This window comes from Achromobacter sp. Bel (genome assembly GCF_012928505.1).
Classification (GTDB): domain Bacteria; phylum Pseudomonadota; class Gammaproteobacteria; order Burkholderiales; family Burkholderiaceae_B; genus Achromobacter.
Map to the genome: position 1 here is coordinate 1 of NZ_JABBJN010000039.1, position 54,018 is coordinate 54,018.

The following is a 54,018-nucleotide window of genomic DNA, read 5'->3' on the forward strand; positions in this document are numbered from 1 at the left end:
GAACCCCCGCACGGACCGCGCGCCCGCATGCGCAAAACGCTGCTGGACGCGGCGCAGCAGTTGATGGCGCAGGGCATCACGCCGTCCGTCGCCGAACTCGCCGAACACGCGCGGGTTTCGCGCGCGACCGCCTACCGCTACTTCCCCAGCCAAAGCGCGCTGATCGCCGCCGTGGTGGATGAAAGCCTGGGGCCCATCCTGGCCTGGAATTCCGCGTCACCCGATGCCGCCACGCGCGTCGACGAACTGCTGCGCTTTGCCTTTCCCCGGCTGGAGGCGCACGAAGCCCCGTTGCGCGCGGCCATCATGGTGTCGCTGCAGCAGCATGCCGAAGCCAGCGCCGGCAAGACCGGCCTTGAGCCGCGCCTGGTGCGCGGACACCGGGTCGACATCCTGAAGCGCGCCATCGCCCCGCTGGCCGCGGACCTGACGCCGGCGCAGCAGGACCGCGTCGCGCAGGCGTTGTCGCTGGTGTATGGATCCGAGGTGTTCCTGGTGTTGAAAGACATCTGGCAACTGGCACTGCCGGAGATCACGGACGTGGTGCGCTGGACGGCCCAGGCCATCATCCGGCAGGCCCGCGCCGATGCGAATATGGACACGGATCCGGACGGCAAACCCTAGCGTCCGCCCATCCCGGCGGAGATGGCTTGCGCGGCGCAGCGCAGCGGGTCCAGGCATTGCCCCACCATCTGGTCCACCGAACGCACACCCTGGATCCACACCACGTTCACGCAGCCGTAGACACGCCCTGGCGCGTGGTCGGGCCCGCGGCTTACAGCGCGGCCAGCGTTTCGTCCAGCGCCGCCACCAGCCGGTCCGCATCAGCCGTCGAGAACGGCAGCGGCGGACGGATCTTCAGCGTGTTGGCGTGTTCGCCCGCGCTGCCCGTCAACACCTGACGGTCCCGCAGCCCGTTGACGACGCGCGCCGTGTGGGCGGTGGCGGGTTCGCGCGACTGCCGGTCGCGCACCAGTTCCACCCCGATGAACAAGCCCGCGCCGCGCACGTCGCCGATGATGTCGTGCTTGGCGGCCAGCGCGCGCAGGCGCGCCTGCAGATACGCGCCGACGCGCTCGGCGTTCTCCATCAGCTTTTCTTCTTGCACGGCGCGCAGCACCGCCAGGCCCGCGGCGGCCGACACGGGATTGCCGCCGAACGTATTGAAATACCGTCCATTGCGGCCGAAGGCCTCCAACACTTCCGGCCGCGCCGCCACGCCCGCCACGGGGTGGCCGTTGCCCAGCGGCTTGCCCATGGTGACCAGGTCGGGCGCTACGCCGTGCCGCATGAAGCCCCACATCGCCTGCCCGGTGCGGCCCATGCCCGCCTGTACTTCGTCCGCGATGAACAGGCCGCCTGCCGCGCGCACCGCATCCACGGCGCCGCCAAGAAACCCCGCCGGCGCGGCCTGGACGCCATCGCTTGAGAAAATCGTGTCGACCAGCAACGCCGCCGGCCGCAGGCCTTGCCGGCCCAGGTCTGCGATGGCGTCGCGCACCGCCTGCGCCAGCGCGGGGCCGACGCCGTCCAGCCCCTGCCGGTAGGTGTCCGGCGCGGCCACCGTGCGCACGGCCGGGCCCAGCGTCACGTAGCGTCCCAGCGACGGCGAAGCCTCTGCGATCGACAACGTGACGCCGTGGTACGCGAAACGGGTGACGATCAGGCCGGTGGCGCCGGTGTGCGCTTGCGCGATCCGCAGCGCCAGATCGTTCGCTTCGCTGCCGGTGCAGGTGAACATCACTTGCCCCGGTCCCGCCGGAAAGGTGGCGAGCAGGGCTTCGGCGTAGTCCAGCACGGTCTCGTGCACATACCGCGTGTGCGTGTTCAGGATGGACGCCTGCCGCGCAATCGCGTCGACCACGCCCGGATGGCAATGCCCAAGCGGCACGACGTTGTTGTAGGCATCCAGATAGGGCTTGCCTTGCGCGTCATACAGCCAGACGCCCTCGCCGCGCACCAGATGCACGGGCGACTCGTAGAACAGGCGGTAGGCCGGGCCCAGCAGGCGCTGGCGCCGCGCGATCAGGGCGGCGGTCGGGTCGATGGCCGGCTCGGCGGCAGTACTCGGCAAAGTCATGGAGGCGTCCTTTCATTGAAATCCGCAAGCCGCGCGCAACCGTTCCTGCGCATGCTCGCGGGCCATGCCGTCGCACGCTTGCAGGCGCGACCAGGACACGGCGTTGTTGCGCAGGATGTAGTCGCGGTTTTCCGGGTAGCGCGCGGCCCGCCAGCCGCCGATGGCGACCACCATCACCAGGCGCGCCATCATCAGGTCGAACAGGATGTCGACCTCGGCCTGCAGAAGCGGACTGACCTTGTGGTACGCCTCCACAAACCTGGCCGCCGGTTCAAGCAGCTCCGCGCCCGGCTCCAGCTGATAGGAGGCGGCCACCGCCACGTCATTGATCAGCGGCGCCCGCACCATGTCGCCGAAATCCAGGATGCCCGCGATCGTGTCGGGATCATGCGGATCGACCAACACGTTGTACAGGTTCAAGTCGTTGTGGATCGCCTGGGCGCGCAGGCCGCGCAACACCGGCTTCGCGTGGTTCGTGAAACGCGCCAGGGCGCGTTCAGCCAGCGCGCGGCGCGCCGGGTCGCCGATGTGCGCCAGCAAAGGCGCGACCTCATCGGTACGCTGGATGTCCCAGGGCAGATCCAATGCGCCAGCCGGATGCTCGAAGCCCCGCAGCGCCAGCCCCAGCCGGGCCAGGACGCGCGCCAGGTTGCCCCGCTGCGCGTCCGAGCGCGGCGCGTCCGGCAAGGGCCGCCCGGGCAGATAGGTGAACAGCCGCAGCACGCGCGGCGGCGCGTCAGGCGCCTGATACCAGACCGACGGCGCGCCGTCCGCCGCCGGCATCACGCGCTGCACGGGCAGGGAGGCATCCACGCGTTCGACATGCTGCAACGCCCTGGCCTGGAAATCGGCCACGCGCGGGTCTTCAGCGGGGTGCGAGAACTTCAGCACATACTCGCGGCCGCCGGCGGCGCGCAAATGAAAATTGCGGTCGCGCTCGCCGGTCAGCCGGCGCACCGCGGCATCCACGCCGAAGTGCTGCCGGGCCAATTGCGCGGCCCGCGCGTCATCGATGTCCGGCGACGCGGTGGCCAGCACGTCCTCGGCGCAGTCCTGATCCGTCATGGCGGCCTCCTCAAGCGGCGGATGCGAAGCCGCGCAGCGCGCTGGCAAGATTGGGGCCCAGGTCGTCGGACAGGTAGCCGCCTTCCTGCACCAGCACCGTGGGCAGGCCCAGGCCCGCCACTTCGGCCAGGATCGCGCCGAAACCCTCGGTCGTGACGGCCAGCCCCTTGTACGGGTCCCGTTCGTGCGCATCCAGGCCCAAGGCCACCACCAGGGCGCCCGGCGCAAAGGCCTTGATGTCCAGGAAGACGCGGCGCAGCGCGGCCAGATAGCCGGCGTCGCCCGTGCCGACCGGCAAGGGGCGGTTGATGTTATAGCCCAGCCCGTCGCCTTCGCCCGTTTCGTGTGCATGGCCCACGAAGAACGGCGTGGTGTTGTGCGCGTCCGCATGCATCGACACCGTCAGCACGTCGGGGCGGCGGTAGAAGATGCCCTGCGTGCCGTTGCCGTGGTGCACGTCCAGGTCCAGGATGGCCACGCGACGGTGCACGGCGCGCAGGTGCTGGGCGGCGATGGCCGCATTGTTCAGATAGCAAAAGCCGTTGGCGCGGTCCACATACGCATGGTGCCCGGGCGGACGGCACAGCGCATACGCGGCGCGTTCACCGTCCAGCACCAGTTGCGCCGCATGGGTCGCGCAATGCGCCGACCACGCGGCCGCCTCCCAGGTGCCGGCCCCGATGGGACACGCGGTGTCGCCCATGTGATAGCCGGCCAGCCCCACAATGTGATCCGGATACGTGCAGGGCTGCCCCGGAAACGGATGCACGTTGGCGACCACCTCTTCGGACGCGTCGGGCAATTCCTGCCACCTGGCATGGGCGGTTTCCAGGAAACGCAGGTACTGCGGCGTGTGGACGGCCGCGCGCGGCGCGGCGCCGTGGTCGGCCGGGGTGATGATCTCGTGCCCGTCGCGCTGCACGGCCGCCAACAGCCGGGCGCCGCGCTCGGGCTGCTCGTTGCTGCGCTTGACCTTGCCGCGCACGATGAAGAATTGCGGATCGTGAAGCTGATGCTTATCGCTATAGACGACTTTCATGGCTTGCCGCTGCCCCTTGGTTTTTCGCCCGCCGCGCCGTGCTGCGAGACGAACAGGTTGCGGACGTGCTCCCAGGCATCGTCCAGGTGAACCTTCATGCAGGCCTGCGCGGCCTGCACATCGCGCCGCGCCAACGCGTCCAGGATGGGCTGGTGCGTGGCCGCGACCATTTCCGGATCCTGGTAGACGTTGTCGATCAGCGAAATGATCATGCGCATTTCAGTCTGCGTACTGGAGAACAGGCGCAGCAGATACGCGTTGCCCGACAGTTCGCAGATCAGGGTGTGAAAGCTCAGGTCGAGTTCGATGCGACGGTGCTGCGGTGCGTCGGCAGCTTCGGCGATCATCAGGTCAAGCAACTGCGACAGGCGCGCCATGCCGGCCGCGTCCGCCTGCTCGCAGGCCGCCGCCACGGCGGTCATCTCCAGGCTCAGGCGGACCTGGAACAGGTCGTCGATCTCGCGCACGGACATCTCGCGCACGAAGAACCCGCGGCGCGGCTTGGATACGAGGATGCCCTGGCGTTCCAGACGGCGCGAGGCCTCGCGCACCGGCGCCCGGCTGATCGCCATCTGCCGGGCGATCTCAGCTTCGACCACGCGGCTGCCCGGCGGCAGCCTGCCTTGCACGATTGCCTGGGTGAGCCTGTCCTCCACCACGCCGACCAGGTCGGGGACATTGACGGATTCGAACGTACTGGAAGCGGCCGGGTTCTCGGTCATGGAATTCTCTATCAGGGTGATGAAAGACGGACTGCGCGTGAGCGGTATAACACCCCGTTTTTTTCCAGCATATCAGTGTTACTGCTAACTGTCGACAGTTGACGATAGGCACATAATGCCTCGCATCCGGCCGCTTCTGAAAGCCGATCTCAACGAGGACGCATCAATGGTCAATTCCCAGGAAACCGCGCCGCAAACGATGAGCGCGGCCGAGCAGACAGTTCGCCACGACCTGGCGGCGTGCTACAGGCTGATCGCCCATTTCGGCATGGACGACAGCATCTACACGCACATTTCGGCCCACGTGCCCGGCGAGCCGGGGGTATTCCTGATCAATCCCTACGGCCACCTGTTTCGTGACATCACCCCGGAATCGCTGGTCAAGGTCGGCATGGACGGCCGGCCGGTGGCCCCCACGCCCTACGACGTCAATCCCGCCGGGTTCACCATCCACAGCGCGGTACACGGCGGGCGCCCCGAAGTCGGTTGCGTGCTGCACACCCATACGGTCGCGGGTGTGGCGGTGTCGTCGCTGGCCTGCGGACTGCAGCCGGTGAATCAATGGGCGCTGCAGTTCTACAACCGCGTCGCTTACCACGACTACGAGGGCATCGCCCTGGACCTAGAAGAACGCGAACGGCTGGTGGCGGACCTGGGGCCGCATAAGGTCATGATCCTGCGCAACCACGGCCTGCTGACCACGGGCGCCACGGTCGCCGAAGCCTTCATCCTGATGCTCAACCTGGACCGCGCGTGCCGGGTGCAGTTGGCCATCCAATCGACCGGCCAGGCGACCTACCCGGTCAGCCCGCAAGTCAGCGAACGCACCGCGCGCCAGTACGCCAGCGGCGACACCAACCGCTTGCCCGGCGCGCCCGACCCCAGCGAACGCGAATGGCGCGCGCTGCTCAAGCTGGTCGAACGCCCGTCCGCCGCCTGACCGGCCCCACCGCCGTCCCCGCCTTTCCCGCCCCCATTTTTTTTCCGCCTCGGCGGCCCGTCACCAGGAGAACCCCATGAATCGACGCGACTTTCTGATCGCCAGCGCCGCCACGGCCGGATGGTGGAGCGGCAGCGCCGCCCTGCCCGCCTGGGCCGCGGCCGCCCGCAACGGCGTGCTGAACATCGCCGTGCAGCCGGAGCCGCCCGGGCTCATGCTGGGCATCATCCAGAACGGCCCCACCCAGATGATCGGGGGCAACATCTACGAAAGCCTGCTGCGCTACGACGAAAAACTGGCGCCCATGCCCGGCTTGGCCACGTCCTGGACCGTCAACGACACGGCCACCGTCTACACCTTCAAGCTGAAGGAAGGCGTGCTATGGCACGACGGCAAGCCCTTCAACGCGCATGACGTGGTGTTCAGCGTGGACCAGTTCCTGCGCAAGACCCATGCGCGGCTGCGCGCCGGCCTGGCCTTCGTGGACAGCATCAAGGCGCTGGACGACCACACTGTGGAATTCCGCCTGCCACGCCCCTTCGGCCCGTTCCTGGGCCTGTTCGAAGTCGGCACGATGCCCATGGTGCCGCGTCACATCTACGAAGGCACCGACTACCTGAGCAATCCGGCGAACAACACGCCCATCGGCACCGGCCCCTACAAGTTCAAGGAATGGCGCCGCGGCTCGTTCATCCAGCTGGTCCGCAACGATCAGTACCACGAGGCCGGCCTGCCCAGCGTGGAAACGGTCTACTTCCACGTCATTCCCGACGCCGCGTCGCGCGCTGCCGCCTTCGAATCCGGCAAGCTGGACATCCTGCCCGGCGGCACGGTCGAGTACTTCGACATCGAGCGCTTGAAGAGCCTGCCCAACGTCGAGATCACCACCAAGGGCTGGGAGTTCTTCGGCCCCCACTCGTTCATGTGGCTGAATAACCGCCACCCCGTGCTGGCCGATGTGCGCGTGCGCCGAGCCATCATGTATGCGCTGGACCGCGAAGCCATGCGCAATGTGGCCTGGTACGGCTTCGGCAAGGTCGCGACCGGCCCCTTCAACAGCACCGTCCGCTACCACACCGACGAGGTCACCCGCTATCCGCGCGACGTGGCGCGCGCCAAGCAATTGCTGAAAGAAGCCGGCTACAAGGGCCAGACCCTGCGCCTCCTGCCGCTGCCCTATGGCGAGACCTGGCAGCGCTTCGCCGAAATCGCGCGGCAGAACCTGGCCGAGGCCGGCATCAAGCTGGAAATGACCGCCACCGACGTGGCCGGCTGGAGCGAAAAGACCGCCAACTGGGACTACGACATCGCCTTCTGCTACCTGTACCAGTACGGCGACGCGGCGCTGGGCGTCAGCCGCAACTACCTCAGTTCCACGATCGCCAAGGGCTCGCCCTGGAACAACGTCGAGGGCTACAGCAACCCGAAGATCGACGACCTGTTCGAACGCGGGTCGCGCGAGGCCGACCCGCAAGCCCGCCGCAAACTGTATGAAGAAGCCCAGCGCATCCTGGTCGACGACGTACCGGTGGCCTGGCTGCTTGAACTGCAATTTCCCACGCTGTACCGCAACAACATCAAGAACCTGATCAATTCGGGCATCGGCATGAACGATAGCCTGGCGCGCGCCACGCTGGCCTGAGCCGCGACGACCCAGACAGGGGGAATGCCTCATGAAGAAACTTGCTTATCTGATGCGCCGCATCGTCCAGGGCCTACTGGTGCTGGCCCTGATCGCAGTCATCAATTTCCTGCTGATACGCGCCGCGCCCGGCGACCCGGCCGCCGTCATGGCCGGGGAAGCCGGCGCGACCGACGAAGTCTTCATGGCGCAGTTGCGGGAACGCTTCGGGCTGGACAAGCCCTTGCCCCAGCAGTTGGCGAATTATCTGTCGCACGCCGCACGGCTGGACCTGGGGGACTCCTACCGCCAGCAGCGCCCGGTGATGAGCCTGATCGCCGAACGGCTGCCGGCCACGCTACTGCTGACAATGACGGCCTTCGTGGTCTCGTTGACGATGGGGGTGGCGCTGGGCGCCTGGACCAGTGCCCGCGCGGGAACATGGGTGGACAGTCTGGTCAGCACGCTGTCCATGCTGTTCTACGCCACCCCGCTCTTCTGGCTGGCGCTGATGGGGGTGCTGCTGTTCTCCGTCAAGCTGGAATGGCTGCCGGGCTTCGGCTTCGAGACGGTGGGCGCCGGGCATGCGGGGCTGGCGCGCGCCGCCGACATCGCCAGCCACCTGGTGTTGCCCGCCGCCACGCTGGCGCTCTTCTACATGGCGGTCTATGCCCGGATGACGCGTACCGCCATGCTTGAGGTCGCGCAGATGGACTTCGTGAAGACCGCCCGCGCCAAGGGTTTGTCTGCGCGACGCATCCAGCGGCGCCACATCCTGCGCAATGCGCTGCTGCCGGTCATCACGCTGGCCGGCATCCAGGCCGGTTCCATGGTGGGCGGCACCGTGCTCATCGAGACCGTGTTCGCGTGGCCCGGCATCGGCCGCCTGATGTTCGATGCCCTGGTGCAGCGCGACTACAACCTGCTGCTGGGCACGTTCCTGATTACGGCCGCCCTTGCCGTGGCGTTCAACATCATCACCGACCTGCTCTACACGTTGGCCGACCCGAGGATCGAACTGCAATGAACAACGGATTCTGGCGGCGCTTCCGCCGCAACAAAGGGGCCGTGGCCGGCCTGGCCGTGATGGCGGCGGTGCTGCTACTTGCCCTGACCGCCCCGCTGATCGCCGCGCACGACCCCTGGGCCATGGTGCAGCGCCCGTTCCTGCCCCCGCTGGATATCGCGGGCCTGCCGTTCGGCACCGACACCCTCGGCCGGGACATCGGTTCGGGGCTGGCCTACGGCGCCCGCATCTCGCTGCTGATCGGGCTGATCTCCACCTTGGCCGGCCTGCTGATCGGCGTCTCGATCGGCGCATTGGCGGGCTATTACGGCGGCTGGATCGACAACAGCCTGATGCGCTTCACCGAGCTGTTCCAGGCGATCCCCAGCTTTGCGCTGGCCATCGTGCTCGTGGCGATCTTCCAGCCGTCGGTGGGGTCCATCGTGACCGCCATCGCGCTGGTGTCGTGGCCGCCCGTGGCCCGCCTGGTGCGCAGCGAATTCCTGACGCTGCGCCACCGCGACTTCGTCCATGCCGCGCACCTGGCGGGCGAATCAAACCTGCGCATCATCATCACGCAGATCCTGCCCAACGCCGCCGCCCCCATCGTCGTCATGGGCTCGCTGATGGTGGCCACCGCGATCCTGCTGGAATCCAGCCTGAGCTTCATGGGTCTGGGCGACCCCAACGTCATGAGCTGGGGCTACATGATCGGCGCCGCGCGCACTGCGCTTCGGCAGGCCTGGTGGATCAGCCTGTTCCCCGGCATCGCCATCCTGCTGACCGTGCTGGCGCTGAACCTGATCGGCGAAGGCCTGAGCGACGGCCTGAACACCCGCCTGGACGCAAGGAGCCGCGCATGACCGACTCCACTTCCCTTCTGGACATCCGGGGCTTGAGCATCCAGCTGCCGGCCGGCGCCGACCGCGCCCTGGCCGTCAAGGAAGCCAGCCTGTCCATCGCCAGCGGCGAAACGCTGTGCATCGTGGGCGAAAGCGGCTCGGGAAAATCCATGATTGCCAACGCAGTCATGGGCCTGTTGCCCCAGCCTTTGGTGCGCCCCGTCGCGGGCAGCATCGTCTTCCAGGGCCATGACCTGCTGACCCTGCCCGAACCGCAGTGGCGCGCGCTGCGCGGCAACCGCATCGGCATGATCTTCCAGGACCCGATGTCGGCCCTGAACCCCGTCATGCGCATCGGCGACCAGCTGGAAGAAGCGCTGGACGCGCACCTGAAACTGTCTTCCGCCGACAAGCGCGCACGCATCATCGCGGCCTTGACCGACGTGCGCTTGCCGGACCCGGCAGCCATCGCCGCCAGCTATCCGGGCCGGCTGTCCGGCGGACAGCGCCAACGCGTCATGATCGCCTGCGCGCTGATGCTGGAGCCCGCGCTGCTGATCGCCGACGAACCCACCACCGCCCTGGACGTGACCACCCAGGCGCAGATCCTGGACCTGATCCGCGATCTGCAGGCCAAGCGCGGCACCGCCGTGCTGTTCATCACGCACGACTTCGGCGTGGTGTCGCAGATTGCCGACCGCGTGGCCGTCATGCAGCTGGGCCAGATCGTCGAGGCCGGCACCGCCGACCAGGTGCTGGGCCATCCGCGCCATGACTACACGCGCAAGCTCATCGCCGCCATTCCCCATGGAATGCCCGCTGTTGGCGCCGCCGCCGCGCAACACGCGGTGCTGCTGGACGTGCGCGACGTAAGCAAGACCTATGTTTCCGGCGGCGGCCTGTTCCGGCGCGGCCGGGAAACCCCGGCCATGCGCGGCATCAGCTTCAGCCTGCGGCGCGGTGAAGTATTGGGGCTGGTCGGAGAATCCGGGTCCGGGAAATCCACATTGGGTCGGTGCATTGCGGGATTGCTGGCCCAGGACAGCGGCCAGATCCTGTTCAACGGCAAGGTCCGCGGCGCCCAGGGCGGCGCGCGGCCCGAACCCGGCCGCATCCAGATGGTGTTCCAGGACCCGCAGGCATCGTTGAATCCGCGGCATACCGTGGGCCGTTCGATCATGGCCGGCCCCCTCGCCCAAGGCATGGCGCCCGCCCACGCTCAGGCGCGCGCGGCCGAACTGCTGCAGCTGGTCGGGCTTAGCCCGGACGCCGTCAAACGCTACCCGCATGAATTCTCCGGCGGCCAGCGCCAGCGCATCGGCATCGCCCGCGCGCTGGCGTCAGACCCCGAGTTGATCGTGGCCGACGAACCCGTTTCGGCGCTGGACGTGTCGGTTCAGGCGCAGGTCCTGGCCCTGTTCGCCAGCGTGCGGGAACAGTTCAAGCTCAGCATGCTGTTCGTCACCCACGACCTGCGCGTCGCGGCGCAGATGTGCGACCGCATCGCCGTCATGCAGCAAGGCCGCATCATCGAATGCGGCCCCGCCGCGCAGATCATCCAGGAGCCCGAACAGGCCTACACGCGCGAACTGGTACAGGCGGTGCCTGATTTCACCCGCATCGTCTCCGGACGCCACGGGCGCGAGGCGGCCGTCGCATGAACGCCCCGCACCCCTCCTCCGTGCGGCCGCCCTGCATCGCCCTGCTCAGCCGCGTGCTTGACATGCGTTACCTGGTGCCGGCCTTCCAGGCGCTGCGCCCCGATATCGCCTGGCGCACCGCCGACAACCTGGGCGTGCCCGAAGACATCGACGCCGCCGTCTGTTGGCTGCCGCCCGCCGGCCTGCTGCGCACGCTGCCCAACCTGCGCCTGATCCAATCGATCGGCGCGGGCGTGGACCACATCTACGCCGACTCCGCCCTCCCGACCGATGTGCCGGTCTGCCGCATCGCCGAAACCGGCATGGCCGACGGCATGACCACCTACGTGACCTGGGCGGTCATCAACCACCACCGCCACTTCCCCGACTACGTCCGCAACCATGCGCAGGGCCTGTGGCGCGAAAGCCCCATCGTGCCGCCGTCCGCGCACCGCGTCGCCATCGCCGGGCTGGGCCGGCTGGGCATGAAGGCGGCAAGCACGCTGGCCGCACTGGGCTATCCCGTTTCCGGCTGGAGCCGCACCCCCAAACCCGATCTGCCTGCGGGCGTCACGGGCTATCACGGGGCGGACGGGCTGCCCGCGCTGCTGGCCAACGCCGACACGCTGGTGTGCCTGCTGCCGCTGACAGGCGAAACGCGCGGGTTCCTGAACGCCGCGACCTTCGCCCAACTGCCCAAGGGCGCCCATGTCATCAACGCGGGGCGCGGCGAACATCTGGACGCGCAAGCCCTGCTCGATGCGTTGGACGCCGGCCAGCTTTCCTACGCAACGCTGGACGCCACCCCCGAAGAACCGCTGCCCGCCGACCACGCGCTGTGGCGCCACCCGCGCGTCCTGGTCACGCCGCATATCGCCACCCGCACGCCGGCAGCGGCTATCGCCGCGCAAACCTTGGAGAACCTGAGCCTTGTGCAATGCGGAAAGCGCCCCGACACTTGCGCGGACGCCACGCTGGGGTATTGATGCCCGTGAGCCGAAAAGCGCCGCGGCCGAACTGCGTGTCCCTCACAGCCGGCCGCGATCAGACGTTACGGGGTCATCCATGGGCGGTTTCGGATGCCGTCGCCAGCGGCGGTTGGAAGCGGCGCAGGCGCAGCGCGTTGCCCAGCACGAAGACGCTCGACATCGCCATGGCGCCTGCGGCGAAGACCGGCGACAGCAGCACGCCCCAGGTGGGATACAGCGCACCGGCGGCCACGGGGATCAGCGCCGTGTTGTAGGCAAAAGCCCAGAACAGGTTCTGGCGGATGTTGCCGATGGTGGCTTTCGACAGCGCGATGGCGTTGGGCACGCCCAGCAGGTTGCCGGACATCAGCACGACATCGGCGGACTCGACTGCCACGTCGGTGCCGGTGCCGATGGCCAGGCCCACGTCGGCCTCTGCCAGCGCCGGCGCATCGTTGATGCCGTCGCCGACGAACGCAATCTGGCCATGCGCCGCCCTCAGCCGGCACACTGCCTCCACCTTGCCTTCCGGCAACACCTCGGCCACCACTTCATCGATACCCAATTGCTTGGCGATGGCCTGGGCCGTACGGGCGTTGTCGCCCGTGATCATGGCCACCTTCAGGCCAAGCTGGTGCAACGCCGCGATAGCCCCGGGCGTGCTGGGCTTGATCGGGTCGGCAACGGCGATGATGGCGGCCAGCCGGCCATCGATCGCGGCATACAGCGGCGACTTGCCCTCGTCGCCCAGCCGCTCGGCGGTTTGCGCAAAGCCACCCACGTCCAGGCCCAGTTCACGCATGTAGCGGTCAGCGCCCACTTCCACGCGGGCGCCGCCCACCGTGGCGCGCACGCCCATGCCCGTGACCGACTCGAAATCCGTCATGGCCGGCAACGCGGCGCCGTCTTCCACGGCGGCGTCGACAATGGCGCGGGCGATCGGATGCTCTGACCGCGATTCCACCGCGGCCACCTTCGCCAGCACCTCGTTGCGATCAAAGCCGGCAGCGATTTCCAGATCGGTCAGGACCGGGCGGCCTTCCGTCAACGTGCCGGTCTTGTCCACGGCCACCACCTGGGCATCCTTGAGCAATTGCAGCGCCTCGCCCTTGCGGAACAGCACGCCCATCTCGGCGCCTCGGCCGGTGCCGACCATGATGGAGGTCGGCGTCGCCAGACCCATGGCGCAAGGGCAAGCGATGATCAGCACCGCCACGGCATTGACCAGCGCAAAAGTCAGCGCAGGCGACGGTCCGAACATGAGCCACACCAGGAAGGTCAGCACGGCGGCGACCATCACCGCCGGCACGAACCACAGCGTCACCTTGTCGACCACCGCCTGGATCGGCAGCTTGGAGCCTTGGGCCTGTTCGACCAGGCGGACGATCTGCGCCAGCATGGTCTGCCCGCCCACGGCGGTGGCGCGCAGCGTCAGCGCGCCCTTCTGGTTGACGGTTCCGCCGACGACGGCGCTGCCTGCCTGCTTCTCGACGGGGATGGGCTCGCCGGTGATCATCGATTCGTCCACGAAGCTGCTGCCCTCGATCACTTCGCCATCGACCGGCACCCGCTCGCCGGGCCGGACTTCCACCCTATCGTCCAGGACCACGTCGTTGATCGGAATGTCCACGATATGGCCATCGCGCAAGACGTGCGCGACCTTGGCCTGCAGGCCGACCAGACGCTTGATCGCCTCGGACGTGCGTCCCTTGGCGCGGGCCTCCAGATAACGGCCCAGCAGGATCAGCGCCACGATGACGGCAGCCGCCTCGTAGTAGACGTTCACGGTCCCGGCCGGCAGTAGCCCCGGGGCAAACGTGGCCACCAGCGAATAGCCGAACGCGGCCGCGGTGCCAACCGCGACCAGCGAATTCATGTCCGGGGCCAGGCGGGCCAGCGCCGGAAAGCCCTTCAGATAGAAGCGCCGGCCCGGCACGGCCAGCACCAGCAGCGTCAGCGCGAACTGCAAATACCAGCTCTCCTGGATGCCGATGGTGTGCATGACCCATTCGTGCATGCCGGGGATGAGGTGCGAGCCCATTTCCAGCACGAACACGGGAAAGGCCAACACGCTGGCCAGGACCAGGTCGCGCTTGAGTTCCGCTCGTTCGGCATCCTTCTTTTCCGCGGCAGCCGCTTCGGCCTGCGCGCCGGTATCGACGGGACGCGCCTCGTAACCGGCCTTCTCGATGGCCGCGATCAGGTCTGGCACCGCGGCCACGCCGTGCACCGTGGCGCGTTCGGTCGCCAGGTTCACCGTGGCCTGCGTGACGCCGGGCACCGCCTTCAGCGCCTTCTCGACGCGGCCCACGCACGACGCGCAGGTCATGCCTCCAACCGCCAGCTCAACAGCGCCGGCAGGCACGTCGTAGCCCACCTTTTCGACCGCCTGGATCAACGCCATGCGATCGACCGGCCCCACCGCGACGATATCCGCGCGCTCGGTGGCCAGGTTCACGGAAACCTTGCCGACGCCCTCGACCTTGGTCAGAGCGGCCTCGACCCGGCCCACGCAACTTGCGCAGGTCATGCCCTCGATAGGCAGGCTTATCGTGGCTGCAAAGGCGCGAGCGTCACGGGTACTTGGCATGCTCATGGCTTGCTCCCATCGTTCAAAGTAGGCATAAGGGATACGTTAAAGCTTCCAACCTTGGGAAGGTCAAGCGCATGTTTTTTATCTCACCGGGCCGGACGCAGCTTGCTCTTGTGGCGTGAACAACCCGTCGATCAGCACCATCGCTGCATCGGCGTGCAGGCCATGGTACTTTCCGCCTGCGAAGTGGCGGTCTTCTGGCCGCACCCAGGCACGGTAAGCCTTCACGCCGCCGGACACTGACTTCATGCCGTTTCGGGAGATTGGGAATATGGTGCGCAAGTGCAAGGCGTTGGCGAATGTGAAAGCGAAGGCCGGCCGGGCCGCCGCATTGGCCGTTGCAGGCTTATTGAGCGGATGTTCCGTGTCTTCCGGGCTATGCGACGCGTTCGGGCCCAGCAAGCATGCGTCCATGGCGATTCCCCAAGACGCCTCGGTAGAAGAGGTTTTCGCATGCATCGATCAGGAGATCACCGCAGGCGCCGATCGCAGCTCCCTTGTTGAAAGGGGCTACGCGGTCCGGGATCCTGAGGCGGGCATGCTCGAGACCGAGCACTACAGCACGCCCAACGTCTCCGGCTTCCGCCTGAGGGCCGAGGTGTCGAAGAAGGCATCCCGGCTGGATCTCTCGTTGCGGGGCGCGGGCGCCTACTGCACGGATCTTGGCGTCGACCACGAAATGTCGAAGCTGAAGTCAGGCGTGTCCCGTTGCCTTCAGCGTTGAGGATGACGCCAGACCTTCAGCGGCAGGGTTCCGCTGGCAACGCGTAGCCGATCGTGATGGCGTTGACCGGAACCTCCTTGAACGCGACCGCGGCGGCGCTATCAAATCGGGTCTCGCAGTTGAACTTCCTGTTGACCACGTAATCCTGGCCCGCGGCTTTCTTCCTGTGCGCCTCCCATTGGTCCGCGGCATCTGCCGCCTTGCCACCCGCCAGCACCATTTCCATCAGCACCTCCATGCCGCCCGCCGAACGCGCCGGGCATGATGGGTTGCCCGGCCTTGGGCGCGTACTCGCCGATGAAGCTGTGCAGATCGGCCTCGCAGCCGTTGGCCAGTTCCATCCGCAGCGCCGATACCTTGCCATTGCCGATCGTGGCCGTGATCTGGCATTCCTGAACGCGGAATACATGCGTTAGTGTGCTCATGCGGCCTGCGCACCGCGCCGATCGGCGGCAATTTCCAGGCGTCAAAATTCTACCGCGAGCCACCATTGTTGCCATTGCGGCAACACCATGGTCCCTTGGCCGGGTCTTCTGTCGATCTTCATGCGGACCTACGATTTGGGCGTGGTTCACGCATACGCAGCCCCCCGGTCCGCACCGCCGAAACCCGTCCACCCACATCAAGGAATCCATCATGAGTCAACGCCTGAACGCCTTTGCCCAATCGCCCGAGCTTTTCAAGAAATTCGTCGAATTCGGCATGCTCTTGAGATCCGGCGCGATCGAGCAGCCGATCCTGGATCTGATCGAGATCCGCGCCTCGCAAATCAACGGCTGCGGGTTTTGCCTGGACATGCACGTAAAAGAGGCCAAGATCCACGGCGAACGCGAACTGCGCCTGCATCACGTTGCGATCTGGCGCGAATCCACCGAGTTCTCGCCGCGCGAGCGCGCCTGCCTGGCCTGGACCGAAGCCCTGACGACGTTGGGTGCGCACGGTGTGCCCGACGAAACCTATGAGCGCGTGCGGGCTGAACTGTCGGAAAAAGAAATCTCGGACCTCAGCTTCGCCGTCATGGCGATCAACGGCTGGAACCGCCTGAACGTCGGCTTCAAGACCGTTCCCGGTTCGGCCGATAAGGCCTATGGCCTGGACAAAGCCAAGTTCAACTAAGGACTCGTCATGAAAACCCTCGTCATCGGCGGTACGGGCCTGATCGGCTCCAAACTCGTCAAGCTCCTTATCGAACGCGGCCATGACGCCATTGCCGCATCGCCCGCCACGGGTGTGAATACGATCACGGGCGAAGGCCTGGATGTCGCGCTGGCCGGCGTCGACACCGTCGTCGACGTGGCCAACTCCCCTTCATTCGAAGATAGGGCCGTGCTGGAATTCTTCCAGGTTTCGGGCCGCAACCTGCTGGCGGCGGAAGCCCGCGCCGGCGTGCGCCACCACGTGGCGCTATCGGTGGTGGGCACCCATCGTCTGGCCGAAAGCGGATACTTCCGAGGCAAGATCGCCCAGGAGCAACTGATTGTGGCCGCCGGCATCCCGTACACCATCGTTCACAGCACGCAATTCTTCGAATTCCTGGGCGGCATCGTGCAATCGGGCACCCAGGGCGACGAAATTCGGCTGTCCCCGGCCTTTGTGCAGCCCATCGCATCCGACGATGTGGCGCAGGCCATGGCCGATGCCACCTTGGCGGCGCCCGTGAACGGCACGGTGGAAATCGCTGGCCCCGAACGGGTACGCCTGGCCGAGCTGGTCCAACGTTACCTGCGGAAAACCGGAGACGCGCGCAGGGTGCAAACGGACCCGGGCGCACGCTACTTCGGCGCATTGCTCGACGACGACACCCTGGTGCCGGGATCGGGGCCGCGCCTGGGCAAGATCGACTTCGAGACCTGGTTCAGCCAATCGGGCGCAAAAAAATAGCAGCAGGAGGAGGTCCTTCATGCGCAAACTGCGGCCCCCTCCCCTGACGCTCCTGGACAAGTACCGGGGGCCGGATTTCCTTCCCCTGTACACGACCAGCGTGACGGTGCGCGGCGGCGAGGCCGCGCACGGCCGCGCATCCGGCATCGCCATTTCGGACGACGGCGAACTGCTGGTGGAACTGCGGCTGCCGGTGGAACTGGGGGGGCCGGGCGGCGGCACCAATCCCGAACAGCTGTTCGCTGCCGGCTATGCGGCGTGCTTCCACGGCGCGCTAAGCATGTTGGCGGCGCGCGCCGGCCTGTCCATTCCTGATGCCTCCGTGACCGCCACGGTATCGTTCGGCCGCGACCCCATCGATGGCTTGTTCACGGTCACTGCGGACATCAACATCCACCTGCCCGGCGTCATCAAGGCCATGGCCGAAGAGCTGGTGCGCAACACCGAACGCCTGTGCCCGTATTCCAAGATGGCGCAAAACGGAATCGAAAGCGTGGTCGTGCTGACGCAATAGCGGTTTACGCAGATTTCAACAGCAAACTATCCAGGATCTGGAAGTCCCCCGCGCGGATGCCTTCGGTCATGTAGTCGATGAAGACGCGCATGCGCGCCGGCAGGTGCTCCCGGCTCAGGAAACACAGGTAATGCCCGCGGTCGTCCGGCGCGTATTGCGGCAGGCACGCGACCAGGTTGCCCGCGCGCAAGTGATCACAGACCTGGTAGCCCGCCATCTGCGCAATGCCGTGGCCCTCCAGCACCGATTGCAGCACCAGATCCGCGTCGTTGAACGTCAGCATGGCGGGCGGCGCAACCTTGCGCAACTGGCCGTTCACCTTGAATTCCCACTCGTAAATGCGCCCCGACGCGAACAGGAAGTTCACACAATGGTGGCCGGCGATTTCCTCGACGCTGCCAGGCAGCCCATGCTTGGCAGCATAGGCGGGCGACGCGCATAGCATCATCTGCATGGGAATCACTTTCTTGGCAATCACGCGGCTGTCTTCCATCCGGCCATTGCGGAACGACACGTCGACGCGGTCGGTTGTGAAGTCGGTAGGCCCGTCATCCAGCAACAGTTCGACCGAGATATTCGGGTTGGCCGCGCGGAACCCATCCAGCAGCGGTGCGACGACTTTGCGGCCGAAACCCACCGTGGCGCACACGCGCAATAACCCCGAGGGCGGACCTTCGCGCAGGTCCCGCATGTCGTCCAGCGCCCGAATGATCTGCGCCACGCCGGGATGGCACTGATCATAGAAGCGTTTGCCCTCAACGGTCAGCGAGGTGTTGCGCGTAGTGCGAACGAACAGGCGGATGCCAAGCTGGTCTTCCAGTTTTTGCACACTGCGGCTGACGGCGGACCGGCCGATGCCCAGCCGGTCGCCCGCCTTGGCAAAGTTGCCTTCGACGGCGACGGCGATGAACGCCATGACACCGGCATAGCTGGTGGCGAAGCTGTCGGCCAGGGAATCTGGTCCGTTGGCCGGAAGGGAAGCGGAGACGGGTGTCGGCATGATGGCGGCGTCGCAAAGTAGGTTGATCCTACCGTTAAGACGGCGCACCCTGCCGCTTTGTGACATCGGACACAAAAAAGCTGGCCTTTCCGGGAGGAACGGCCAGCTTTCGACGCCATGGCGCCCGGCGTCCCGGGCCGGCGTCGAACGTCATTCGTCCCTATTTCACCAGCGTGAGGACGGGCGCCCCCTGCTTCTTGACCAGGACGACCAGAAACCTGGCCGGCTGGGTCTGGCTGGCATTGCGGCCCACGGTGTGGACGTCGTGCGGGCCTTCGTAGAACGTCTGGCCGGGGGTCAGCGTTACCTCCTTGCCGCCTTTGACCTGCATGACGATGCTGCCTTCCAGCACATAGACGAAGCTGTGGGCGTCGTGACGGTGGACCGGATCGACCGCGCCGGGCGGATAGTCGACGACGATCATCAGCGCGTCCTTGCCGGGAATGTCCGGCAGATCCTTGCTCATCAGCTCCGTGACTATCGCGTCGGGCGGCGTCGCGCCGGAAGCGGCGTGGGCAAGCGGGCTCAGCAGCGCTACCGTGGCGATAAGGGGCAACCCGAACTTCAAGATCTTCAACATGGCCTGTCCTTGGCGGCGTGATGGAAATCCCATCGTAGGAGCGCCGGCCACGCCGCGGTAGATCCGCGGAAGGGATCACCATGTTGCCCAGCACGCACCAACGCCCGCGCAGGACGCCGGGGTCAGCGTTGTGCCAGCGCCGCCGCGATGCGCGCGAGCTTGTCCGGATTGCGCTGCACCAGGACCCGCGTCAGGCGTTCACCGTCCGTTTCGTAGGACTGGACCGATTCAAGCTGGCCATCGATGAAACGCAACAGGGTCCATTGGCCGTTCACCTGGACCACGTCGGTGCGCAGCCCGTCGCGGAACCGGCGCTTGCCGGCGTAGAACAGCTGCGCCAGGCGTTTGCCACCCACCAGGCTGGCAAAGCTGGAGACCTTGCCGCCGCCGTCGCCGATAAGTTCAGCGTCGTCGCTCAACAGCGCATGCAGGCCGTGGAAGTCGCTGCGCTGCATCGCGTCGGCAAAGGCGTGCAACAGGCGCTGCAACGTCGCCCGAGGCACGGCCTCGCGCGGCGCGCCCTGGCGCAACTGCAGCTTGGCCCGCCGCACAAGCTGGCGGACCGCGGCCTGGGTCTTGTCCAGTGTCAGCGCAATGTCTTCATAGTCGGCGTCGAACACCTCGCGCATCAGGAATGCCGCACGGGCGTCCGGCGAAAGACGTTCCAGCATGTACAGGAAGGCCACCGACACATCGTCGGCGTGTTCGTGGATCTGTTCCGGCGTGGCGGGCGCGGCCATCAGCATCGGTTCAGGCAGCCAGACGCCCACGTAATTCTCCCGTTCGGCCTTGGCGGCGCGCAAACGGTCGATGGACAGCCGGGTGGTGGCAGTGACCAGCCAGGCTTCGGCATTGTGCACGGCGGCACGGTCGGTGCCGTGCCAACGCAACCAGGCTTCCTGCACCACGTCTTCCGCCTCGGCGACGGCACCCAGCATGCGGTAGGCGATCGCGTACAGGCGGGGACGATGACGCTCAAAACAGTGCGCGGGGTCGGTCATGGAGTGGGTCAACGCCAAGGGAGGCGAACCGGAAGAAGCGTATTCTGCCGCAGCCGCATAGCGGCGACAAGCGCACGCGTGCGAGGCTTGCCCGGGTTCTCCTGTACCCGGCCGCATGGACTACCGCGCAATGACCGTCGGAACGAGTTCCGGTGCGCAGCGATGCGTCAGGGCATTGGTGCGCGGCGCACAACAGCGTGCTTCCCGCCGCGGATCTACCGGGCTCAAGGCCCCATCTCTACGATGGCTCCACTCTCCACGCAGAGGCCTCCCCCCGACTCTCACCACACCAGGAGCATCCCCATATGACCGCCAACACCTTCACCATCACTGACGGCACGCCTGTCGATCTGGTGCCCTCCCGCTACGCCTTGCGGATCGGCGACATCGACGCGCTGGTGGTCAGCGACGGCGTGCTGCCGCTGCCCACCGCCACGATGGCCACCAATGCAGACCCTGCCGACCTGGCGGACTGGCTCAGCCACATGTTCATGCCGCCCGACGCGTTCGACTGGCCCTTGAACGTGATGGTGGCCCGCAGCGGCGACCAGACCATCCTGATCGACGCCGGGCTGGGCGGGCAATTCCCCGGCTTCCCGCGCGCGGGGCAATTCCCCCAGCGCCTGGCGTCCGCCGGCATTCCACTGGAATCCGTGACGGACGTGATCATCACTCATATGCACATGGACCACGTGGGCGGGTTGCTCGTGGCCGGCGTGAAGGAGCGCCTGCGTCCTGATGTGCGCATCCACGTGTCGGCAACCGAAGTCGCGTTCTGGACCTCACCCGATTTCACCCGAACCGTCATGCCCAAACCCGTGCCCGACGTGCTCCGCTCAACCGCCACCGCTTTCTACAACGAGTACCGTGACCGCTTGTGCATCTTCGAGGACAGGCATGAAGTTGCGCCGGGTGTAATCGTGCGCCTCACAGGCGGCCACACGCCGGGACACAGCGTGGTTGACCTGGTGTCGGGCGGCGAGCGGCTGACCTTCGCCGGCGACGCCATGTTCCCGGTGGGGTTTGACCATCCCGACTGGCACAACGGCTTCGAGCATGATCCCGATGAATCGGCCCGCGTTCGCATCGGCCTTTTCCAGGAGCTGGCCGAGAACGGCGGGCTGCTGGTGGCTGCCCATTTGCCGTTCCCGTCCGTCGGTCGGGTCGCCGTCAATGGCGACGCCTTCCGCTGGGTCCCGGTCATCTGGGATTACTGACCGGGTCCACCGCTTAACGGCAGCGCTCTGCCGGCAATCCGTCGCCAATCGTGATGGCGTCGGCCTCGGCAACGGGACCGAACCGGGGTCGGCGGCATCCGCCGGCGATTTAATTGACCTTCTTACCCGCCGTTGGTACATATAGATGCGCAACTGCACTTGATTCCTGATTATTCTCACCGGAGGATTTTTATGAGCAAGCGAATTGTTGTCGTAGGCGGTGGGGTTGGCGGCACCATGCTGGCCAACCAATTGGTCTCCAAGCTATACCCCGAGGTGTCGCGAGGCGAGGTCAGCATCACGTTGTTGTCGGATTCCCCTGACCATTACTACAAGCCCGCCTTCATGTATGTGGCCTTCAATCTTTTCTTCCAGGAAGAGTTGAAACGCCCGGAGCGTTCCCTGTTGCGCCCCGAGATCCATTTCCACGTCGATAAAGTCACGCGGTTTGAATTCAACAGCCAGGAATTGCTGACACAACAGGGCAAGCGCTACGGCTATGACTACCTGGTCATCGCCACGGGTTGCATCCCTGCGCCCGAGCGCATAGAAGGCCTGAAAGAAGCCGGCGATCATTTCTACCAGTACGCGCCTGCTCGCCAGTTGGCCAACCGGCTGTCCAAGATCGAGAAAGGCCGGATCTTCATCAGCGTCACCTTCCCGAAGACGCCGAACGTGCCGCACCAATGCGGTATCGCGCCCATTGAAACCACCCTGATGCTGGACGACTACTTGCGCCGTCGCGGCGTGCGCGACAAAGTCGACATCATCTACACCTACCCCACCACGTCGCAACTCCTGCGCAACTGCCTGTTCCTGCAACAACCCACTTGCGAGGTGCTGCCCGCCATCTTCGAGCAGCGCGGCATCACGTTCCAGCGCGGTTTCACGCTGGCGCGCGTGGACCCCGAGGCCCGCGTCGCCTATTCCGCGGAAGGCGGCGAGCAGCCGTTCGACATCCTGATGGCGACGCCGCCCATACGCGCCGTCGATGCCGTGCTGGAGTCAGGCATATCCCAAGCGGAGGACAACGAAGGCTGGCTGCCGACAGACCACGAGACCATGCAGGTGTATGGGTTGCGCAATGTCTACGTCATCGGCGATACGGTGGACCTGCCGGTCAGCAAAGCGGGCGGCTCGTGCCATAACCAGGCGCCCGTCATCGCCAACAACATCGCGGGCGAAATCCGCCTGGGCCACCCGTGCAGCGCCTACGAAGGCCGTGTGCAGGCGGTTGCTCAGATGGGTCTGAACGCGGGCATGCCCCTCTGGTACGACTACACCCATGACGTGCAGCCCACCCCGCCCACGAAACTGGGCGGACTGCTTCGGCATGGATTCAACCGAGGGCTTTACTGGGCGGTCGCAAGGGGAATGCTATGAACATGAATACCCACGATGAAACGCTGCAGGCGCTGGCCGGCAAACTGCGGCCGCTTGTCGACAGCCAACGGCTGGACAACATCGTCGACCTGATCTCGCTGACTTCCGACCTGGTGGATCTGCTGGATCAGCCCATGGTCGAAAAGCTTGGATTGCTGTCCGAACAAGCGGCGGGCGCCGCATGGACGGCCGCCAACAGCGTGCGCGCCGCCCATGCGCAAACGCTGGCAGAAGCGCATCCCCCCAGCCTGCTTGGCCTGCTGGCGCTACTGCGTGACGAAGACACGCGACGCGGAGTGGCGCTGGTGCTGCGCTCGCTGCAGAGCGTGGGGCGGCAGATGGGTGCGCAGCGGGCCGATTACATCGCCCCCTGAACTGGCGCGCCAAGGACAAGCCACTCACTCACCTTCCCGCCCGGCACGTAAATCCCTCAACCCCCATTCCAACTGGCGCCATCGCCAATGGTGGTCGCGCATCCGTCCCGGATGTCCGCCATGGCTGAATCGGCACCGCCGCCGCGCGGGACGCGGCAAAAAAAAGCCCGGCTTGCGCCGGGCTTTCTTGCGGGTTACTGCAAGGTTCGGGTGAAGACAAATTCGCCGTCCTGCCAATCCACCGGCACCACGTCGCGTGGGCCGAACTTGCCTTCCAGGATCAGGCGAGCCACCGGGTTCTCGATCTGCTGCTGGATGGCGCGCTTCAAGGGGCGCGCGCCAAACACCGGATCGAAGCCAGAGCGGGCCAGTTCCGCCAGGGCGGACTCGGTGACTTCCAGGCGCATCTCCTGTTTTTCCAACCGTGCGCCAAGACGGCGCAGCTGGATGCGGGCGATGGACTCGATGTGCTGAGCCTCCAGTCCGTGGAACACGACTACTTCGTCGATACGGTTCAGGAACTCGGGCCGCAGGGTCTGCTTGAGCTCGCCCCACACCACTTCCTTGACCACGTCGTACGGCTGGCCGGCCAGGCTCTGGATGTGATGCGAACCCAGGTTCGACGTCATCACGATCACCGTGTTGCGGAAGTCCACCGTACGGCCCTGGCCATCGGTCAGGCGGCCGTCGTCCAGCACTTGCAGCAGCACGTTGAACACGTCCGGATGGGCCTTTTCCACTTCATCCAGCAAGATCACGCTGTACGGCTTGCGGCGCACGGCCTCGGTCAAGTAGCCGCCCTCTTCGTAGCCCACGTATCCGGGCGGTGCGCCGATCAGCCGCGCCACCGAATGCTTTTCCATGAACTCGCTCATGTCGATGCGGATCAGGTGCTCTTCGGAATCGAACATGAATTCGGCCAACGCACGCGTCAACTCGGTCTTGCCCACGCCGGTCGGGCCCAGGAACAGGAACGAACCGTAAGGCCGCGCCGGGTCCGCCAGGCCGGCACGCGAACGCCGGATGGCATCGGAGACCAGGCGCACGGCCTCGTCCTGACCCACCACGCGCTTGTGCAGGAATTCTTCCATGTGCAAGAGCTTTTCGCGCTCGCCTTGCATCATCTTGGACACGGGGATGCCCGTGGCCCGCGACACGACTTCGGCGATTTCCTCGGCGCCGACACGGGTGCGCAGCAGACGCGGGCGGGATTCGTCGCCCTCGGCATTTTCAGCGGCTTGCGCGGCCCCCACTTCGGCGGCCTTCAGGCGCGACTCCAGGTCGGGCAGCTTGCCGTATTGCAACTCGGCCAATTTGTCGAACTGGCCCTTGCGCTGCAATTCGGCCATTTCGGCGCGCACGCTGTCGATCTCTTCCTTGATGGCCTGCGTGCCTTGCACGGCCGCCTTTTCGGCCTTCCAGATTTCCTCGAAGTCGTTGTATTCGCGTTGCAGCTTTTCCAGTTCGTCTTCGATGACGCCCAGGCGGCGCTTGGACGCGTCGTCGGTTTCCTTCTTGACGGCTTCGCGCTCGATCTTCAACTGGATGATGCGGCGATCCAGCTTGTCCATCACTTCCGGCTTGGAGTCGATTTCCATGCGGATACGCGCACCGGCCTCGTCGATCAGGTCGATGGCCTTGTCGGGCAGGAAGCGGTCGGTGATGTAGCGGTGCGACAGCTCGGCCGCGGCCACGATGGCCGGGTCGGTGATCTCGACGCCGTGGTGGATCTCATAGCGTTCCTGCAACCCGCGCAGGATGGCGATGGTGGATTCCACATCGGGTTCGTCGACCAGCACCTTCTGGAAGCGCCGCTCCAGCGCCGCGTCCTTTTCGATGTACTTGCGGTATTCGTCCAGCGTGGTGGCGCCGATGCAATGCAGCTCGCCGCGCGCCAGCGCCGGTTTGAGCATGTTGCCCGCGTCCATCGCACCTTCGGCCTTGCCCGCACCGACCATGGTGTGCAGCTCGTCGATGAAGACGATGTTGCTGCCGTCGTCCTGGCCCAGCTCTTTCAGCACGGCCTTCAGGCGTTCTTCGAATTCGCCGCGGAACTTGGCGCCCGCCAGCAGCGCGGCCAGGTCTAGCGACAGCACGCGCTTGCCGCGCAGGCTCTCGGGCACTTCGTCGTTGACGATGCGTTGCGCCAGGCCTTCGACGATGGCGGTCTTGCCCACGCCAGGTTCGCCGATCAGGACCGGATTGTTCTTGGTGCGGCGCTGCAGGATCTGGATGGTGCGGCGGATTTCGTCGTCGCGGCCGATCACCGGATCCAGCTTGCCCTGGCGGGCGCGCTCGGTCAGGTCCATGGTGTACTTGGACAGCGCTTCGCGGTTGGATTCGCCTTCGGCGCCGGACACGTTTTCACCGCCGCGCACGGCGTCGACCGCGGCTTCAAGGGCTTTTTTCTGCAGGCCTGCCTCACGCAGGATGCGGCCGGCCTCGCCCTTGTCGTCGGCCACCGCCAGCAGGAACAGTTCGCTGGCGATATAGGTGTCGCCGCGGCGGGCGGCCTCCTTGTCGGTGCGGGTCAGCACCGCGTTCAGATCGCGGCCGACCTGCACGTTGTCGTCGCCCTGCACTTGCGGCAGCGCCTTCATCGCGCTTTCCAGCGCGGGTTGCAAGCGGTTGACCGCTACACCGGCGCGCGCCAACAGGCTGCCCGCGCCGCTATCCGGATCGGACAGCAAGGCGGAGAGCACGTGGACGGGCTCGATATAGGGATGGTCGTTGCGGGCGGCCAGACTTTGGGCGTCGGCCAGGGCTTGCTGGAACTTGGTAGTCAGTTTGTCGAATCGCATAATGGTCGTTTGGCTTGTTGGGGAGCCTGACCGATACGTGCCGGCTGGCTCGATATCCTGAATATGCGGCCGGATGAGAGAATTTCAACACCGTCCGGCCACTTGTTTTGCTACGACGTGCAGCAACAATCCGACCTATGAGCATATACGTTTTTATCTACGGTACCCTACGCGCCGGCGAAATCAATGACCTGGCGCAAGCCGCCGCCAATCGGGGCCTGCCCGCGGCCCGGCTGGTGGGTTCGGCGACCGTGCCCGGCATGCTGGTGGACTTCGGCGACTGGCCGGGGCTGATCCCGGTGGCGGACGGCCGCCGCGTGCGCGGCGAGGTCTACGACGTGGCGCCGGCCCTCATCGCGCTGATGGACGAGATCGAGGAATACGTGCCCGGCCGACCCGGCTGCTTTGTGCGCCGCGAGATCGCCGCGCGCCTGGATCCGGCGCCGCAAGGCGCCCAGGAAATCCCCTGCCAGTACTACCCCATCGACCCCGCGTGGCGAGGCGCCGCGACCGATATCGTCGGCGAGGACTGGATTGCGCACCGGCACCGGCGGACGAGGGGCGGAGCCCCGTAAGACGGCCGTAGTAACAACAGACTACAATACGCGTTGTCTCCACGCTTTACACCCGTTTCGCCCTCCCCGGCGCGCGACGGGCACTATAGAGGTCATCGTATGCAAAAACGGGTTCCCGTTGCCCCTGATGGCGCCCACTGTTCCACATGTATGTTGGGACACGTGTGCGTGCCCGTGGGAATGGCCGCCGCGGAAGTGGAAAAACTGGACGAGCTGGTGAAAGAGCGTGTGCGCCTGGAAAAGGGCAAGACGCTGTATTCGCTGGATCATCCACTTGACGCCGTGTACAGCGTGCGCTTCGGCAGCATCAAGACTCAGCTGGAAGACGCGACCGGCCAGATCCAGGTCACGGGCTTTCACCTGCCCGGCGAAATCGTCGGCATGGACGGCATGCTGGAGGGCAAGCACGTGTCGGCCGCCGTCGCGCTGGAAGACTCGGAAGTCTGTGTCATCCGCCTGGCCGACGTCGACCGCGTAGCCGCGCACCTGCCGTCGCTGCAGCAGCAATTCCGACGCCTGATGAGCCGCGAGATCACGCGTTCGCACCAGATGCTGGCATCGCTGGGGTCCATGCGTTCCGAACAGCGCCTGGCGGCCTTCCTGCTGAACCTGTCGCAGCGCTATGCCTCGCTGGGTTATTCGTCGACCGAATTCATGCTGCGCATGAGCCGCGAAGAAATCGGCAATTACCTTGGCCTGACGCTGGAAACGGTCAGCCGGCTGTTCTCGCGTTTCGCGCGCGAAGGCCTGATCAAGATCAACCAGCGCGAAGTCCGCATCCTGGATCTGCCTGCGCTCAAGCAGTTGCTGGGCCTCGAGACCTGCTGACGCCACGCCGCGCCATGCGCCGCGCCCCCGCCCCTTCCGCACCCGATCAACCGCCGCCCGCCCGCGCGCGCCGGTTTTCCGGGCGCCGCCTGGGCTCCGCGCTGGCCCTGGCCGGCACGCTGGCCCCCTGGGCCCTGCACGCCCAGACACCGCTGCCCGACCCCTACGATTACGACGAAACCGTTCCCGCACCCAAACGCGCCACGCCGCTGCACTGGCAGACCGTGGAACTGGGCAAGCCGGGACACCGGTACAAGATGCCGGTCTATGCTAACCGTAACCTGGCCCGGGACGACCTGCGCGATATCAAGCAGGTGCTGATCGTCATCCATGGCGTGAAACGCGACGCCGACCGCTACTACGACACCGCCGCCGGCCTGTTGGCGCAGAACCCGGACCGCGCTCGCGACACGCTGATCCTGGCGCCCCGCTTTCCCGGATCCATCGATTCAGGATTCGGCGGCATGGCCGCGTGGCGCAAAGCCAGCTGGGAAGAAGGCGAGGAAAGCATCCAGGCCGCCGGACGCCCGCCCCCGGTCACCTCGTTCCAGGTGCTGGACGACCTGTTGCGCAGCCTGGACGACCGCAAGCGCCTGCCCACCCTGGCCCACATCGTGCTGGCCGGCCACTCCGCCGGCGGGCAGCTGGTGCAACGCTATGCCGTGCTGAACAACACGGACGGCCCCTTGCGCCGCGACGGGTTGGCGCTGCGCTACGTGATCGCCAACCCCTCGTCCTACCTGTACCTGACGAACGAGCGCCCGCGCGCGGACGGCAAAGGCTATGCGCCTTACGAGCGCGGCATCTGCCCCACCTACAACCAGTACAAGTACGGCACGGACAAGCTGCCGCCCTATGCGCGCGAAACCGACGATACGCGGCTGTTCATCCGCTATGCCGCCCGCGACGTGACCTACCTGCTGGGCGGAGCGGACAACAACCCCGAACACCGCCTGCTGGACAAGACCTGCGGCGCCGAAGCGCAAGGCGCCACGCGGCTGGCCCGCGGCACCGCCTACGTGCAATACGAATACCAGCTAGCGGCCCGTGGCGCCAAGCCCGTGCCGCTACACCGCAACAGCTTCGAGGTCGGTGGCGTCGGGCACGACAACAAAGGCATGTTCGGGTCCGTATGCGGCGCCCGCGCCTTGTTGGGCAGCGACGCCCAGGCCGGCGACCGGGCCGCCGCCTGCGACATCATCAAGCCGCGCGGGAAGTAGCCCCGCCGAGCCTGCAGGACACCGGCGCCTCGCCGTTCCTGACGAATTCCTGAATGAAAACCGTTTGCAAGTACGTGCATTTCTGCCTGCGCAGGCGCAAGATACCCCGATGCGTGTTCCATTTCGCGGCTGGCCTTGCGATCTTGACGGGCGAGGACAAGGCGCGGTCGCGTGTCCGGCGACTCCCGACAAGCTCACCCGAGAACAGTCATGACGCAATCGTATCTGGCCATGCCCGACGCCAAACGCCGCATCAAGGCGATCTTCGTCGGCTCCATGGGCAACCTGGTCGAGTGGTACGACTTTTACGCCTACACCGCCTTCGCCCTGTATTTCGCCCCCGCCTTCTTCCCCTCGCATGACCCCGTCGTCCAGCAGTTGAATGCCGCCACGCTGTTCGCGGCCGGCTTCATCGTGCGCCCGCTGGGCGGTTGGCTGTTCGGCCACATTGCCGACCGCCACGGACGGCGGATATCGCTGATGGTGTCGGTGGTGATGATGTGCGTGGGATCGCTGATCATCGCCGTCACGCCCACCTATGCGACCATCGGTTTCGCGGCGCCCGCGCTGCTGGCGCTGGCCCGCGTGATCGAGGGCCTGAGCCTGGGCGGCGAGTACGGCGCCAGCGCCACCTACCTGACCGAGATATCAGACCCCGAACACCGTGGCTTCTATTCCAGCTTCCAGTACGTCACCTTGATCGGTGGCCAGCTTTGCGCGATCCTGGTCCTGCTGCTGTTGCAGAACGTGTTCCTGACGCACGAGCAACTGGTGCAATGGGGCTGGCGCATTCCGTTCGTGATCGGCGCCATGCTGGCCATCGTCACCGCGCTGATGCGGCGCGACATGCCCGAGACCGATTCGTACAAGGAAGCCCAGAAGACCCAGCCCAAGACCAGCTCGCTGCGCGGCCTGATGAAATATCCGCGCGAAGTGGCCATCGTGGTGGGGCTGACGGCCGGCGGCACCGCGGCCTTCTACACCTTCACGACCTATATGCAGACGTTCGTGCGGCAGACCTCGGGCTTCTCGGACATCACCACCACCTACATCATCGCGGCCTCGCTGATCTTCGCATTGATCCTGCAGCCGCTGTACGGCGCGCTGTCGGACAAGATCGGGCGCAAGCCGCTCTTGATCTTCTTCGGCGTGGCAGGCGCGGCGTTGACGGTGCCGATCCTGATGACCCTGTCGCACACTCGATCGCCTTTCATCGCGTTCCTGCTGATCTGCGGCGCGTGGGTGTTCACGGCCGGCTACACGTCAATCAACGCCGTGGTGAAGGCCGAACTGTTCCCGACCAACATCCGCGCGACCGGCGTGGCCGTGCCGTATGCGGTCACCGTATCGATCTTCGGAGGCACGGCGCCCGCCATCGCCCTGTTCTTCAAGCAGCAAGGGCACGAGGAATGGTTCTACTACTACCTGGCGGGCGTGATCTTCCTGTCCCTGCTTGTGTACGCCACCATGCGCGACACCAAGCATCAGTCGGCCATGCACCGCCACGATTGACCTAGGGAAATACCTGACGCTGCCGGCTTGACGCCGGCAGTTTTTCGGGCGGATACTTAACCTTATGGTTAACTTAAACGACAATGCGCTGGACAGCCTTTTTTCCGCCTTGGCCGATGGCACCCGGCGGCGGGTGCTGGCCGACCTGGAACGGGGCACGGCGTCGGTCAGCGAACTGGCCCGCCCCCACGCCATGTCGCTTCCCGCTTTCATGAAGCATCTGCGGGTGCTGGAAGCCGCCGGGCTGATCGCCCGCGCCAAGGACGGCCGCGTGGTCAGTTGCACGCTGTCGCCCGAACCGATGCGGGCGGCGTCCGACTGGCTGGCACGCTACGAGAAGTTCTGGAACGGCCAACTGGATTCGCTGGCCCGGTACCTGTACCACGACGAGGAGATCCACCCATGCCCACCCCAACCGCCCCCGGCGACACCCCCATCGAACTCCGCCTTACCCGGCGCTTCGCCGCCCCCGTCGATCGCGTCTGGCGCGCCTGGACGGACCCCGAAGCGCTGATGCGCTGGTTCGGCCCCGCCGGCACGCGGCAAGTGCTGGTGGCCGACACCGACGTGCGCGTGGGCGGCACCTACCAAGTGGGCTTCGTCACGGAAGACGGACAGTCGCACTACGCCAGCGGCGAATATCGCGAGGTGCGGCCGTTGCGCCGGCTGGTTTTCACCTGGGCCTGGCGCGACACCCCCGAAGAAGGGTCATTGATCACCCTTGAATTTGCTCCCTCGCAGGGCGGCACCGAACTGGCCTTCCTGCAAACCCCGTTTGTCGACCAAGCAACCCGCGACAGCCATGAGAATGGCTGGGCAGGCGCAATGGACCGGCTGGCGGACCATCTGGCAAGCGCGGCCTGAACCGGCCGCTTGCCTGCCCGGGCCCCGCGAGGCCCGCCACGCAAAGGAGTCGCACGATGCAAACCCCACATCCTGTCGTATCCCGCCCACAATGGGACGCTGCCCGCCAGGCCCTGCTCGACCGCGAGAAAGCCATGACCCGCGCCCAGGACGCCCTGGCCCGCGACCGCCTCGACCTGCCGTGGGTCCGGGTAGACAAGCCCTATCAATTCCAAGGGCCGAACGGCCCCCTTGGGCTGGCCGACCTGTTCGACGGCAAACACCAACTGATCCTTTATCACTTCATGTACGGCCCGGATTGGGACGAAGGCTGCGTGGGGTGTTCGTTCCTGGCCGATCATCTGGACAGCGCCCTGATGCACTTGCGCCATCACGACGTGTCGGTGGTGGCGGTGTCGCGCGCGCCGCTGGCCAAGCTGGACGCCTTCAAGCAGCGCATGGGCTGGCGCTTCGATTGGTTTTCATCCGAGGGGTGCGACTTCAACTTCGACTTGCATGCCTCGGTGCCGCAAGCCGATGGCGGCATCGAAGAACGCTCGGGCGCCAGCGCGTTCTTTCACGACCCCGACGGCGAAATCTTCCACACCTATTCGGCCTTTGAACGCGGCGTGGAACGATTGGCGGGCGCATACAACTATCTGGATTTCGCCCCCTTGGGCCGCAACGAAACCGGCCCGCACTTCAACCTGGGCGACTGGGTCCGCCACCATGACCGGTACGACGACGCGCCCAAGGCATGCCACGCTTGCGCCTAGCGGCCCGCGCGCCATGGCGACGCTGTGGCTCACCTGCCTGGCAGCCATGGCGTTGGGCCTGTGGATCGACACGCGCGTGACGCCCGCGACGCTGCTGGCCAGCGAATGCGGCGCGCCGGGCGGCCTGCTGGACATGGCATGGCGGCACGGCGCCCTGATGCCCGCCAGCAGCGCCGCGATGGCCTTGGCCGCCCTGGCGCCATGGCCGGCGGGACGCATGTCCGCGCCACCGCTTGCGCAACGCCTGCTCTGCGCGTTTGCGATGGCGATCGGGATGGTGCTGGGTGCGCGGCTGGGCGTGACGGCGGCGCTGCTGCTGGGTGCATCGCCCTTTGGCGGCATGGCGTTGGGCATGGCGGCCGGCATGGCCGTGGGGCTGGTGCCGGTTGCCGTCTTCAGCGCCGCGCGCCGGTAAGGGGCCGCGCCACGGCCGGCGTGGCCAGCGCGGCTTCAATCGGCGCCGCCAGCGGCGCCTGGATCTCCAGCGCCGACGTGGCGTGCGCCACGCAGGGCAGGATCCAACCCTCTTCCTTTTCGTCGCGCGACAAGCCGGGCCATTCGATGCCGTAGGCCACCGAGCCCTCAAGCATCAGGCACATGCAGGCGCGGCAGGTGCCGTTGCGGCACGAGCTTGGCAACTTGATGCCCGCAGCCTGCGCCGCCAGCAAAACGGGGGTGCCCGCCTCGGCGTCGAAACGCAGGCCGGCGGGTTGGACCAGGACCGGGAACGCGGGCATGTCAGCCGGCGTTGTCCTGCCAGTCCAGCTGCCACGCGCCGGACAGCACATTCTGCATCCACAGCACGCAGGTCAGCGTCTTGGCATCGGTGACTTCGCCTTTACTGCACGCCGCCAGCAGTTCGGCGGGATCCGCGCTGATCACGTCCAGGAATTCGTCCTGATCCAGTTGGCGCGGGCCGGCGCGCAAGCCGCGCGCGAAGAAGATGTGGATGATCTCGGTGGAATAGGCGATGGCCAGATGCAAGGCACCCGCATGCGCCCACTGGTCGGCCGTATAGCCGGTTTCTTCCAGCAGTTCGCGCTTGCCGCAGACCAGCGGGTCTTCGCCCGGGTCCAGCTTGCCAGCCGGGAATTCGGTCATCACGCGCCCGATCGGATAGCGGAACTGGCGTTCCAGCAAGACGCGGCCGTCGTCCAGCAAGGGAATCACCACGACCGCACCGGGATGCACGACATATTCGCGCGTAGCCGTATTGCCATTGGGCAAGCTGACGGTATCCCGGCGAATCTTCAGGAAGCTGCCTTCATAAGGCGCTTCACTGGTCACCAGCGTTTCAACAAGATGGGTATCGGTGGTCGGGCGGGTCATGAGGGCGCGTGGGGGTCTCTGGGGCTCTTGGGGCAGACAGACAGGCTGGCGCGAAAGCGTCTTCAGCGAGCAGTGCAGCTTACCACCGCGGCTCGGAAGCCCGCGAAGCAGGCGGCCTGAGCGACAGGCCACCCCTGCGCGGTCAGTCGAACTTGCGACGGGCGTCCAGCGCCAGGCCGGCCCCAATGCTGCCGAACAGGTCGCCTTCCACGCTGCGCGCGCCCGGTACCAGCGCCGACACGGTTTCGCGCAGGCGCGGCACGCGGCTGGAACCGCCGGTGAAGAAGACCGTGTCCACATCAGCCGTGGTCACGCCGGCGTCGCGCAACAGCGCACCGACGGTGGTCTCGACCTTTTCGATCAGGCGCCCCACGCAGGCGTCGAACGACGGACGCGTCACGTCCACCCCCAGCGCCGGCGCAATGCGCGACAGGTCGATGCGGGCAGACGGCGACTCCGACAGCGCGATCTTTGCCTCTTCCACTTGCACCGCCACCCAATGGCCGGCGCGCTGCTTGACCAGGTTAAGCAGCAGGTCGATCTTGTCGCGGTCGCCGGCTTCGGCGCGGATGTAGGCGAAATGCTCGGCGGCCTTGCGGGTATAGGCCTGGTTGATGGTGTGCCAGCAAGCCAGATTGCCGTATTGCGTAGAGGGCACGTCCTTGCCGCTGCGCAACTGGCTGCCCAGCCCCAACAGGGGCATGACGTGCGCCAGGCTCAATTGCTTGTCGAAGTCCACCCCGCCGATATGCACGCCGCCGTAGGCCAGGATGTCGTCGCGGCGGTCCGCCTTGCCGGCGCGGTCCGGCCCCAGCCGGATCAGCGAGAAGTCGGACGTGCCGCCGCCGATGTCGATGACCAGCACCAGCTCTTCGCGGTCGATCTGTGATTCGTAATCGAATGCGGCGGCCAACGGCTCGAACTGGAATTCGATGTCGGTGAACCCGACGCTGCGCGCGATTTCGCCCAAGGTGTCCTGGGCGGTCTGGTCGGCGGCCGTGTTGTCATCCACGAAGAAGACCGGCCGCCCCAGCACGGCGCGCGTGAAGTCGCGACCCGCGGCCGTTTCGGCGCGCCGCTTCAATTCCGCGATGAAGCGCGTCAGCAGCACGCGGAACGGGATCGAACGCCCCTGCACTTCTGTCGACCCGTCGATCAGCGAACTGCCCAGCAGGCTTTTCATCGAGCGCATCAGGCGCCCGTCGTAGCCGGCCAGGTAGTCGGAAATGGCGGCGCGGCCATAGCTGACCTCGGCGTCTTCGTCATGGAAAAAAATGGCCGAAGGCAAGGTGGTCTTGCCGTCTTCCAGGGCGAGGAGCGCGCGTTGGTCGGGGCGGCTCCAGCCTACGGTGGAGTTGGACGTACCGAAGTCGACGCCGCATGCGGAGGAAATCATGGAGAGTTCTGGGGCTTATAGCAAAACGGCGGACAAGTGTACCCGCTTCGCCGCCAGCGGTCAGGCCGGCGCCGGGCGCCGCAGGGCCGTCGCGGTAAACAACAGTGTGGCCGCAGCCACTGCGACCCCGCTGGCGAAACCACCCCCATAGCCGATATGGGCGGCCAACCCCGTCATCATCGACGAGGTCAGGATTTCGCCCAGGTCGCGCGCGCTTTGCACCGCCGTCATGTCCGTGCCCGATTGCCGGCCCTGCCGGGCAAAGCGCATGGCCAACGTCATCAACGCGACCGACGCCGCGCCCGCCCCGAACGAACCCAGGCCCTGCGCCGCGAACGCCATGCCCGGCCGGACGGGCGTCCAGCCTTGGGCCTGCGCCATCCAGCCCAGCGCCGCGGCGCCGGACGCGGCAAGCCCCAGCGCCAACACCTTGCGCGCGCCCAGCTTGCCGATCAGCCAGGCGCCCCCGCCGCAACCCAGCAACACGGTCACCACGCCACCCGCCATGCCGATACGCCCGACGGCCTCCAGCTCCCAGCCCGCGTCCACCAAATACAGTTTCGACAGGCCGTAGCCTGCCACGGCCGTCATCGCGGACAAGAAGGCCGCCACCGCCAGCGCCCATGCGCCGCGGCGGCGCACAAACCCTGCCAGGGACGCGCGCTGGCGCGGCGCGGTGGATTCCTCGGCGGGAAGCGGCGTCTCGCGCCAGGTCGCGGCCATCAACAGGCTGAACGCCACGACGACCGCCAACACGGCCAGCGCGCCGCCCTGCCCGACGTAGCCCGCCATGATCAACGCACCGGGGCCGCCAAAGAAGAAGCCCACCATCGTGCCGCCCACCTGCACGGCATTGGCGCGCGCCAGCGCCTGGCCTTCGAAACGTTCCGCCGTCAGGCCGTCGGTGGCGATGTCCTGCGTGGCGCTGGCCAACGACGCCGCCGCCATCAACCCGACGACCCAGGCGGCGGTCGCCGACGAAATGCCCAGCAACGCCACGCCGGCCATGCACGCCAGCACGATGGCCTGCATCGGCACGATCCAGCTGCGCCGGCGGCCCGCGGACGGCCGCCAGCGGTTGTCGACCTGCGGCGCCCACAAGAACTTCAGCACCCATGGCAAGCCGACCAGCGGCAGCCAGGCCAGCGTGCCCAGGCCTGCGCCATCGCGGCGAAGCAGCGTGGGCAAGGCCTCCATCGCCACGCCCAGCGGGATGCCCTGCGAAAAATACAAGGCGGCGATCATGACGAACATGCGCCCGTTTGCCAATCGATTCACGATCAAGGTTTCCTATTGGGGGATGCCGCCACGCGGCGGTGTTCGCTGCCGTGCCCCGGCGTCACGAACAGGACCTTTCCAGGACAGGCGACGTGCAGCCGATGCCACACGCCGCGCGGCACGACCGTGCCGCGCCGGTTGTCCAGCAGCACGTCGGTTTCGGCGCCGTCGTCGTCCATCAGCGTCAACAGCACGCGCCCTTCCAGCACGCACAGCATCTCGTCGCCAGCGGGATGGCGCTCCCATACGTCGCCGTGCACGTCGGCATCGCTGGCCACGGCTTTGATGCCGACCAGCCAACCGTCTTCGGGCGACAGGCGACGCGGCTTGTCCACCCGGCTAAGGCCGCCGCCATGGCTCAGCGCCATGAAATGGTCCAGCCAGTCAAAGACAGCCGGTGGAGACGGCGTTTCTTCGGTATGCATGATGAAACTCCTGGAGGGGAAATGGGGCCTGGCGCGGCGTGCGCACCAGGCGGGAACAGGGGGTCAGTACTGCGCGCGCAGTGTCAGCATCGCGTTGCGCGGCTCGCCGTAGCGGTTGTTCCAGGACGTGCCCGACAGGCTTTGGTAGTAGCCGCGGTCGAACACGTTGTTCAGGTTCAGCGCCACCGTCAGGTGCTTGTCCACGCGGTACGCCGCGCGCAGGTCCACCAGCGTGACGCCGCCCTGGCGCAAGGTCACGGGGCCCGACACCGTCGAATACCCCGATTGCATCTGCACACCGCCGCCCACGCTCAGGCGTCGGTCCAGGACGGGCAGCGCGTAGTTCGTCCAGACGCGGAAGATGTGCTTGGGCGTGAAGCTGGCGAACGGTTGCCCGTTCGAGATGGGGTCCTTCACATATTTGCTGGTGTTGAAGGTGTACCCGCCAGCCACCGAACAATTGGGCGTGATCTGCCCGCTGGCCTCGGCTTCGATGCCCCGGCTGCGCACTTCGCCGCCCTGGATGTAGTAGCAGTTGTTGCCCACGCAAGGCCAGTCGGGGTCTTGCATCGCGCGGTCCTTCTGCTGGATCTGGAACACCGCCAGCGACACGTTCAGCGCCCCGTCGGCCAGTTCGCCCTTCACGCCGGCTTCATAGTTGGTGCCGGTGACGGGATCCAGCGGCTTGCCTTCGCGCGTCAGCTGGCTTTGCGGCTGGAACACCTGCGCATAGCTGCCGTACAACGACCACTGCGGGTTCAAGTCGACGATCAGGCCGCCGTATGGCGTGAATTCAGGGTCGATCTGCTGACGCGCGCCGGGCGCGGTCTGGTTCCACCAGCTCATGCGTCCACCCAGCACCAGCGTCACCGGATCGGCCAGCGAAAAGCGGCCCATGCCGTAGACGCCCTGCTGCTTCAGACGCGTCTCGCCCGGGGACGTATACGGGCCGACGCCGGGTTCCGCCACGCTGTGCGGATCCCAGTCGAACACGTTCACGGGCACGTTCAACGCCGGCGTCAGCATGCCGGTGTATTGCTCGGAGGTGGTGCGTTGCGCATTGCCGCCCAACAGCAGCTCATGGCGGCGACCGAACAACTGGACCGGGCCACTGACATAGGCGTCCACGCTGGCCTGCGTGTTGTCGAACTTGTAGGCGCCCCCCATCAGCCGCGAACCCAACCCCGTCTGGCGGTCGATGGCGCCGTACGCGCCGGCGTACTTCAGATTGCTGTCCGCCGTCAGATAGTTGGCGCTGACCTTGGCGGTCCAGCCGTCGCCAAAGCGGTGCTCCAGATCGGCGAACACGCGGGTCGTATCCCAATTGAAGCGGTCCCACGCGGCATCCAGATAGGTGGACCGCGACAAACCGATATCGCCGCCGTCCTTGTAGCGCGGCACGCCCGCCATGTTGGTCGTGGAGCGGATGCGCTGGGTCTGCACTCCGGCCGACAGCACGGTCCGCGGCCCCAGGTCCACCTCACCGATGGCATAGAGCAACGCCGATTGCTGATCAGCCACATCGTAGAAATAGCCGCGGTCCTCAAGTGCGCTGACGATGCGTCCGCGTACGCTGCCGCTCTCGTTCAAGGGGCCGCCAAGGTCGGCCTCGGCACGATAGCGGTCCCAGCTTCCCGCGCTGACCAGGCCATTGAACGAGAACTCGCGTTGTGGCCGTTTGCGCACCAGGTTCACGGTGGCGGCCGGGTTGCCCGCGCCGTGCATCAGCCCATTGGCGCCCCGCAGGATTTCCACGCGTTCATAGACCGCCATGTCTTGCGGCGACGCAGCCATGTTGCCCATCAGCACCGGCACCCCGTCCTGTTCGAACGAATCCACCTTGAAGCCCCGCGCGTAGTACGCCGTCGTCAGCAACTGATAAGGCTGCACCGTAATGCCGGTGGCATGCTGCATGACATCGTCCAGGCTTTGCAGATTCTGCTCGCGCATCTGCGCTTGCCCGATCACCGTGACGGACTGCGGAATTTCGCGCATAGTCAGCGGCAGCTTCGCCACCGTGGGCGCGTCCTGCGTCACGCCTTCGCCGCTTACCGTCACCGCCGGCAGCGACGGCGCATCCTCCGCTATCGCGGGCCCTGCGGCCACCGCGAGCCAGAGCGGCCAATGCCCAACGCGCGTCATCCCCTGCCGCGGTCTGGTCGTCCGTGTTTTCACCTGTTTACGCACCGCCGTTCCTCTTCATTCATTATTGAGAATTATTCTCAAAACAATTCTAGAGACGAGACGATCTGCCCGCTGGCGATTGCGGAAGTTTCACTGGCGATTGCGGAAGTATCCCGGCGGAGAAGCTGCCAGACCGGGTATCAGTTGCGGCCCGCGAGGCTGCTGGGCAGCACGCCGTAGCGGCGCTGGAAGGCCTTGGTGAAGTGCGAATCGGTGTAGCCACATGCGTAGGCCGCCTCGGATACGGTCAACGCGCCGGCCGCCAGCAAGGCGTGCGCTTGCTCCATGCGGCGTTCGCGCACAAAGGCGTAAACGCTCTGGCCGAACAGCTTGCGGAACCCTGTCGTCAACTTGTTCACATTGACGCCCACCCGCCGCGCCAATTCGGGCAGCGAGGGCGGATCCTGCAGATCCGTCAGCAACAGGTCGCGGGCGTGATGCAGCCGTTCAGCATCGCCGCGCGACAGGCCGCTTTCCACCGTGTTTGCGCGCACGGGCAGCAAGGCGTTGAACGCCAATGCGGCCAGTTCCAGCGCCTTGGCCGACAGGTACACGCGCTTGAGCGCCCCCTGCATCGGGCAGGCCAGCATCTGGTGGCCCAGTGCCAGCAAGGCATGGTTCACACGCAGGTTGGCATCGGCATAGGGCAAGCCGCCTCGCGGGGCGCGCAGCAGCGCGCCCAATTCGGCGGGCTCCACGGCGAAGGCGCCTCGCAACTGGTCCAGGCTGGTGCGCAGGGATACGAACCGCAGCGCCCTGCCGGCACCGAACTCGTGTTCCATGCCCATCGCGTCCTGGCACAAGCTCAGGTGCAACGACGGTCCGCTGACCTGCGTCGCTGGCGCACCCCGCACGCTGTAGCGCAGGTCGCCGTCCAGCACCAGCACGAGTTTCAGCCCGGGGGCCAGGTGTTCATGCACCCGCTCGGCCTGGCCGAAGCACAGTGTGCCGCCCGCCAACGACATCGCGGGCGTGGTGGCGGAGACGGTCCAGTCAAGGTCGGGGCGAGTCGCGGGCACGGTCAGAAAGGCAGCCGCGGATCGCGGGCGGGCAGAGTTGATGAGATTGAATATTATTACCGTTTAACCAGAACGGAAAGCCGGCCCTGCCTGCCGCCCGACGCGGCCCTTACTGCTGGCGGCGCTGTTCCAGCTCTTTCAGGCATTGCGCCACGCCGGCTTGCATCTGCGCGTTCGACACCGCGGCACGGTCCGAGACCTCGCGGCAACGCACATACTGGGCCTGGCTTTCCGCCGAATCCCGGATCACGGCGGGCGCGGCGCCCGGCGCCGGCGTGACCGTCATGCGCAGCGTGGAAGGCGGCGACTGGCTACCGTCCTTGGACGGCAAGCTGGGATATTGGTATTCGCGCGTCGCCTGCACCGCGTCCTGCGCCTGCACGGCGCCGGCCACGCACAACGCGGCGAACAGGAAGGCGGAAAGGGTGTGTTTTTTCATAGCGGCCTCTCTTCGATAAACAATCGCCCTGGCATGCAACGACGGCGGCATGCCCCGGGCGAATCGCCTTATCGTAGCGTCCCCCGCCAGCGGGGGACGTGCCAAGACGCTACAGCGGCAAGCAGAGTTGTTTCCCGCCGTTTCGCTCGCAGGCGCTATGCCTTGGGCGCGGCGGGCCGGGATTTACGCAATGGCGCCAGCAACGACGACAGGCCGTTGTGGTCCAGTTCATGCATCAAAGCCAGCAGGCGCCCCAGTTCGCCGGGGGGAAACCCTTCGCGCGCGAACCAGGCCAGGTACGGCCCGGGCAGATCGGCGATCAACCGCCCCTTGTACTTGCCGAAGGGCATCTCCCGGGTGACCAAAAGTTGGAGGAGTTCAGGATCCATCGTTAGGAAAGCGCCGCCTTAGCGGGGCGCCCCCGCAGAAAAGACGATGTCGGCGGCGGGCACGGCCGCGATCTTCACGCCGAAGCTGGCTATCGCTGACAGCGTGGCGTTGTGATGCGCGCGGATCTGCGCGCCGGGCGCGTGCGCCTTGTCTTGCGTGGTGTGGGCGTCGGCCGCCAACGTGACCGGCAGCCCCAGCCCCGCCGCGCGGCGCACGGTGGTGTCCACGCAGAATTCCGTGGCATAGCCGCACACGACCAGTTCCGTCACGCCGGCCTCGGCCAGCGTCTGGCCCAACGTCGTGCCGTGAAACGAGTCGGGTGTCGTCTTGCGCACGCGGACGTCTTCGGGCAATGGCGCCAGACGCGTATCGAGTTCCCAGGCGGGCTGGCCAGGTGTGAACGCGCTGCCGGGACTTTCGTGCTGCACATAGATCACCGGCACGCCGGCGGCGCGCGCGCGGCTGGTCAGGTCATTGATGCGGCCGAGCACCGCGTCGGCGTCGGCAGGCGGCGGCGACGTTTCAAACAGGGCGCGTTGCACATCAATCACGATCAATGCGGCTGTCATGGCTATCCTCATTCAAAGAGAGCGAGGAAGTCTACCCTACCGTGCCCGTCAGCATTCCCGCCGCCCCCAGATCGTCGTGTTGCCAGCAGCAGCGCGCATCAGGCGAACTCGATGCGGGGTTCGCAATGCACCGGAAAATTCACGGAATTCGCGATGAAGCAGAAGTGGTGCGCCCGGTCGTGCAATTCCGCGGCCAACGCCGCGTCGTCGCCCGCGCGGATGGTGACCTCGGGACGCAAGGTCACGCGGGTGAACGCGCCGCCGCGCGCCGCGTCCTCCGCCATGACGCCGTGTGCTTCATCCCGGTAGGCAAGCACGGCAATGCCTTCGACCGCGCAAAAATGCAGATACCACAGCTTGTGGCAAGCGGACAGCGACGCCACCAGCATGTCTTCCGGGTTCCAGCGCGCCGGGTCGCCGCGAAACGCCGGATCGGACGAGCCGGGCACATCCGGCTTGCCTTCCGCCTGGATCACGTGGTCGCGCGAGTAGGCCGCGTAGCTGGAGGTGCCGGTGCCGGTATTGCCAGTCCAGTTCACCGTGACGGTGTAGTGGTGTTCGCCCTTCGCTTTGGTCATGATGGCTCGCATATCAGTGCCGTACCGGCGGATAAGACGTCAAGCGTAGCGCAGATTTCCGACGCGCTTTACATCCCGTTTCAGCATCCCCGGGGGACTGTCCGTATCGTGGACCCGTTTTCCCAACAGGAGCTCGCCATGATGAAAGCCACCCTGACCTGCACCCTGAGCCTTGCCCTGCTTGCCGGCTGCGCCCCGTTCAAGTCCCATGACGCCCGTGACACGCCGGCCGACGGCCACACCGCGCGCAACGCGCTGGATTGGCCCGGCAGCTACGACGGCACCCTGCCCTGCGCCGACTGCCCGGGCATCAAGACCCGCTTGACCTTGCTCAAGGGCGACCGCTACGAGCGCCAGACCCAATACCTGGACCGCGAACCGCAGCCCGAAATCGTCACGGGCACGTTCAGTTGGGAGTCCGACGGCAGCACCATCCGGCTGGACGCATCCGGCGACAGCCAGCGCTACTTCGTCGGCGAAAACCAGGTGACCATGCTGTACCGCGACGGCACGCGCCCGACCGGCCCGCTGGCGCCGCACTATGTGCTGCGGCGCGCGCAGTAAGGCCTTGCACCCGAGTCATCGCGCAAGCCCCGGTCTTCCGGCTATTCTTCAGGAATCGCCAGCGCCCGGCGGCGCGGCGCCCATCCCAAGGAAGCCATGAAGACCGACCACGAGCTGCTCTCCGCCTTCGCCCCCACCGGGGCGCTGCGCGCGTCCATCAATCTGGGCAACCCTATCCTGGCCAACGCCGACCCAGCCACCGGTCAGCCCGGCGGCGTGTCGGTGGACCTGGCCACGGAACTGGCGCGGCGCCTAGACGTGAAACTGGAACTGGTGGTGTTCAAGTCCGCCGGAGAATCCGTCAACGCGGTGGCCGCCGAACAGGCGGACGTGGGCTTCTTCGCCATCGACCCGCTACGCGGCGAACAGATCGCGTTCACCGCGCCCTACGTCGTGATCGAAGGCGCCTATCTGGTGCGCCAGGATTCCCCCATCACCGCGATGGATCAGGTCGACAGCAAGGGCCTGCGCGTCGTGGTCGGCAAGGGCAGCGCCTATGACCTGTACCTGACGCGCGAGCTGAAGCAGGCCGAGATATTCCGCGCGCCCACATCGCCCGCCGTCGTCGACACCTTCCTGAAAGAAAACATGGAAGTGGCCGCGGGCGTCAAGCAGCAACTGGAAGGCGACGCGCAGCGCCTGGGCGGGCTGCGCCTGCTGGACGGCCACTTCATGCTGATCCGCCAGGCGATGGGCGTGCCCAAGCGCCGCGGCGACAAAGCCAGCGCCTATCTGGCCGCCTTCGTCGAAGCCATGAAGAAGTCGGGCTTCGTCGCCGACGCATTGGCGCGGCACAAGATCCAGGGCGCCGCGGTCGCGCCGCTGGCGGGTTGAATCGCCTCACCCATCCTGCGACCGACAACGAAAAAAGGCCGGACAGTTCACAGTCCGGCCCTTTGCCTTCGACCTCGTCATCCTAGTGGCTGATCATCCAGGGCCTTGCACCCGCGAATGATTTGGCCCCGTCCGGTGTGGTGCGCGTCTTGCCGGATGCGCGCCCGCCGGAACAACATCCGCAATTCATGCCGTGGCCCGAACGCGAACTGCGCGGCTCGTTCGCACTGCGTTCATTGACGGCGCGCGCCCGGTTCATGGCGGAGGACAACGCCGAAATCGCGGGCGCGCCGCCGATGATGCGGTCCGAGGCCGCGCCGCATTGCGGGCAGTCCGCCGGATCGCGCCATTGCGCCAGCGGCCGCAAGGCGGCGAATTCGCCGCAATCGCCGCAGGCATAGTCGTACATGGGCATCGTCGTCTCCTAGCGGTCGCGCGACAGCGGCATGTCCACTCCGCCCTTGATGTGCTTGACCGGGCCGGACGCGGAGGGCTGGATATCGAAGTCGAATATCTCGGTCGGCAACCAGAGCGTGGCGCAGGAATTGGGAATATCCACCACGCCGCTGATATGCCCCTGTACCGGCGCGCAGCCCAGCAGCGAATAGGCCTGGGCGCCCGAATAGCCGAATTTCTTCAGATACTCGATAGCGTTCAGGCACGCCTGGCGGTACGCCACATTGACGTCCAGATAATGCTGCTTGCCGGTTTCGTCCACCGAGATGCCTTCGAAGATCAGGTAGTCCTTGTAGGCGGGCGTGATCGGGCTGGGCTTGAAGATCGGGTTCTTGATGGCGTACTTCTCCATGCCGCCCTTGATCAGCGTGACGCGCATATGCACCCAGCCCGCCATTTCAATGGCGCCGCAGAAGGTGATCTCGCCATCGCCTTGCGAGAAATGCAGGTCACCCACGGACAGCCCGCCGCCCTTCACGTAGACCGGGAAGAAGACACGCGCGCCGCGCGACAAGTCCTTGATGTCGCAGTTGCCGCCATGTTCGCGCGGCGGCACGGTGCGCGCGCCTTCGCCTGCGGCCTTGTCGCGTTCGGCGCCTTGCAACGCGCCCATATGCGCCGTCTTGGGCGCAGGCGGATTCGCCAGCGGCGGCACGCGGTTGGGATTGGTGTCGATCAGCGCCTGCTCGCGCCGGTTCCAGGTGTCCAGCAATTTCTTGTCGGGCAGGCAGCCGATCAGGCCGGGGTGGATCAGGCCCGCGAAATTCACGCCCGGGATATGGCGCGACGAGGTAAACATGCCATGGAAATCCCAGATGGATTTCTGCGCATGCGGAAAGTGCTCGGTCAGGAAACCGCCGCCGTTGTTGCGGCTGAAGAAACCGTTGAAGCCCCACAGGCTGTCGGGTTTGGCGCCGATGTCCAACAAGTCCACGACAAGCAGGTCGCCGGGTTCGGCGCCTTCGACGCCCACCGGGCCCGACAGGAAGTGCACCGTGGACAAGTCCACGTCGCGCACGTCGTCGGCGCTGTCGTCATTCTTGATCGCGCCGCCGGTCCAGTCATAGGTTTCCAGCACGAAATCGTCGCCGGGCTTGACCCACACCGCCATCGGGATGTCGGGATGCCATCGGTTATGGATCTGCTTGTTCTCGTACGGGGACTGGTCCAGATCGACTTTGATGAGCGTATTCGCCATTCTCTTTCATCTCCAACATAACGTGTTGATAAAACAGAACTTCAGCCGGATGCGTGTCCAATTTCCTTGCCGGATTGGATCTTCGGGATCGTTGACCTGTTAGCGATGGTAGACGTGTTCAGGCGATTTGCCATACTGGTTTTCCATGCAGTGGCAGCGTCCGCGGCGCAACATCGCGGGAGGTGTTTTCGCAACAGTTATGATGCGAACCATCCTCAGCGCAACACCAAGGTTCACCGCATGGCTGCATCGCATCGCCGGCCCCTGGCCACCTTCCTGATCATCGCCGCCTGCGCGGGCGCGTCCGCGCACGCAGCCAACGATTGCGTGGCCCGGATCGACGCCGGGCTGGCCAGCGTCAAGCGGACGCAGGACATCCAGCGCACGCGCGAGGCGTCCAACGACCTGCAGTTGAATCGCGACCTGTGCCAGGGCCGCCTGGACTTGCTGGATGCGCGATTTGCGCTCAGCGACGATTTCGAGGCGTGTCGCCGCGACGGCGCGGCCTTCTCGGATCAGGTCGTCAAGACGCTGACCCGGGCGTCGGACGACCTTGCCGACATGAAGGCCGCCTGGATCCGGACCTGCGGGCCGCAGATGAAAGACTGATCAGGCCGCGGCGGCCAGTTCGGCGCTTTTCGGGTAGAAGATGGCACGGCTGGGATCAAAACCGTAGCGGTCTTCGAAATCGGCGGCATCGGTGGACAGCGCAAGCACCGACTCCAGGATGAAATCGGCTTTGGCGTCCGGCAGCAGCGCGCTGAAATTCAATCTGACAAAACCGGGTTTTTCGATTTCACGGCCGTCCAGGATAGCCTGGCGCATTTGCTGCGAATCGGCCTCGCCGATCTCGAGCAGGCGATGCACATAAGGCCCGGCGCACGCGCAGCCGCCGCGGGCCTGGATGCCGAACCGGTCGCTCAGCATGCGGGTGACCAATTGCTGGTGTACGAAACCGCCCTTGCCGTTGCGCACGCGGAAAGAGAAGATCGGCAGGCGGTTGGCCGTCAGGGACCCCAACAACTCCAATTGCTGTGCGTCTTTCCAGGCGCCAAGCGCCCGCTGCACGAAGTGCGCGTTGCGTTGCCGCATGAAGTCGGCGCCCAAGGCTTCCTTCACCAGCAGGACCAGCGCGGCGCGGATGTCGCCCACGACGTTGGGGGTGCCCGCTTCTTCGCGGGATTCCAGGCTGCCGCTGTAATCGTGGCCGGCCGGCGACACGAATTTAACGGTGCCGCCGCCCGGCCACGTGGGCGTCGTTTCGGTCACGGCGTCGCGCCGCACGATCAGCACGCCAGAGGCGCCGGGGCCGCCGATGAACTTGTGCGGCGAGAACACGATGGCGTCGATCTGCGCATCCTCGGCCGGCGACATCTGGACGGACAGGTATGGCGCGCCGCCGGCGTAGTCCCACAGCATTTTGGCGCCCGACCGCTTGACCAGCCGCGTGATGGCGGGGACGTCCGCGACGATGCCGGTCACGTTCGAGGCCGCCGACAGCGCGCAGACGACGAGCGTGCCATCCGGCGCCTGCAATGCCGCGGCCAAGCCAGCCTGGTCCGGTCCGCCTTCGGGGCTTTCACCCACTTCGATGAGCTCGGCGCCGCATTCGCGCCAGGGCAGGATGTTCGAGTGGTGTTCGTACGGGCCGATGATGACGCGGACCTTGCGGCCCGCGGCGATGGCCGCGTGCACGCCGAGCAGGTGGACCAGCCGGTTGATGCCGGCCGTGGCGCCCGACCCGGCGAAAATCACTGCATGTTCTTCGCCGGCGCCGCAGCACCGGCCGACGGTGGCGCGCGCCTCGCGGCGCAAACGCGTAATGAACCCGCCGCAATACGACGCCTCGGTGTGCGAGTTGGCGTAGTACGGAAGCACTTGCTCAAGGATGAAACGCTCCACCTGCATCAAGGCGCGGCCGGACGCGACGTAGTCGGCGTAGACCAGCGGCTTCGTGCCGAACGGGCCGTCGACGACGGCGTCCTTGCCGATGAGCCCTTCCGCAAGCGCTGCGGCGACGTCGCCGGTCTTCAGGCTGTCCTGGAATTGCTGCAAGGGGCTGGGCGGGGCGGAGGGGGTCGCGAGGGGCGTATTCATGGTGGTGCGGGTTCCGATAGATTCCGAAATATCATACGATGGAAGCCATGATGAAACATCACCGATATTTTGCGTAAAATCTTCAAAAACAGATCAAATAATCGAATAAATGGAAAAAATAGATAAGCTTGATCTTAGTATCATCAGCTGCCTGCAAAAAGACGGCGCGCTGTCCCAGCGCGAGCTGGCGGATCGGGTGGGTTTGTCGCAGAACGCCTGCTGGCGCCGGCTGCAGCGCCTGAATGCCTGCGGCATCATCCGCGGCACGCGCGCCGAGGTCAGCCTGGTGGCGCTGGGGCTGGACTTGACGGTGTTCGTCATGATCCGGACCAGCCACCACGCCAAGGCCTGGGCCGACGGGTTCCGCCAGCACGTCGAACGCCTGCCCGAGGTGACTGAGTTCTATCGCATCGGCGGGGACTGGGATTACCTGATCAAGGTGGTCTGCCGCGGCATGGCGGGCTATGACGGGTTCTACCAGAAGCTAATCACGGATTTCGAGTTGTCGACGGTAACCGGGTTCTTCGCCATGGAAGCCATCATCGAGAACCGGCCGCCCGACCTCAGGATGCTGGAGGGCTGACGCCCTCCCCCGAATCGTGGCCTGCCTGCGTCGGATCGCAAGCCGGGCCATAATGGGAACTTTCCTGAGCCACGCGGCTCGAACGTTTCATTCGTCCCCACCGCGGAGCCCCGACCGGCCATGATTCTTTAAGCCCTCCTCCTGATCCTCCTTGCCGCAACACGCGGAAAAGGCGTCTCACCGACCCGGAGAGCTTTCCATGGCCCAGTCATCGTTCGCGCCGTCTCAGGCGCATTCTCAGCCGCCCGCGGCTACCTCTTTCATCAACCTGCACCACGTCAGCTACGCGCTGCCCGATGGCCGCGTCCTGCTGGACGCCGTCAGCCATGACTTTGGCGTGGCGCGCCACGGGTTGATCGGCCGCAACGGCGCAGGCAAGTCCATGCTGCTGCGCATATTGCAAGGCAGCCTCTCCCCGCAGTCTGGCCGTGTCGCGCGCCACGGGCGTACTGCCTACGTGGCGCAGACCCATACCCATGAACCCGGCGCCACGTTGGCCGAGGTGGCTGGCATAGGCGACATTCTGCTCGCCTTGTCCAACATCGAAGCCGGAAGCACCAACCAGACGGACTTCGATTTGGCCGACGGTCATTGGCGGATTCAGGACGACTGGGCCCGAATGCTTGACGACGCGGGCTTGCCGGCTTGGGCGCCAGACCATCCCGCCCGCGCCGCAAGCGGCGGCGAACTGACCCGCGTCGCGCTTGCAGGCGCCCTGCTGCAAGCCGCCGACGGTCTGCTGTTGGACGAACCCAGCAACCATTTGGATGCGCGGGCACGCGGCTGGCTCATGGAAAAAATCAGCGCGTGGCGCGGCGGCCTGATTGTCGTCAGCCACGACCGCACCTTGTTGAACGCCATGCAACACATCGTCGAATTGGACCGCGGCACACTAGGCGGTCACGCCGGCAATTACAGCGCCTATCGCACCCAACGCGACTTGCAAGCCGCCGCCGCAGACGCGGCGCTGGCGCATGCCCGCAACGAACGCGCAGCCGGCCTGCGCGCGCTAAGGCAGCAACACGACGCCCAACAGCAACGCAGCGCGCGTAACGCCCGCCAAGCACGCGCCTCCAACCAGGCGCCCATCCTGCTGGGCATGAAGAAGGCGAACGCCGAAGGCCACGCTGGCCGCGAACGCCTGCGCCGTCTGCAGACGGCGGCGACGCTTGATGAAGCCGTAAAACACGCCGCCGCGCGCGTGCTGGCGACACCAGGCGTGGCATTGGCGCTGCCAGAAACCGTCGTCCCCGGCGGGCGGCGGGTCCTGCACCTGGAAAGCGCCGTGCCTCCTCACCCTACAAAGGCGCAGGCATTGACGCTTAGCCTGAGTGGCCCATTTCGCTTGGCGGTCCACGGACCGAATGGGTGCGGCAAAAGCACCCTGTTGTCGATGCTGGCTGGCGAACTTCACGCTATCCAGGGCACGTGTGACGTACGTGTACCCACTGCAATGCTGGATCAACGCGCTGCGGATTTACCGTTGGATCAGTCTCTGTTGGCGACACTGCAAGCGCTGGGCGCGTCCCTGCCTGAAGGCGAACTACGCAGCCGCCTGGCCTTGCTGGGGCTGGGCCCTGCCTTAATCGATGCGCCTGCGGAAACATTGAGCGGTGGCGAACGCGTCAAAGCCACCCTGGCTTGCGCATTGTGGCGCAAGCACCCCGCGCAATTGCTGCTGCTGGATGAACCCACAAACCATCTGGATATCACTTCGGCGGAGGCGCTGGAGGATGCGCTAAGCGCGTATCCCGGTGCGATGGTCGTGGTGTCGCACGATACGATGTTCTTAGAAGCGATTGCACCAACACACCGCTTGCTTTGGAATGACGACGCCGGGTGGGAATTGCAGGCGTGCGCAATGTAGTTGCAGCGGTCCGAGGCTTGCTCAAACGCGTCAGGAATTCCCCCCACGGGACGCGGCGTCCTGTCTATTTTGAAGTTCTTGCACATTTCGAATTTCTTGACGGCGACGGGTTTGGAGCTTACCTCCCCATGATCAGCTCCCGAAAATAAGGTGTCAGGCTGCATTTTCCGGAGATGGCCAAAATGAAAATGCAGTCTGACACTTTAGTTTTCCATTTTAGAGAATCAATCAGAGTTAATTTTATTGTGAGCAGAATTTCCTTCTGTTAGCGCCCCTCTCTGCGTTAGCAAGGGCACCTACGCCTTTTTCACTTAAAATTATAACAACGGAGTTTTTCAATCACATCCAATACAGTGCCCACCTTCAAATATAGCTCCTTTACACTCTCATCACCCACTTTCCAAACAAGCCTATCCCCAACACTGGTCTTCAGAAAATAGAGAAAGCACGCCCTATCACTCATTGCAGTGGCTGTCAGGTCAAATAAGCCGTCTAACAATTCAGGACCATCACCCCAAAAATACTCGTTCGCAACTTTGTAAAGCTCTGAGCAATCGATCTGCGTATCATTAACACGCAGCTCATCGATAGGGGTATTAGAGTAGAAAGAAATTATTGTTCTCAACTCAAAGACATCTACTGCACTAAAAATCCTTTCCCCATCGACATATAAGGAAAAAACCCCATTCTTCCAAGAGTCATGAGGTAAATTCCAATTATCAACAACATCAAACTGGAGCGAGAAATAGAATGGATCACCTACTATCATTTTATTTTTACCCCTAACTGTTTTTGCACATCGCTTGGTATCTGGCTGCCAACCAGAGGGTTTCTTGTATCGCCACTGCTTCCATTCCAATGAAACTCCCCATTAGTACCCTCGAAACGATGCACATCACCTTTACGATCAACTGCAAACCTAACTTCTTTGTTTGGATATTGTTTTGAACTAGCAATCGATTGTTCAAAAATCCCCAAGGAGTTCTGAGGCTCAATCCCAGCGTTTGGTCTATTTCCAGGCTGACCGAGAGTATGCTTAGGATTAGACTTAAATACTAACCCATTCGAGGCAACTGTCGCATCTTGGGTAGGCAACGAAGAGCCTTTGGGACCCTTAGTTGTTCCCATCACCGCACTCGCAGCCGCTACAAGCCCTATCGCCGTCTCGGAACTTATCCCATATCTCTTCTGAAGATCAGCGGCGATTTCAGTATGCAGAACCATACTGACCGCGTCAGCGTTGTGCAGGAAGTATATGGCAACATCATTCCGAAGGCCGGCAGGAAGGTCCATGCCGCTTAACTTATCTAGTTCCTCCCGATACTCTGTTACTTGCTCGACAAAATCACCATAGCGTTCCCGACAGGCGTTCGCGTCAGCCGCGCACACCGCGATCATGGTTTCTTGGGTTTCGATGCTTAGCTTTCGGAAGTTCTCCTGTACTTCATCGCAATTGCCAAACGCTTCGCAAGTGGAGGCCTCTGCTCCGAATCGCTTCAGGTCGGACAAAGTCAGGGCGTTATTTGTCAACTCCGTGATCGCCGCAAGAGTGCTAGTAGTGGTATCCATCGAAGTTGCGTCGGATATGCCGGCCACAATACTGGCGATCAAATTGCCTCGCGCTTCACGTTCTTCCGCGGACAACTCATCTCCCGCAGCCATGCCTATCAGCTTAGCGATCACGGAACTCGCTGCAGCCCCCAATGCACCGGAGGAACAATTGCCGCTGCTAGCCGCAGCCCCTGCACATCCCACGATCCCGTGCAGAAGCGCACGCGCCGCCTCCGAATCTGGTCTCCCCCCCATGGAATCAGCGAGTTTCTTAACTTGCGATGCGCCTAGACCCTGGAGATAATTCACTGCGGCTGCTTGCACGAAGGCACCAGTGCCACCTGTCACATTGCCGGCCGCACCTGCTGATATCGCGCCGACAACACGGCGGTAAGACCCAGACGGCCCCCACTCACTATCCAGCTTCTCCGCAGTTGCGGCGGCTTGATCGCGCTCAGTTTGGGACAGTGTTTTGTCCTTTGCCCGCGTCTTTAGAGCGTCGATTTCCTTCGCCCGATTCGTCAAAAACTGTCCCATCTGCCGACTGGCTTCTGACGCAATCTCAAACCCCGCCTCGATCTTCTCCTTGTCAAAGATCGGTTTCAGCGCATTCAACGTGTCCGATGTGTCCCGGTTCAACGACGCGATCGTCTCCGCTGCTGTCTTGCCGGTCAGGGCAAGTTGGCCAGCGTCATCACGAATGACTACGCTGCCGCCGCTGACCGCGCTGTATGTCGTCGAGTTGGCATTCCCAGACGCCGCAACGACCACGGGCATACCGGCGGACATTCCATTGCTGCTTGTCGGCAAACTCGTACCAGGCACTTTGTCCGCACCGCCTGCCGCCTGGCCTTTCGAATTCGTACCGACGTCGCTCTTCTTCTTCTCCCCTCCCCCACTGCCGCCCCAGCTGTATCCGCCGCTCAACGCCACCTGATCGGCCTTGTAGCGCGCGGTGTTCTGCAAGTCATTGACGGTGAGTGTGTCGGTGGACAGCTGATTCAGACCGTCTGCCACAGCTTGTTCACTGCTCGATACGACGCCCCCCATCAACGTGGTGTTCTGGCCAACGTTCACCAGAAAGCCGCCGTCGCCCGCCTTCAGCCCCGCTTGCTGTGTGGCGGACTGGAAATTGCTGTCCATCCTGCCTTGCGAGACATTGCCCGAGACGGAGCTTTTGCAGTAGCCGTATAGGCAAATGTTGGCCTGGATGCCGGCGCTCTTCTGCTTGGCATCGTAGGTGCTGATGTCTTGCAGCGTCTCGATTCGAAGATTTTTTCCGACCGAGGCGATGATCTGATCAGCGCTTGCTATCGCGCCGATCAGCGAAGTGTCGCTACCCGATTGCAGCGCCAGCACGTTGCCTGCAACCACATCGGTATAAGTCCAATTGATGTCTTTGCCATCCGCGCGCCCTCTACCGCCACCAGCGCTGACGTTCAGCATCACGCCAATACCGTCTTCGCTATTTGCTGAGACGCCAATGCCGACGCTACCGCTATAGCTCTTGTTCTTCGTATGCTGCTCAAAGGTGTTTTGGGCGGCCTCCAGCAGGATGTCGCCATCCGCTTTGATGATGGCATTGTTTCCCGCCGACAGGCGCGAACCGGTGACGGTGACATCGGACGCAGCACCAGCGCCCGCAGCGACGATGGTCAGGTCTTTACCTGCCGCCACGGTGGATCCCAAAACGGAAGACGACGCGCGATCCGTCGTGCTTTGGCTCTTGCTGACACCAAAGTTGATACTGACGCTTACGCCGCCAGCGCTCTTAGGATCGGCCGCGACAGCATCATAGGCATTGACCGCAGCTAGGCCGGTGGTCGCCAAAGCCAGGCCTTGCATTACCTTGTTATCGGTCCTCCCGGCGGCATCCCCCATTCTTCCCGCGGTCTGCATCGCGTCGACCAAGGGCGCGTTGGCATTAACACTCAACCCCGTCTGCTTGATCTCGTGGAATTCCTTCTGTTGCGTGGTGTCCAGCGCCGCGCCGATGTTGACTTCCTTGCCGATCAGCGTGATGTCGCCTTGCCGCGCAATGACGTTGCTGCCCATGACATTGAGGGCGCCGCCGGCGTTGATCAGCACATCGCCTTCGACGCTGCCGACGGTGCTGGCGTTGTGGAAGACCTTCTTGCTATCCAGCGAATCCGTCTGTTGGCTGGTGCCGTAGCTGAAGCCGCCCATCGCTCCAAAGCCCGACTTCTTGACCATTTTGTAGTCGTAGCCGTCCTCGGCGTTCTGGCCGGGCAGGATGTTGACGTCGCGGTCTGCCGACATCACCAAGTCCTTCTGCGCGCCAACGTTCGAGCCCGCCACGGTCAGGTCGCGTCCGGCCATCAGCACGGCCGTGTCGCCGGTGAAGGTCGTCGCCAATGACTGTTCCCAGTCGAGGGCCGTCTTGGTGTGAGTGGTCTTGGACGAGAGGAAACCCGTGGTCTTGTAGCGGACCTCGTCGTAAGCCGATCCGGTTTCTGCCCCGGCGATCAGATTGATGTCGCGCCCTGCTCCCGCGGCGAGCTGCTTGCCAGCGGTGACTTCGGCCGCACGCGCATTGACGTCCTGGCTCGCGATCATCGTGAGGTTGCCGCCCGCGGCGAGGGTCGAGCCGATCTCCGTGCTGGTGCTCAAGTCGTGGCGGTTCCGGGCGTTCAGGACCAGGGATTCACCGTGGCTTTCGGTAAGCGTCTCCAAGGCGATGTCGCGGCCTGCCTGCAGGCGCGCATCGTCCTTGACGGAGACCTGCGCGGCGGTCAGGGTGATGTCGCGCCCCGCCTGCATGCTGAGGTTGCCGGCATCCACGCGGGCGACGCCGCTGATGTGCGAGCCCCAGGTGTTGCCGAAATCCTCTGAGGCCGCGGTGGACGTGAGGGCGATGTCTCGCCCTGCCTTCAAGGCAACGTTGTCGCCCTTGATCAGCGAGACCAGGTTCGTCAGGTCTTCGCGCGCGGCAAGGTCGACGGTGGATCCCTGGATCAGGCCGCCGGCCTGGTTGACGATGTTGCCCGCCGTCATGACGGTAGCGTCGCGTGCGCCGATAGTGCCGCTGTTGACGATGTCGCCTTCGGCCGCCAGTTTGACGTCCCGGCCGGCCATAAGGGTACCATCGCCCTTGAGGTCGCCGTCGCGGACCAGCAGGTAGACCTGGGGCACGAGCACGGTGTCGGTGGTGCCGTCGGGCAACGTGACGGTCTGCGCCACCAGCCAGACCAGGTCGGTAGCCAGGTGGCGCTGCTGCTCCTCGGTCAGAGCAACACCAAGCTGGATGCCGTTGTCGCGGGCGAATTGCGCGCCGGCGGCGAGCAGAGCCTTGTACTGGCTGTCGTTGTTGCCGTAGCTTTCGAGGAAGCGCTGGCCGGTGGTGGCCAGGATCTGGTCAGACACCAGCTTTTGCTCGTAGAAGCCGTCGCCCAGGCGCTTGGGCTGGCCCGAAGGCGTCAGGAACTTGGCGCCCGGGGGGACCAGGGAGTCCCAGTTGCCCAGGCGCGCACCCGACAGGTTATTGCCGTCGGCGAC

The 54,018-nt window shown here is 65.3% G+C and carries 55 protein-coding genes; 28 read left to right on the forward strand and 27 right to left on the reverse strand.

Annotated elements, in window-relative coordinates; all coding sequences use genetic code 11:
* On the forward strand, positions 1-624 hold a 624-nt coding region (locus HG262_RS21575), incomplete at its 5' end, for a TetR/AcrR family transcriptional regulator (RefSeq protein WP_248293449.1).
* Between the two features lie 151 nt (positions 625-775).
* Here the strand turns inward: HG262_RS21575 and HG262_RS21580 are convergent.
* The 4 genes from HG262_RS21580 to HG262_RS21595 are packed head-to-tail and all read right to left on the reverse strand — an operon-like array spanning position 776 to position 4,906.
* A complete protein-coding gene (locus tag HG262_RS21580; RefSeq protein WP_169272970.1) occupies positions 776-2,080 on the reverse strand; it encodes an aspartate aminotransferase family protein in 1,305 nt (434 codons plus the stop codon).
* 12 nt (positions 2,081-2,092) lie between these two features.
* Positions 2,093-3,145, reverse strand: coding sequence for a phosphotransferase (locus HG262_RS21585; protein ID WP_169272971.1), 1,053 nt, complete (start codon positions 3,143-3,145; stop codon positions 2,093-2,095).
* A 10-nt stretch (positions 3,146-3,155) separates the two neighbouring features.
* A complete protein-coding gene (locus HG262_RS21590; protein WP_169272972.1) occupies positions 3,156-4,184 on the reverse strand; it encodes a histone deacetylase family protein in 1,029 nt (342 codons plus the stop codon).
* A complete protein-coding gene (locus HG262_RS21595) occupies positions 4,181-4,906 on the reverse strand; it encodes a GntR family transcriptional regulator (RefSeq protein WP_169272973.1) in 726 nt (241 codons plus the stop codon). The genes HG262_RS21590 and HG262_RS21595 overlap by 4 nt, the downstream gene beginning before the upstream one ends.
* A 166-nt stretch (positions 4,907-5,072) precedes the next feature.
* Between HG262_RS21595 and HG262_RS21600 the strand changes: the two genes are divergently transcribed.
* The 6 genes from HG262_RS21600 (at position 5,073) to HG262_RS21625 (ending at position 11,941) form a co-directional block, all read left to right on the forward strand.
* Positions 5,073-5,846 (forward strand): class II aldolase/adducin family protein, encoded by a 774-nt coding sequence (locus tag HG262_RS21600; protein WP_211187656.1) that lies wholly within the window; start codon positions 5,073-5,075, stop codon positions 5,844-5,846.
* Between the two features lie 76 nt (positions 5,847-5,922).
* Complete coding sequence (locus tag HG262_RS21605) at positions 5,923-7,488, forward strand: ABC transporter substrate-binding protein (RefSeq protein WP_169272975.1); 1,566 nt, start codon at positions 5,923-5,925, stop codon at positions 7,486-7,488.
* Positions 7,489-7,519: 31 nt separating this feature from the next.
* The gene (locus HG262_RS21610) at positions 7,520-8,494 is read left to right on the forward strand and encodes an ABC transporter permease (protein WP_169272976.1); all 975 of its coding nucleotides are present in this window, start codon (positions 7,520-7,522) and stop codon (positions 8,492-8,494) included.
* The gene (locus HG262_RS21615) at positions 8,491-9,336 is read left to right on the forward strand and encodes an ABC transporter permease (RefSeq protein WP_169272977.1); all 846 of its coding nucleotides are present in this window, start codon (positions 8,491-8,493) and stop codon (positions 9,334-9,336) included. Before HG262_RS21610 ends, HG262_RS21615 begins: the two co-directional genes overlap by 4 nt.
* Positions 9,333-10,976, forward strand: a complete 1,644-nt coding sequence (locus HG262_RS21620; protein WP_169272978.1) for an ABC transporter ATP-binding protein — start codon at positions 9,333-9,335, stop codon at positions 10,974-10,976. The genes HG262_RS21615 and HG262_RS21620 overlap by 4 nt, the downstream gene beginning before the upstream one ends.
* Positions 10,973-11,941 (forward strand): glyoxylate/hydroxypyruvate reductase A, encoded by a 969-nt coding sequence (locus HG262_RS21625; protein ID WP_169272979.1) that lies wholly within the window; start codon positions 10,973-10,975, stop codon positions 11,939-11,941. Before HG262_RS21620 ends, HG262_RS21625 begins: the two co-directional genes overlap by 4 nt.
* Positions 11,942-12,014: 73 nt before the next feature.
* Here the strand turns inward: HG262_RS21625 and HG262_RS21630 are convergent, their stop codons facing one another.
* Together HG262_RS21630 and HG262_RS21635 are read right to left on the reverse strand one after the other, a co-directional pair.
* A complete protein-coding gene (locus HG262_RS21630) occupies positions 12,015-14,519 on the reverse strand; it encodes a heavy metal translocating P-type ATPase (protein WP_169272980.1) in 2,505 nt (834 codons plus the stop codon).
* Positions 14,520-14,597: 78 nt separating this feature from the next.
* The gene (locus HG262_RS21635; protein ID WP_169272981.1) at positions 14,598-14,765 is read right to left on the reverse strand and encodes a hypothetical protein; all 168 of its coding nucleotides are present in this window, start codon (positions 14,763-14,765) and stop codon (positions 14,598-14,600) included.
* 163 nt (positions 14,766-14,928) lie between these two features.
* On the opposite strand from HG262_RS21635, the gene HG262_RS21640 reads away from it, so the two are divergent.
* Positions 14,929-15,240: a hypothetical protein gene (locus HG262_RS21640; RefSeq protein WP_248293450.1), complete on the forward strand. Its 312-nt coding sequence runs from the start codon at positions 14,929-14,931 to the stop codon at positions 15,238-15,240.
* Positions 15,241-15,256: 16 nt separating this feature from the next.
* Here the strand turns inward: HG262_RS21640 and HG262_RS31050 are convergent, their stop codons facing one another.
* Positions 15,257-15,478, reverse strand: coding sequence for a hypothetical protein (locus HG262_RS31050; protein WP_248293451.1), 222 nt, complete (start codon positions 15,476-15,478; stop codon positions 15,257-15,259).
* Here HG262_RS31050 and HG262_RS31055 point away from each other — a divergent pair.
* The 4 genes from HG262_RS31055 (at position 15,477) to HG262_RS21660 (ending at position 17,635) form a co-directional block, all read left to right on the forward strand.
* Entirely contained in the window at positions 15,477-15,656 is a 180-nt protein-coding gene (locus tag HG262_RS31055) for a hypothetical protein (protein WP_248293452.1), read from the forward strand. The genes HG262_RS31050 and HG262_RS31055 overlap by 2 nt on opposite strands.
* 220 nt (positions 15,657-15,876) lie before the next feature.
* Positions 15,877-16,356: a carboxymuconolactone decarboxylase family protein gene (locus tag HG262_RS21650; RefSeq protein ID WP_169272983.1), complete on the forward strand. Its 480-nt coding sequence runs from the start codon at positions 15,877-15,879 to the stop codon at positions 16,354-16,356.
* A 9-nt stretch (positions 16,357-16,365) separates the two neighbouring features.
* Entirely contained in the window at positions 16,366-17,121 is a 756-nt protein-coding gene (locus tag HG262_RS21655; protein WP_169272984.1) for an SDR family oxidoreductase, read from the forward strand.
* A gap of 19 nt (positions 17,122-17,140) precedes the next feature.
* A complete protein-coding gene (locus HG262_RS21660; RefSeq protein ID WP_169272985.1) occupies positions 17,141-17,635 on the forward strand; it encodes an Ohr family peroxiredoxin in 495 nt (164 codons plus the stop codon).
* 4 nt (positions 17,636-17,639) lie between these two features.
* Here HG262_RS21660 and HG262_RS21665 read toward each other — a convergent pair whose 3' ends face one another.
* The 3 genes from HG262_RS21665 to HG262_RS21675 form a co-directional block, all read right to left on the reverse strand.
* Complete coding sequence (locus tag HG262_RS21665) at positions 17,640-18,635, reverse strand: LysR family transcriptional regulator (RefSeq protein ID WP_169272986.1); 996 nt, start codon at positions 18,633-18,635, stop codon at positions 17,640-17,642.
* Between the two features lie 160 nt (positions 18,636-18,795).
* Entirely contained in the window at positions 18,796-19,215 is a 420-nt protein-coding gene (locus tag HG262_RS21670; RefSeq protein WP_169272987.1) for a cupin domain-containing protein, read from the reverse strand.
* Positions 19,216-19,337: 122 nt separating this feature from the next.
* Positions 19,338-20,216 carry an RNA polymerase sigma-70 factor gene (locus HG262_RS21675; protein ID WP_169272988.1) on the reverse strand — a complete coding sequence of 293 codons (879 nt, stop codon included), beginning with the start codon at positions 20,214-20,216 and terminating at the stop codon, positions 19,338-19,340.
* Between the two features lie 305 nt (positions 20,217-20,521).
* Here HG262_RS21675 and HG262_RS21680 point away from each other — a divergent pair, with 305 nt between their 5' ends.
* From HG262_RS21680 to HG262_RS21690, 3 genes are all read left to right on the forward strand, one after another.
* Positions 20,522-21,433, forward strand: coding sequence for an MBL fold metallo-hydrolase (locus tag HG262_RS21680; protein WP_169272989.1), 912 nt, complete (start codon positions 20,522-20,524; stop codon positions 21,431-21,433).
* Between the two features lie 192 nt (positions 21,434-21,625).
* Entirely contained in the window at positions 21,626-22,816 is a 1,191-nt protein-coding gene (locus tag HG262_RS21685; protein ID WP_169272990.1) for an FAD/NAD(P)-binding oxidoreductase, read from the forward strand.
* A gap of 2 nt (positions 22,817-22,818) precedes the next feature.
* The gene (locus HG262_RS21690) at positions 22,819-23,190 is read left to right on the forward strand and encodes a DUF1641 domain-containing protein (RefSeq protein ID WP_248293453.1); all 372 of its coding nucleotides are present in this window, start codon (positions 22,819-22,821) and stop codon (positions 23,188-23,190) included.
* Positions 23,191-23,384: 194 nt separating this feature from the next.
* Here HG262_RS21690 and clpB read toward each other — a convergent pair whose 3' ends face one another.
* A complete protein-coding gene (gene clpB / locus HG262_RS21695) occupies positions 23,385-25,991 on the reverse strand; it encodes an ATP-dependent chaperone ClpB (RefSeq protein WP_169272992.1) in 2,607 nt (868 codons plus the stop codon).
* A gap of 137 nt (positions 25,992-26,128) precedes the next feature.
* Between clpB and HG262_RS21700 the strand changes: the two genes are divergently transcribed.
* The 8 genes from HG262_RS21700 (at position 26,129) to HG262_RS21735 (ending at position 32,160) form a co-directional block, all read left to right on the forward strand.
* Positions 26,129-26,566: a gamma-glutamylcyclotransferase family protein gene (locus tag HG262_RS21700; protein ID WP_169272993.1), complete on the forward strand. Its 438-nt coding sequence runs from the start codon at positions 26,129-26,131 to the stop codon at positions 26,564-26,566.
* A gap of 99 nt (positions 26,567-26,665) precedes the next feature.
* Positions 26,666-27,394 carry a helix-turn-helix domain-containing protein gene (locus HG262_RS21705; protein WP_169272994.1) on the forward strand — a complete coding sequence of 243 codons (729 nt, stop codon included), beginning with the start codon at positions 26,666-26,668 and terminating at the stop codon, positions 27,392-27,394.
* A 14-nt stretch (positions 27,395-27,408) separates the two neighbouring features.
* Positions 27,409-28,614, forward strand: coding sequence for a hypothetical protein (locus HG262_RS21710; RefSeq protein WP_248293454.1), 1,206 nt, complete (start codon positions 27,409-27,411; stop codon positions 28,612-28,614).
* Between the two features lie 210 nt (positions 28,615-28,824).
* A complete protein-coding gene (locus HG262_RS21715; protein WP_169272995.1) occupies positions 28,825-30,126 on the forward strand; it encodes an MFS transporter in 1,302 nt (433 codons plus the stop codon).
* Between the two features lie 64 nt (positions 30,127-30,190).
* Positions 30,191-30,640, forward strand: a complete 450-nt coding sequence (locus tag HG262_RS21720; RefSeq protein ID WP_169272996.1) for a metalloregulator ArsR/SmtB family transcription factor — start codon at positions 30,191-30,193, stop codon at positions 30,638-30,640.
* Entirely contained in the window at positions 30,529-30,990 is a 462-nt protein-coding gene (locus HG262_RS21725) for an SRPBCC domain-containing protein (RefSeq protein ID WP_169272997.1), read from the forward strand. Before HG262_RS21720 ends, HG262_RS21725 begins: the two co-directional genes overlap by 112 nt.
* Positions 30,991-31,046: 56 nt before the next feature.
* A complete protein-coding gene (locus HG262_RS21730) occupies positions 31,047-31,745 on the forward strand; it encodes a thioredoxin family protein (RefSeq protein WP_169272998.1) in 699 nt (232 codons plus the stop codon).
* 13 nt (positions 31,746-31,758) lie between these two features.
* Positions 31,759-32,160 carry a hypothetical protein gene (locus HG262_RS21735; RefSeq protein WP_169272999.1) on the forward strand — a complete coding sequence of 134 codons (402 nt, stop codon included), beginning with the start codon at positions 31,759-31,761 and terminating at the stop codon, positions 32,158-32,160.
* Here HG262_RS21735 and HG262_RS21740 read toward each other — a convergent pair.
* The 11 genes from HG262_RS21740 to HG262_RS21790 all read right to left on the reverse strand — a co-directional run bounded on the left by HG262_RS21740 (position 32,141) and on the right by HG262_RS21790 (position 41,352).
* Entirely contained in the window at positions 32,141-32,482 is a 342-nt protein-coding gene (locus HG262_RS21740) for a 2Fe-2S iron-sulfur cluster-binding protein (protein ID WP_169273000.1), read from the reverse strand. The two genes, HG262_RS21735 and HG262_RS21740, sit on opposite strands and share 20 nt — an antisense overlap.
* Before the next feature lies 1 nt (position 32,483).
* Positions 32,484-33,074 carry an NUDIX hydrolase gene (locus tag HG262_RS21745; RefSeq protein ID WP_169273001.1) on the reverse strand — a complete coding sequence of 197 codons (591 nt, stop codon included), beginning with the start codon at positions 33,072-33,074 and terminating at the stop codon, positions 32,484-32,486.
* 142 nt (positions 33,075-33,216) lie between these two features.
* Entirely contained in the window at positions 33,217-34,470 is a 1,254-nt protein-coding gene (locus HG262_RS21750) for an Hsp70 family protein (protein WP_169273002.1), read from the reverse strand.
* Positions 34,471-34,530: 60 nt separating this feature from the next.
* Positions 34,531-35,748 carry a RhtX/FptX family siderophore transporter gene (locus tag HG262_RS21755; protein ID WP_348984412.1) on the reverse strand — a complete coding sequence of 406 codons (1,218 nt, stop codon included), beginning with the start codon at positions 35,746-35,748 and terminating at the stop codon, positions 34,531-34,533.
* 2 nt (positions 35,749-35,750) lie between these two features.
* Positions 35,751-36,173: a cupin domain-containing protein gene (locus HG262_RS21760; RefSeq protein WP_169273003.1), complete on the reverse strand. Its 423-nt coding sequence runs from the start codon at positions 36,171-36,173 to the stop codon at positions 35,751-35,753.
* A 63-nt stretch (positions 36,174-36,236) separates the two neighbouring features.
* Positions 36,237-38,315, reverse strand: coding sequence for a TonB-dependent siderophore receptor (locus HG262_RS21765; RefSeq protein ID WP_169273004.1), 2,079 nt, complete (start codon positions 38,313-38,315; stop codon positions 36,237-36,239).
* Positions 38,316-38,497: 182 nt separating this feature from the next.
* Positions 38,498-39,376 carry an AraC family transcriptional regulator gene (locus HG262_RS21770; protein ID WP_348984413.1) on the reverse strand — a complete coding sequence of 293 codons (879 nt, stop codon included), beginning with the start codon at positions 39,374-39,376 and terminating at the stop codon, positions 38,498-38,500.
* Positions 39,377-39,485: 109 nt separating this feature from the next.
* The gene (locus HG262_RS21775; protein WP_169273005.1) at positions 39,486-39,815 is read right to left on the reverse strand and encodes a hypothetical protein; all 330 of its coding nucleotides are present in this window, start codon (positions 39,813-39,815) and stop codon (positions 39,486-39,488) included.
* Between the two features lie 155 nt (positions 39,816-39,970).
* A complete protein-coding gene (locus HG262_RS21780) occupies positions 39,971-40,204 on the reverse strand; it encodes a DUF3820 family protein (RefSeq protein ID WP_105556433.1) in 234 nt (77 codons plus the stop codon).
* Positions 40,205-40,222: 18 nt separating this feature from the next.
* Positions 40,223-40,774, reverse strand: a complete 552-nt coding sequence (locus HG262_RS21785) for a cysteine hydrolase family protein (protein ID WP_169273006.1) — start codon at positions 40,772-40,774, stop codon at positions 40,223-40,225.
* Positions 40,775-40,872: 98 nt separating this feature from the next.
* On the reverse strand, positions 40,873-41,352 hold the full coding sequence (locus HG262_RS21790; protein ID WP_169273007.1) for an OsmC family protein: 480 nt from the start codon (positions 41,350-41,352) through the stop codon (positions 40,873-40,875).
* Between the two features lie 138 nt (positions 41,353-41,490).
* On the opposite strand from HG262_RS21790, the gene HG262_RS21795 reads away from it, so the two are divergent.
* Positions 41,491-41,916, forward strand: a complete 426-nt coding sequence (locus tag HG262_RS21795; RefSeq protein ID WP_169273008.1) for a copper resistance protein NlpE — start codon at positions 41,491-41,493, stop codon at positions 41,914-41,916.
* A 96-nt stretch (positions 41,917-42,012) separates the two neighbouring features.
* Entirely contained in the window at positions 42,013-42,750 is a 738-nt protein-coding gene (locus HG262_RS21800) for an ABC transporter substrate-binding protein (RefSeq protein ID WP_169273009.1), read from the forward strand.
* Between the two features lie 82 nt (positions 42,751-42,832).
* On the opposite strand, the gene HG262_RS21805 is transcribed toward HG262_RS21800, so the two are convergent.
* Together HG262_RS21805 and fmdA are read right to left on the reverse strand one after the other, a co-directional pair.
* Positions 42,833-43,165, reverse strand: coding sequence for a zinc ribbon domain-containing protein (locus tag HG262_RS21805; protein WP_169273010.1), 333 nt, complete (start codon positions 43,163-43,165; stop codon positions 42,833-42,835).
* Between the two features lie 9 nt (positions 43,166-43,174).
* Positions 43,175-44,404: a formamidase gene (gene fmdA / locus HG262_RS21810; protein ID WP_169273011.1), complete on the reverse strand. Its 1,230-nt coding sequence runs from the start codon at positions 44,402-44,404 to the stop codon at positions 43,175-43,177.
* 240 nt (positions 44,405-44,644) lie between these two features.
* On the opposite strand from fmdA, the gene HG262_RS21815 reads away from it, so the two are divergent.
* Positions 44,645-45,013, forward strand: a complete 369-nt coding sequence (locus tag HG262_RS21815; RefSeq protein WP_169273012.1) for a hypothetical protein — start codon at positions 44,645-44,647, stop codon at positions 45,011-45,013.
* On the opposite strand, the gene HG262_RS21820 is transcribed toward HG262_RS21815, so the two are convergent.
* The gene (locus HG262_RS21820; protein WP_169273013.1) at positions 45,014-46,501 is read right to left on the reverse strand and encodes an aminotransferase class V-fold PLP-dependent enzyme; all 1,488 of its coding nucleotides are present in this window, start codon (positions 46,499-46,501) and stop codon (positions 45,014-45,016) included.
* A 109-nt stretch (positions 46,502-46,610) separates the two neighbouring features.
* Between HG262_RS21820 and HG262_RS21825 the strand changes: the two genes are divergently transcribed.
* A complete protein-coding gene (locus HG262_RS21825) occupies positions 46,611-47,084 on the forward strand; it encodes an Lrp/AsnC family transcriptional regulator (RefSeq protein WP_169273014.1) in 474 nt (157 codons plus the stop codon).
* A gap of 199 nt (positions 47,085-47,283) precedes the next feature.
* Complete coding sequence (locus HG262_RS21830; RefSeq protein WP_169273015.1) at positions 47,284-48,951, forward strand: ABC-F family ATP-binding cassette domain-containing protein; 1,668 nt, start codon at positions 47,284-47,286, stop codon at positions 48,949-48,951.
* A gap of 307 nt (positions 48,952-49,258) precedes the next feature.
* Here HG262_RS21830 and HG262_RS21835 read toward each other — a convergent pair whose 3' ends face one another.
* A complete protein-coding gene (locus HG262_RS21835; protein ID WP_169273016.1) occupies positions 49,259-49,720 on the reverse strand; it encodes an immunity 42 family protein in 462 nt (153 codons plus the stop codon).
* On the reverse strand, positions 49,717-53,886 hold the full coding sequence (locus HG262_RS21840; protein ID WP_348984414.1) for a hemagglutinin repeat-containing protein: 4,170 nt from the start codon (positions 53,884-53,886) through the stop codon (positions 49,717-49,719). Before HG262_RS21840 ends, HG262_RS21835 begins: the two co-directional genes overlap by 4 nt.
* Between the last annotated feature and the right edge of the window lie 132 nt (positions 53,887-54,018).

Coding starts and splice junctions, on each gene's coding strand:
- HG262_RS21580 (WP_169272970.1), bottom strand. CDS start 2,080: ATGACTTTGCCGAGTACTGCCGCCGAGCCGGCCATCGACCCGACCGCC.
- HG262_RS21585 (WP_169272971.1), bottom strand. CDS start 3,145: ATGACGGATCAGGACTGCGCCGAGGACGTGCTGGCCACCGCGTCGCCG.
- HG262_RS21590 (WP_169272972.1), bottom strand. CDS start 4,184: ATGAAAGTCGTCTATAGCGATAAGCATCAGCTTCACGATCCGCAATTC.
- HG262_RS21595 (WP_169272973.1), bottom strand. CDS start 4,906: ATGACCGAGAACCCGGCCGCTTCCAGTACGTTCGAATCCGTCAATGTC.
- HG262_RS21600 (WP_211187656.1), top strand. CDS start 5,073: ATGGTCAATTCCCAGGAAACCGCGCCGCAAACGATGAGCGCGGCCGAG.
- HG262_RS21605 (WP_169272975.1), top strand. CDS start 5,923: ATGAATCGACGCGACTTTCTGATCGCCAGCGCCGCCACGGCCGGATGG.
- HG262_RS21610 (WP_169272976.1), top strand. CDS start 7,520: ATGAAGAAACTTGCTTATCTGATGCGCCGCATCGTCCAGGGCCTACTG.
- HG262_RS21615 (WP_169272977.1), top strand. CDS start 8,491: ATGAACAACGGATTCTGGCGGCGCTTCCGCCGCAACAAAGGGGCCGTG.
- HG262_RS21620 (WP_169272978.1), top strand. CDS start 9,333: ATGACCGACTCCACTTCCCTTCTGGACATCCGGGGCTTGAGCATCCAG.
- HG262_RS21625 (WP_169272979.1), top strand. CDS start 10,973: ATGAACGCCCCGCACCCCTCCTCCGTGCGGCCGCCCTGCATCGCCCTG.
- HG262_RS21630 (WP_169272980.1), bottom strand. CDS start 14,519: ATGAGCATGCCAAGTACCCGTGACGCTCGCGCCTTTGCAGCCACGATA.
- HG262_RS21635 (WP_169272981.1), bottom strand. CDS start 14,765: ATGAAGTCAGTGTCCGGCGGCGTGAAGGCTTACCGTGCCTGGGTGCGG.
- HG262_RS21640 (WP_248293450.1), top strand. CDS start 14,929: ATGGCGATTCCCCAAGACGCCTCGGTAGAAGAGGTTTTCGCATGCATC.
- HG262_RS31055 (WP_248293452.1), top strand. CDS start 15,477: ATGCCGCCCGCCGAACGCGCCGGGCATGATGGGTTGCCCGGCCTTGGG.
- HG262_RS31050 (WP_248293451.1), bottom strand. CDS start 15,478: ATGGAGGTGCTGATGGAAATGGTGCTGGCGGGTGGCAAGGCGGCAGAT.
- HG262_RS21650 (WP_169272983.1), top strand. CDS start 15,877: ATGAGTCAACGCCTGAACGCCTTTGCCCAATCGCCCGAGCTTTTCAAG.
- HG262_RS21655 (WP_169272984.1), top strand. CDS start 16,366: ATGAAAACCCTCGTCATCGGCGGTACGGGCCTGATCGGCTCCAAACTC.
- HG262_RS21660 (WP_169272985.1), top strand. CDS start 17,141: ATGCGCAAACTGCGGCCCCCTCCCCTGACGCTCCTGGACAAGTACCGG.
- HG262_RS21665 (WP_169272986.1), bottom strand. CDS start 18,635: ATGCCGACACCCGTCTCCGCTTCCCTTCCGGCCAACGGACCAGATTCC.
- HG262_RS21670 (WP_169272987.1), bottom strand. CDS start 19,215: ATGTTGAAGATCTTGAAGTTCGGGTTGCCCCTTATCGCCACGGTAGCG.
- HG262_RS21675 (WP_169272988.1), bottom strand. CDS start 20,216: ATGACCGACCCCGCGCACTGTTTTGAGCGTCATCGTCCCCGCCTGTAC.
- HG262_RS21680 (WP_169272989.1), top strand. CDS start 20,522: ATGACCGCCAACACCTTCACCATCACTGACGGCACGCCTGTCGATCTG.
- HG262_RS21685 (WP_169272990.1), top strand. CDS start 21,626: ATGAGCAAGCGAATTGTTGTCGTAGGCGGTGGGGTTGGCGGCACCATG.
- HG262_RS21690 (WP_248293453.1), top strand. CDS start 22,819: ATGAATACCCACGATGAAACGCTGCAGGCGCTGGCCGGCAAACTGCGG.
- clpB (WP_169272992.1), bottom strand. CDS start 25,991: ATGCGATTCGACAAACTGACTACCAAGTTCCAGCAAGCCCTGGCCGAC.
- HG262_RS21700 (WP_169272993.1), top strand. CDS start 26,129: ATGAGCATATACGTTTTTATCTACGGTACCCTACGCGCCGGCGAAATC.
- HG262_RS21705 (WP_169272994.1), top strand. CDS start 26,666: ATGCAAAAACGGGTTCCCGTTGCCCCTGATGGCGCCCACTGTTCCACA.
- HG262_RS21710 (WP_248293454.1), top strand. CDS start 27,409: ATGCGCCGCGCCCCCGCCCCTTCCGCACCCGATCAACCGCCGCCCGCC.
- HG262_RS21715 (WP_169272995.1), top strand. CDS start 28,825: ATGACGCAATCGTATCTGGCCATGCCCGACGCCAAACGCCGCATCAAG.
- HG262_RS21720 (WP_169272996.1), top strand. CDS start 30,191: ATGGTTAACTTAAACGACAATGCGCTGGACAGCCTTTTTTCCGCCTTG.
- HG262_RS21725 (WP_169272997.1), top strand. CDS start 30,529: ATGCCCACCCCAACCGCCCCCGGCGACACCCCCATCGAACTCCGCCTT.
- HG262_RS21730 (WP_169272998.1), top strand. CDS start 31,047: ATGCAAACCCCACATCCTGTCGTATCCCGCCCACAATGGGACGCTGCC.
- HG262_RS21735 (WP_169272999.1), top strand. CDS start 31,759: ATGGCGACGCTGTGGCTCACCTGCCTGGCAGCCATGGCGTTGGGCCTG.
- HG262_RS21740 (WP_169273000.1), bottom strand. CDS start 32,482: ATGCCCGCGTTCCCGGTCCTGGTCCAACCCGCCGGCCTGCGTTTCGAC.
- HG262_RS21745 (WP_169273001.1), bottom strand. CDS start 33,074: ATGACCCGCCCGACCACCGATACCCATCTTGTTGAAACGCTGGTGACC.
- HG262_RS21750 (WP_169273002.1), bottom strand. CDS start 34,470: ATGATTTCCTCCGCATGCGGCGTCGACTTCGGTACGTCCAACTCCACC.
- HG262_RS21760 (WP_169273003.1), bottom strand. CDS start 36,173: ATGCATACCGAAGAAACGCCGTCTCCACCGGCTGTCTTTGACTGGCTG.
- HG262_RS21765 (WP_169273004.1), bottom strand. CDS start 38,315: ATGACGCGCGTTGGGCATTGGCCGCTCTGGCTCGCGGTGGCCGCAGGG.
- HG262_RS21775 (WP_169273005.1), bottom strand. CDS start 39,815: ATGAAAAAACACACCCTTTCCGCCTTCCTGTTCGCCGCGTTGTGCGTG.
- HG262_RS21780 (WP_105556433.1), bottom strand. CDS start 40,204: ATGGATCCTGAACTCCTCCAACTTTTGGTCACCCGGGAGATGCCCTTC.
- HG262_RS21785 (WP_169273006.1), bottom strand. CDS start 40,774: ATGACAGCCGCATTGATCGTGATTGATGTGCAACGCGCCCTGTTTGAA.
- HG262_RS21790 (WP_169273007.1), bottom strand. CDS start 41,352: ATGACCAAAGCGAAGGGCGAACACCACTACACCGTCACGGTGAACTGG.
- HG262_RS21795 (WP_169273008.1), top strand. CDS start 41,491: ATGATGAAAGCCACCCTGACCTGCACCCTGAGCCTTGCCCTGCTTGCC.
- HG262_RS21800 (WP_169273009.1), top strand. CDS start 42,013: ATGAAGACCGACCACGAGCTGCTCTCCGCCTTCGCCCCCACCGGGGCG.
- HG262_RS21805 (WP_169273010.1), bottom strand. CDS start 43,165: ATGCCCATGTACGACTATGCCTGCGGCGATTGCGGCGAATTCGCCGCC.
- fmdA (WP_169273011.1), bottom strand. CDS start 44,404: ATGGCGAATACGCTCATCAAAGTCGATCTGGACCAGTCCCCGTACGAG.
- HG262_RS21815 (WP_169273012.1), top strand. CDS start 44,645: ATGGCTGCATCGCATCGCCGGCCCCTGGCCACCTTCCTGATCATCGCC.
- HG262_RS21820 (WP_169273013.1), bottom strand. CDS start 46,501: ATGAATACGCCCCTCGCGACCCCCTCCGCCCCGCCCAGCCCCTTGCAG.
- HG262_RS21825 (WP_169273014.1), top strand. CDS start 46,611: ATGGAAAAAATAGATAAGCTTGATCTTAGTATCATCAGCTGCCTGCAA.
- HG262_RS21830 (WP_169273015.1), top strand. CDS start 47,284: ATGGCCCAGTCATCGTTCGCGCCGTCTCAGGCGCATTCTCAGCCGCCC.
- HG262_RS21835 (WP_169273016.1), bottom strand. CDS start 49,720: ATGATAGTAGGTGATCCATTCTATTTCTCGCTCCAGTTTGATGTTGTT.